Genomic DNA, 56,266 nt, shown 5'->3' with positions numbered 1-56,266 from the left:
TGGTCAACGAGATCCTTTACAAGGTGCTGGCCAACAAGCTCAACGGCGCCAAGCAGGTGGCCGGACGCCACAAGTCGATCCAGGGCCTGGAGCACCTCGACAAGGTGGTGCATGTCGATCAGAGCCCCATCGGCCGCACCCCGCGGTCCAACCCGGCCACCTATACCGGCGTGTTTGACAACATCCGGAAGCTCTTCGCCGAAACGACGGAGGCCAAGGTGCGCGGATACCAGCCCGGCCGGTTCTCCTTCAACGTCAAGGGCGGCCGCTGCGAAGCCTGCTCCGGTGACGGCACCCTGAAGATCGAGATGAACTTCCTCCCGGACGTGTATGTCCCCTGCGAGGTCTGCCATGGAGCCCGGTACAACCGGGAAACCCTCGAGGTGCACTACAAGGGCAAGACCATTGCGGATGTCCTGAACATGCCCATCGAGGAAGGCGCCGAGTTCTTTGCCGCGTTCTCACCGATCGCCCGGCACCTGAACACCCTCGTCGACGTCGGGCTCGGCTACGTCCGGCTGGGCCAGCCCGCTACCACGTTGTCCGGCGGCGAGGCGCAGCGCGTGAAGCTCGCGGCGGAACTCCAGAAGCGCTCGAACGGCCGCAGTGTCTACGTCCTGGACGAGCCCACCACCGGCCTGCACTTCGAGGACATCAGGAAGCTCCTGATGGTCCTCCAGGGCCTGGTGGACAAGGGCAACACCGTGATCACGATCGAGCACAACCTCGACGTTATCAAGAGCGCGGACTGGATCGTCGACCTTGGCCCGGACGGCGGATCAGGCGGAGGAAGGGTCATTGCCACCGGCACGCCCGAACACGTCGCCAAGTCGACCGAGAGCCATACGGCGGCATTCCTGGCGGAACTCCTCGCCTGAGCAGGGCCGGGGCATCCTCCCGGGGACGGGGCATCCGCGAATGCATTCGGCGGATGCCCCGTCCCGAGGCCTGAGCTCGCCCGGACGTATTCCCTTCCGGGCATGGGAGTTTCTGGCATCAGCGGACTCGTGAGAAACTAGGCCGGTGACCCATACAACAGTGCCCGTGATCTTTGACCTGGACGGCACTCTTGTCGATCCGGCGCAGGGAATCTCGGACGGAATAGCCGCGGCCCTCACCGAACTGGGACTCGCAGTCCCCGGCAAGGCCCCGCTGGACGCGATGATCGGCCCCAAACTCAGCCACTCGCTGAGGGAGATCGCCGGGGTCCCGGACTCGCAGCTGGAACAGGCCATCCGGATCTACCGGGCCCATTACCTTTCGACGGGGATCGCGCAGAGCCGCCTGTACCCGGGTATCCGGAGCCTCCTGGATTCGTACGTCGAAGCCGGACGGCCGATCGCCGTCGCCACCCAGAAGCCCGAGGGCCTGGCCCGGATCGTGCTCGAGCACCACGGCATCGCCGCCTGCTTCCGGTTCATCCGCGGCTCGGCGGCCGACGAGGCCGGTCCTGCTTCCGGCCCGGCCGGGAAGGCGGGGATCGTCGCTGCTGCACTGGCGGATCTGGATACACTGGCCGGCGTTGACGCCCGGCACGCCCTGATGGTGGGGGACCGGGCCCAGGACGTTGCCGGCGCCGCGGCGAACGGACTTGACTGCATCGGCGTCGGCTGGGGTTTTGCGCTCGACGGCGAACTCCGCGAGGCGGGCGCCGTCGAGATTGTGCACAGCACCGCGGCCCTGGATGACGCCATCGGCAGTCGGGACCGGGTCCGCACTCCCGCCCTGATGACCACCGCCCTGAACGAGGTCCACGCCAATGGCAATGTTTGACGCAATCCGCTGGACGACCCGTGGCCTCATATCCTCCACCTGCCGGCCCACGGTCATCGGCCTCGAAAACGTGCCCCGGCACGGGCCGTTCATCGTGGCGCCCAACCACCTTTCCTTCCTGGACAGCGTGATCGTCCAGGCCCTGATGCCCCGGCCCGTGGCATTCTTCGCCAAGGCGGAATACTTCACCACCGGCGGCGTCAAAGGCAAAGTCATGAAGTCCTTTTTCGAAGCGGTGGGCTCCATCCCGGTGGAGCGCGGCGAGCAGGCGGCCAGCGTCCAGGCGCTGAAGACGCTGTTGGACATCCTCGATTCCGGCAAGGGCATCGGCATCTACCCTGAAGGCACACGCTCCCGGGACGGGATCCTGTACCGCGGCCGTACCGGGGTGGGGTGGCTGGCCCTCACGACAGGCGCCCCGGTCATCCCGGTAGGCCTGATCGGCACGGAGAACCTGCAGCCCGCGGACAGCAAATCGGTCAAGCCACAGCACTTCACCATGAAAGTGGGCGAGCCCCTGTACTTCGAGAAGACGGGCCCGGACCATTCGCTGCCCGCACGCCGCCAGGTCACCGACCGCATCATGGACGCGATCGCGGAACTCAGCGGCCAGGCGCGCTCCACGAGTTACAACCAGAGCAAGAGCGCCGAGTAGCCGTCCCGCCGGGCCGCGGTCGGCGGCACCGCGGCAGGCTCAGTAGACTGGACACGTGGCAGATCCAGCGAGTTACCGACCCCAGACGGGTGAAATTCCGACCAATCCGGGCGTGTACCGCTTCCGCGACCCGCACGGCCGGGTCATCTACGTGGGCAAGGCCAAGAACCTCCGTTCCCGGTTGAATTCCTACTTCGCCAACCCGGCCGGACTACTGCCCAAGACGTACGCCATGGTCCACACCGCCTCCAGCGTGGAATGGACAGTCGTCGGCAGTGAGCTCGAGTCCCTCCAGCTCGAATACACCTGGATCAAGGAGTTCGCGCCCCGGTTCAACGTCATGTTCCGGGACGACAAGACCTACCCGTACCTCGCCGTCACCATGGGGGAGAAATACCCCCGCGTACAGGTCCTGCGCGGGGAACGCCGGAAAGGCACCCGGTATTTCGGCCCGTACACCGCCGGCGCCATCCGCGAAACGCTGGACACGCTGCTGCGGGTTTTTCCGGTCCGCAGCTGCAGCGCCGGGGTCCTCAAGCGCGCCGAAGCCAGCGGCCGGCCGTGCCTGCTCGGCTACATCGACAAATGCGCCGCCCCTTGCGTCGGGCGCATCTCGCCGGAGGGCCACCGCGCCCTGGCCGAGGATTTCTGCTCCTTCATGGGCGGGGAAGCCAAACCGTTCGTCTCACGGCTCGAAAAGGAGATGGCCGCCGCCGTCGCGGAACTCGACTACGAACGGGCGGCCCGCCTCCGGGACGACATCGTCGCGCTGAAAAAGGTTTTCGAACGAAACGCGGTGGTCCTCGCCGAGGACACCGATGCCGACGTCTTCGCCCTGCACGAGGACGAGCTGGAGGCTGCGGTCCAGGTCTTCCACGTCCGCGGCGGCCGGATCCGGGGCCAGCGCGGGTGGGTCGTGGAAAAAGTGGAGGACTCCACGACTCCGGACCTCGTGGAACATCTGCTCCTGCAGGTCTACGGCGACGAGGCCGGCATCCAGGGCCGGCTGCCGCGCGAGGTCCTCGTCCCGGCAGAGCCCAGCAACGCGGCGGAACTGACCGAATGGCTCAGTGGCCTGCGCGGCGCCAAGGTCGACGTCCGGGTGCCGCAGCGCGGCGACAAGGCCGCCCTGCTGTCCACCGTGCGGGAGAACGCCGAGCACGCACTGCGGCTCCACAAAACCCGGCGCGCCGGCGACCTGACCGTCCGCTCCCAGGCGCTCCAGGAACTGCAGGAGGCACTGGACCTTCCCGTCGCGCTGTTGCGGATCGAATGTTACGACATCTCCCATATCCAGGGCACCAACGTCGTGGGCTCCATGGTGGTGGTCGAGGACGGACTGCCGAAGAAGTCCGACTACCGCAAGTTCTCCGTGACCGGAGACGCCGCCGCCGATGACACGGCCGCGATGCACGATGTCCTGACCCGCCGCTTCCGGCACTATCTGGACGACCAGGCGGCGCAGGCGGCCCAAGTGGAAGCCATCCGCCAGCACGGCCGGCAGTCGGGCCGCCAGGCGGCGCTGAATGCGGCGTCCGAGGCAGCGGTCGCCGTCGCACTGGCCGGCCCGGCCGAGGACACGACGACGCCGGCGTCCCGGGCGAAGTTCGCCTACCCGCCCAACCTCGTCGTGGTCGACGGCGGCCAGCCCCAGGTCAACGCTGCGGCCCGGGCACTGGCCGAACTCGGCATCGAGGACGTCTACGTCGTCGGCCTCGCCAAACGACTGGAGGAAGTCTGGCTGCCGGACAGTGACTTCCCGGTAATCCTGCCCCGCGCCTCGGCGGGGCTCTACTTGTTGCAGCGCATCCGCGACGAAGCGCACCGTTTCGCGATCTCCTTCCACCGGCAGAAACGCGGCAAGGCCATGACCGTGTCCGCGCTTGACGGCGTTCCGGGCCTGGGGGAGTCCAAGCGCAAGGCGCTGCTGGCCCAGTTCGGTTCCGTTAAGAGCATCAAGGCGGCAACGGCCGGGGACCTCATGGCGGCCAAGGGCATCGGCCCGTCCCTGGCCGACGCGATCGTCCGGCACTTCGGCCCCGAGGGTGATGCGGGCGCGGCCGGCGTGCCTGCCGTCAACATGACCACCGGCGAAATCCTCGAAACTTAGCTAGCTCCGCGAAACTTAGCTAGGGTAAGGAGTTGGAACGGCGCGCGCGGTGGCAGGCATCCCTGCGCCGCTCAAGGCGCGGCCAGCACGACGCGACCAGCAGGCATTGCACAGCAGAAACGGGGCTTCACAGATGGCAGAGTCGACGGCAGAATCCGGCGCGGACGAGAACGGTATGACGCCGGTCAAGCCCGTAGAGGCGGAGCTGCTCGTAGTGACAGGCATGTCGGGAGCCGGCCGGAGCACCGCCTCGGACGCACTGGAGGATCACGGCTGGTACGTCGTGGAGAACCTCCCGCCCCAGATGCTCGGCACGCTCGCGGAACTGGTGTCGCGGACGCCGCACTCGATGTCCAAGCTCGCCGTCGTGATGGATGTCCGCAGCAAGGAACTCTTCGCCGACATCCGCACGGCCCTCCGCTCCCTCGAAGCGTCCGGCGTGACCTTCCGCGTGCTGTTCCTTGACGCCAACGACGACGCGCTGGTCCGCCGCTTCGAGCAGGGCCGGCGGCCCCACCCGCTCCAGGGCGGCGGCCGGATCCTGGAGGGCATCGCGGCCGAGCGGGAACTTGTGCGCGAACTCCGGGACATGGCCGACATCGTCCTGGACACCTCCGCACTGAACGTGCACGGCCTCGCCACCGCGATCACCGAGCTGTTCAGCGAAACCGGGCCGGTGGCGCTCCGGCTGAACGTCATGAGCTTCGGATTCAAATACGGGCTGCCCGTCGACTCCAACTTCGTGGCGGATGCCCGCTTCATCCCCAACCCGCACTGGGTACCGCAGCTCCGGCCTCACACCGGCCTGGACAAGGATGTTAGCGACTATGTGCTGGAGGCCCAGGGGGTGAGCAACTTCGTGGAACGCTACGTGCTGGCGCTGGAGCCGGTCCTGGACGGCTACCGGCGGGAGAACAAGCACTACGCCACGATAGCCGTCGGCTGCACCGGCGGCAAGCACCGGTCCGTGGCCGTGGCCGTCGAGCTCTCACGGAGGCTCGCGCAGTACCCGCGCGTCACCGTGACCACCACCCACCGGGACCTGGGCCGCGAATAATGGCACTCCTCACCGGTCCACTGCCCCTGGTCCCGCCAGCCAGTGCGGCCTTCGCCAGCCAGCAGGACAAAGGACCCTCCGTGGTGGCCCTGGGCGGCGGCCACGGCCTGTCCGCCTCGCTCTCCGCCCTGCGCCTGCTCACTTCGGAGCTGACCGCGATCGTCACGGTCGCGGACGACGGCGGATCCTCCGGCAGGCTCCGCGAGGAGTACGGCGTCCTCCCGCCCGGCGACCTCCGCATGGCCCTGTCCGCGCTGTGCGACGACACCGACTGGGGCCGCACCTGGCGCGACGTCATGCAGCACCGCTTCGCCCCCGGCAAGGGGCGCGGCGGTTCCCTCGATGAGCACGCCATGGGCAACCTGCTGATCGTGACCCTCTGGGAGCTGCTCGGCGACACGGTCGCCGGCCTCAAGTGGGCCGGCGCCCTCCTCGGCGCGCGCGGCGCGGTGCTGCCCATGTCCAGCATCCCGCTGACCATCGAAGGCCAGGTCCGGGTCACTGCCCCGGACGGCACGTCGGTGCTGCAGACCCTGACCGGCCAGGCCAAGTGTGCCGTCGCCGGTTCGCTGGAGCGCGTCCGGCTGCTGCCCGAGAACGCCACTGCATGCATGGAGGCCCTGACCGCGATCGAGCTGGCCGACTGGGTGATCCTGGGCCCGGGATCCTGGTACACCTCCGTGCTGCCGCACCTGCTGCTCCCCGAGATGCGCGAAGCCCTCTGCAACACGGCTGCGCGGCGCTGCCTGACGATGAACCTTGCCACGGATACCAAGGAAACCCTGGGCATGAGCGCCGCGGACCACCTCCGGGTGCTGCGCGAGTACGCGCCCGAGTTCACAGTCGACGTCGTCCTGGCCGATCCGGCGTCGGTCCAGGACCTGCCCGACTTCGAACAGGCGGCCGGGATGCTCGGTGCCGAGGTGGTCTTGGGTAAAGTGGGGGCGTCTGGTCGCCGTCCGGTCCACGATCCGTTGCGGCTGGCGACGGCGTACCACGATATTTTCGGGAACAGTTAGGAAAGGTGCCATGGCACTGACAGCATCAGTCAAGGAAGAACTTTCCCGTCTGGATATCAAGAAGTCATCCGTCCGCAAGGCCGAGGTCTCGGCCATGCTCCGCTTCGCCGGGGGCCTGCACATCATCTCCGGCCGGATTGTGATCGAGGCCGAAGTCGACCTCGCCTCGACCGCCCGGCGGCTGCGCGCCGCCATCGCCGAGGTCTACGGCCACCAGAGCGAGATCATCGTCGTCTCCGGCGGCGGGCTTCGCCGCGGCAGCCGCTACGTGGTGCGCGTAGTCCGCGACGGCGAGGCCCTCGCGCGCCAGACGGGTCTTTTGGACGCCCGCGGGCGTCCCGTCCGCGGGCTGCCGTCGGTGGTCGTCAACGGCTCCGCCGCCGACGCCGAAGCGGTGTGGCGGGGCGCCTTCCTGGCCCACGGCTCGCTCACCGAGCCCGGACGCTCCTCCGCCATGGAGGTCACCTGCCCCGGCCCCGAATCCGCACTCGCCCTGGTCGGTGCCGCACGGCGCCTTGGCATCCAGGCCAAGGCCCGCGAGGTCAGGGGAGTGGACCGCGTCGTGATCCGCGACGGCGACACCATCGCGGCGCTGCTGACCCGGATGGGCGCGCACGACGCGCTCATGGTCTGGGAAGAACGGCGCATGCGCAAGGAGGTCCGGGCCACGGCCAACCGCCTGGCCAACTTCGACGACGCCAACCTGCGCCGTTCGGCGCAGGCCGCCGTCGCCGCCGGCGCCCGCGTCGACCGCGCCCTGGAAATCCTCGGCGACGACGTCCCGGACCACCTCAAGTACGCCGGCGAGCTGCGGGTGGCCCACAAGCAGGCGAGCCTGGACGAGCTCGGCCGCCTCGCGGACCCTGTCATGACCAAGGACGCCATCGCCGGTCGCATCCGCAGGCTCCTGGCCATGGCGGACAAACGCGCCCAGGACCTCGGCATCCCCGGCACGGAAGCCAATGTGACGCCCGAAATGCTGGACGACTAGCGCCGTCCTAGAATCAAGAACAGATTTCCGGGTGCTCAGCCATCCGGATGCACAATCCGAGAGTTACCGAACCGGACAACCCGTCCACGACATTGGAGGATTTTGTGACCGAGTACGTACTGCCCGAGCTCGACTATGACTACGCAGCGCTGGAGCCGCACATCTCCGCGAAGATCATGGAGCTGCACCACAGCAAGCACCACGCCGCCTACGTGGCCGGCGCCAACAACGCCCTCGCCCAGCTGGCCGAGGCGCGCGGGAAGGGCGACTTCGCCAACATCAACCGCCTCTCCAAGGACCTTGCCTTCCACACCGGCGGCCACATCAACCACTCCGTGTTCTGGAAGAACCTCTCGCCGGACGGCGGCGACAAGCCCGAGGGCGAGCTCGCTGCGGCGATCGACGATGCCTTCGGCTCCTTTGACGCCTTCCGTGCCCAGTTCAGCGCCGCGGCGCTGGGCCTGCAGGGTTCGGGCTGGGGCTTCCTGGCCTACGAGCCGATTGGTGGCAACCTCGTCATCGAGCAGCTCTACGACCAGCAGGGCAACGTTGCGCTGGGCACCACCCCGCTGCTGATGCTGGACATGTGGGAGCACGCCTTCTACCTGGACTACGTCAACGTCAAGGCCGACTACGTCAAGGCTTTCTGGAACATCGTCAACTGGGCTGATGTCGCCAAGCGCTTCGACGGTGCCCGCAGGAACGCCACGGGGCTCATCACCCTCTAGCGTGACCCGGCGGACACCTGCGTGTAACAAACCTCACAATTCGTTCCGTTAGGCCCGAATCGTGGACGGTCTGCCCCTGCACTTGCGGGGGCAGACCCAGTTAAACGTAAGATAGGTCACGGAAGGCGGTTAGCCTTCAGCAATGTGGCTGGTCGCCCTCCGATCTGGTAATCATCTCTGCCCAATGGCGTGCGGGATCTGTTAGTTGGCTTGAACGCCTGACTCAACTAGTCGTGCTTGCACAAGCACCAAGGAGACTGAAAACGTGACGACCCGTATTGGCATCAACGGCTTTGGCCGCATCGGCCGCAACTACTTCCGCGCAGCACTGGCACAGGGTGCAGACCTCGAGATCGTTGCCGTCAACGACCTCACGAGCCCGGAAGCCCTCGCCCACCTGCTCAAGTACGACTCCGTCGGCGGCCGCCTGAAGGAAACCGTCGAGGTCAAGGACGGCAACATCGTCGTCGACGGCAAGTCCATCAAGGTCCTCGCCGAGCGCGACCCCGCCAAGCTTCCCTGGGGCGAGCTCGGCGTCGACATCGTTATCGAGTCCACGGGCTTCTTCACGAAGGCAGCCGACGCGCAGAAGCACATCGACGCCGGCGCGAAGAAGGTCCTGATCTCCGCACCCGCCTCGGATGAGGACATCACGATCGTCATGGGCGTCAACGAGGGCCTCTACGACCCGGCCGCGCACCACATCATCTCCAACGCCTCGTGCACCACGAACTGCCTCGGCCCGCTGGCCAAGGTCATCAACGACTCCTTCGGCATCGAGCGCGGCCTGATGACGACGATCCATGCCTACACGGCCGACCAGAACCTGCAGGACGGCCCGCACAAGGACCTCCGCCGGGCCCGCGCTGCCGCGATCAACATGGTCCCCACCTCCACGGGTGCGGCCAAGGCAATCGGCCTGGTCCTGCCCGAGCTCAAGGGCAAGCTCGATGGCTACGCCATCCGCGTCCCGGTCCCGACGGGTTCCGCGACGGACCTGACCGTCACCGTGTCCCGCGAAACCACGGTGGCCGAAGTGAACGCAGCCCTCAAGGCGGCGTCGGAGTCCGAGGAACTCAAGGGCCTCCTGACCTACACCGACGAGCCGATCGTGTCCTCGGACATCGTGGGCGACCCGGCATCCTCCATCTTCGACTCCGGCCTCACCAAGGTAATCGGAAACCAGGTCAAGGTTGTTTCCTGGTATGACAACGAATGGGGCTACTCCAACCGCCTGGTGGACCTCACGGAGCTCGTCGCAGACAAGCTGGGCTAGGGTAGGACTCATGACATTCCACACCCTCAACGAACTGATCGCTGATGGTGTCCGCGGGCGGTACGTTCTGGTCAGAAGTGACCTGAACGTGCCGCTCGACGGCTCTACAGTGACTGACGACGGCCGCATCAAGGCCTCCCTGCCAGTGCTGGCGAAGCTCACGGACGCCGGTGCCCGCGTGCTGGTCACAGCACACCTGGGACGCCCCAAGGGCGCCCCTGAAGAGAAGTATTCGCTCAAGCCCGCGGTCGCGCGCCTGGCGGAGCTTGCCCCGTTCAAGGTCTCACTGGCCGGCGATACGGTCGGCAAGTCCGCCAAGGAGCTGGCGTCCGCGCTCCAGGACGGCGAAGTCCTGGTCCTGGAGAACGTGCGCTTCGACGCCCGCGAGACCTCAAAGGACGACGCCGAGCGCGGCGCGTTCGCAGACGAGCTCGTGGCGCTCACGGGCTCCGATGGAGCGTTCGTCGACGACGCCTTCGGTGCCGTGCACCGCAAGCACGCGTCCGTCTACGACGTCGCCACGCGGCTGCCGTCCTACCAGGGCGACCTCGTGCGCACGGAGGTCGAGGTGCTGCGCAAGCTCACCACGGACACCCAGCGCCCGTACGTCGTTGTGCTTGGTGGTTCCAAGGTCTCGGACAAGCTTGCGGTCATCGAGAACCTGATCGGCAAGGCGGACACGATCCTGGTGGGCGGCGGCATGCTGTTCACCTTCCTCGCGGCTGAGGGCCACAAGGTGGCGGGCAGCCTGCTCGAACAGGACCAGATCCCCGTGGTCCAGGCCTACCTGAAGCGGGCCGCGGATGCCGGCACCGAATTCGTGGTTCCCACGGACGTCGTGGTGGCCAGCAAGTTCGCGGCGGACGCGGAGCACGAGACCGTCCCTGCCGACGCCATCGAGTCCGGCGCCTTCGCCCGGCAGGGCGTCGGCCTGGACATCGGGCCGGAATCGGCAGCCGCTTTCGCGGAACGGATCAAGGGAGCCAGGACCGTGTTCTGGAACGGACCCATGGGCGTCTTCGAGTTCGCGGCCTTCGCGGCCGGCACCCGGGCAATCGCCCAGGCGCTCACGCAGACCGAGGCGTTCACGGTCGTCGGCGGCGGCGACTCCGCTGCGGCGGTGCGGACCCTGGGTTTTGCCGATGACCAGTTCGGCCACATTTCCACGGGCGGCGGCGCCAGCCTCGAGTACCTTGAGGGCAAGGAACTGCCCGGCCTGAGCGTACTGGACCGGTAGTAGCACCGACCGGCAGGGCGCCGCCCGCACCCAGCGGGGCGCCCTGCCGGCTTTTTCACCACCAGACTTTCTTGATCCGCACCACTTCTCCTGGAGATCACGTGACAACGTCAACCAACGGCACCTTCGACCGCACGCCCCTCATCGCAGGCAACTGGAAGATGAACATGGACCATGTCCAGGGCATCACGCTTCTGCAGAAGCTCGCGTGGACCCTGTCCGACGCCAAGCACGATTACAGCCGCGCCGAGGTGGCCGTTTTCCCTCCGTACACGGATCTCCGCGGCGTCCAGACCCTCGTCCAGGGCGATGAGCTCAAGGTCGTCTACGGCGGCCAGGACCTCTCCCAGTTCGACTCCGGCGCGTACACCGGCGATATCTCGGGACAGTTCCTCGCCAAGCTCGGCTGCACCTACGTCCTGGTCGGCCACAGTGAACGCCGCACCATCCACAACGAGTCCGACGACGTCCTCAACGCCAAGACCAAGGCCGCCTTCCGCCACGGCATCACCCCCGTGCTCTGCGTCGGCGAAGGCCTGGAAATCCGCCAGGCCGGAACGCACGTGGACCACACCCTCGCCCAGCTGCGGGCCGGCGTCGAAGCCCTCACTGCCGAGCAGGCCGCCGGCCTCGTCGTCGCGTACGAGCCCGTCTGGGCGATCGGGACCGGTGAAGTGGCAGGCCCGGGAGACGCGCAGGAAATGTGCGCGGCCATCCGCGCCGAGCTGTCCACCCTCTTCGGAGCGGACGTCGCGGCCAAGACCCGGCTCCTCTACGGCGGCTCGGTCAAGGCGAACAACGCAGCGTCAATCCTCAGGGAGCGCGACGTCGACGGGCTGCTCGTGGGCGGCGCCAGCCTGGATGCTGCCGAGTTTGCTAATATTGTCAGGTTCGAGAGTCACCTGCTGACGGATTAGACCGGACACAGGCGTGGCCCCCGCAATCCAAATCTTCTGAAAGGCCGTCGTGGACGTTCTTCATGTCATTCTGCAGGTTCTCCTGGGCATCACCAGCCTCCTGCTGACTTTGCTCATCCTGCTCCACAAAGGCCGTGGCGGCGGGCTGTCCGACATGTTCGGCGGCGGCATGAGCTCAGGCCTGAGCTCCTCGGGCGTCGCCGAGCGGAACCTCAACCGGTTCACGATCATCCTGGGCGTCACCTGGGCGGTCGTCATCATCGCCCTCGGACTCCTCATGCGGTTCAGCACCGGGGCCAGTTCCTAGACGCCTCTTTTCAGGAACTTTGCAAGGGGCCTTGCGGCCCTGCCGGCATCGGGAACCCGCGAACTACACTGTCGCTGAAGGTAAGCACCATTCCACCAGCTGAGTAGCCAGGAGTTCCCGATGCTGCATTCTGCTTCCGGATTCAGGGGCATCCGTGTGGGTGCGACCGAAGGGGCAACACCCCGCCACGAGCCACTTGACGGGGCTGGCGTACGCCAGCCCCGTATTCGTGTGTCCTACCTTTGTGCCAAAGGCCATGAAACTGCCCTGGTCTTCGCACAGCTCCCCGAGGACCAGATCCCGGGCGTCTGGGACTGCCGGCGGTGCGGCGGCACGGCTACCCGGGACGAGGCAAAATTCGCCCTCGAAGACGTCCCCGCCGAAGGCTTCAAGACCCACCTCGAATACGTTAAAGAGCGGCGCTCCAGCCAGGACGCCGAAGACGTGCTCGCTGGAGCGCTGGAGCGCCTACGCGCCCGACGGGCCCTTCCGGACTAGCTGTTCCGGGACGCGTGAGGCCGCGTTTTCGTCGATCAGCCACAGCGTCCGGCGGCGCCCCCGCGGACCCGCCGCCGGCACCTGTACCGGGTTGGCCCCGGCCAGCGCCAGGCCCACGGCGCCGGCTTTGTCTTCACCGGCCACCACCATCCACACTTCCGCTGCCGTGTTGATGGCCGGCAGCGTGAGGGACACCCTCCCAGGGGGCGGCTTGGGGGAGTTGCGGACGCCCACGACCGTCAGCTCCTTCTCGCGGATGCCGGTCTGCTCGGGGAACAGGGACGCGATGTGGGCGTCCGGTCCGACACCCAGCAGGACGATATCCAAGCGGGGAAGGCGTCCCGGATGTTCCGGACGGTCATCGGACATGTCCGCGGCGTGCTCGGCGGCGGCCGCCTCGCTCAGGCGGCGCGCGTAGTCCGCGGCTGCGTCTTCAGGAGTCTCGAAATCGTCCGAAGACCCGGGAACATGCACACGGGCCGGATCAACGCTGATGCGTGACAGGAGGGCATCCTCCGCCTGGCGGGCGTTGCGCTCCGCGTCGTCAGCTGCCACGAAGCGCTCATCGCCCCACCAGAAGTTGACCTTGGTCCAGTCGACGGCGGGCGCCGCCGGCGACTCGGCCACAGCCTTGAGCGAGCCGATCCCCATGGACCCCCCGGTAAGCACCACAGTCGCCTCGCCGTGCCGGTCCTGGATATCCACGAGCTTGGTTATCAGCCGTGCCGCGATCGCGGCCATGAGCACATTCGAGTCAGGATGGATGCTTACTCTGGGGTCAGCGCTCACTGGGACGGACACTCCTTAGGTTGGTACGTGGCAGTCCAATAGTAATCACTTCTCCGAAGACTTCGTCCGGATCAAGGCGCCGCAGTTCTTCGGCGAGGCAGTCCTTGAGGCTGCGCCGCGGGAGGGAGATGCGCTGCGCGGGCTGGCCGGGCTGCGTCAGCTCCGCCACCGTGAGTCCGGGCCGGAACAGCTGGATATCGCCGCCGGTGCGGCCGAGGCGGACGCGCCGGATCCCCGTCCCGGCCGGGTCCGCGACGATGGTCACAGGAACGTCCAGCGCCAGTGTGAGCCAGGCTGCGAGCAGAATGGTGCTGGGGGAGTCCGAGGCGCCCTCGACGGCGACGGCCGTCACCGGGGAGTCGTCCACCTGGTCCAGGACCGCGGCCAGCTGGATGCGCCAGTTGGTCAGGCGGGTCCAGGCGAGGTCGGTGTCGCCGGCTTTGTAGGTGCGGCGGATGTTTTCCAGCGCCGTCACCGGGTCCGCCTCGTTGGCCGAGTCCGTGATGCGCCGGTGCGCGATCCGCCCGATCGACGTCTGGCAGGCGTTCTTCGGGGCACCGTGCGGCCACCACGCCACGATCGGCGCGTCCGGCAGCAGCAGGGCAGCCACGAGGGACTCGCTTTCCTCCGCCAGCTCGCCATAGCCGCGGAGCAGGATCACTTCGGACGCCCCGGCGTCGCCGCCGACCCTGATCTGGGCGTCGAGGCGCGTCGGCGCCGAAGACCCGGCGTCGGCGAGGACGATGATGCGGCACGGGTGTTCCCGGCTGGCCTCGTTGGCCGCCTCAATGGCCTCCTCCTCGAGCCCGGACCGGGTGACGACCACGAGGGTCAGCACCCGGCCCAGGGCGATCACACCGCCCTGCTCACGCAGGGCCATGATCTTCTTGGAAATCTTGGAAGTTGTTGTGTCAGGAAGATCTACGATCATGGCCTTCTCCAGGTTCGTCCGTCGCGGGCGAGCAGCTCGTCGGCCGAGGCGGGGCCCCAGCTGCCGGGCGCGTAGGGCTCCGGCTGCTCGTCGAGGCCGGCCCAGTAGTCCTCGAACGGATCCAGGATCTTCCAGGACAGCTCCACTTCCTGATGTCGGGGGAACAGCGGCGGTTCTCCCAGCAGCACGTCAAGTATGAGCCGCTCGTAGGCTTCGGGGCTGGACTCCGTGAAGGAGTGGCCGTAGCCGAAGTCCATCGTGACATCACGGACTTCCATCTGCGTGCCAGGGACCTTGGAGCCGAACCGGATGGTGGCGCCTTCATCGGGCTGGACGCGGATAACCACCGCGTTCTGGCCGAAGTCGTCCTCGCCGTGGTCCGTAAAGAGCAGGTTCGGCGCGCGCTTGAGCACTACGGCGATTTCGGTCACCCTGCGCCCCAGCCGTTTGCCGGCCCGCAGGTAGAACGGCACACCGGACCAGCGCCGGGTGTTGATGTCCACCCGGATCGCCGCGAACGTCTCGGTCTTGGAATCGGCCGGGATGCCGTCCTCGTCCAGGTAGCCGAGGACCTCTTCGCCGCCCTGCCAGCCGCCGGTGAACTGGCCGCGCGCGGAGTGGGTGGAAAGGTCCTCCGGCAACCGCACGGCCGCCAGGACCTTTTCCTTCTCGGCACGGAGGTCGTCCGCGTTGAAGGAAATCGGTTCCTCCATGGCGGTCAGTGCGAGCAGCTGCAGGAGGTGGTTCTGGATGACATCGCGGGCCGCACCGACGCCGTCGTAATAGCCTGCGCGGCCGCCGGTGCCGATGTCCTCAGCCATGGTGATCTGGACGTGGTCCACGTAGTTCGCGTTCCATAGCGGCTCGAACAGCTGGTTCGCGAAGCGCAGCGCCAGGATGTTCTGCACCGTCTCCTTGCCGAGGTAGTGGTCGATCCTGAAGACCGCGTCCGGCGGGAAGACCGACTCGACGATGTCGTTGAGCTGGCGGGCCGATTCGAGGTCGTGCCCGAACGGCTTTTCAATGACCACCCGGCGCCACTTGTCGCCCTCGGCCTGGGCCAGGCCGTGCTTGGAGAGCTGGCGGCAGACCTGCTCAAAGGCCTTCGGCGGGATGGACAGGTAGAACGCGTGGTTTCCCCGCGTGCCGCGCTGCTCGTCGAGCTCGTCGATTGTGTCGCTGAGGCGCTTGAACGCCTCGTCGTCGTCGAACTCGCCCTGCACGAAGCGGATGCCCTCGGAAAGCTGCTTCCACACCGTTTCATCAAACGGGGTGCGGGCGTAGGTCTTCACGGACTCCTTAACCTCGGCCGCGAAGTCCTCGTTCTCCCACTGCCGCCGGGCGAAGCCCACGAGGGCGAAGCTTGGCGGCAGCAGCCCGCGGTTGGCGAGGTCGTACACGGCCGGCATGAGCTTCTTGCGGGCGAGATCCCCGGTCACCCCGAAGAGGACCAGGGAGGACGGCCCGGCAATACGGTTCAGGCGGCGGTCGCGGGGGTCCCGGAGCGGGTTGCGCCCCCGGCCCGCAGGACTCCTGCCGCCGATGTAAGTTTCTGGCATGGTTGCGTGGGTGCCTTAGCTTTCAGTGGAGAGTGCGGCCTTGCCGGCCAGTGACACGACGAGGTCCTGCAGTTGCCGGACGCCCGTTGCACGGTCGGTGAGGTGCAGCCGGAGGACCGGCCGGCCGTGCTCGGAAAGGACCTGGGCGTCCCCGGCCGCCTGCGCCGAGATCAGCTCACCGAAGGTGAAAGGCCGGTCCGGGATGGCAAGATCGGTCGCGGACGCCGCCGTGACCTGGAGGAACACGCCAATTGCCGGGCCGCCCTTGTGGAACTGGCCGGTGGAGTGCAGGAAGCGCGGTCCCCAGCCGAACGTGACGGGGCGGGAGCTGATGGCGGCCAGCTGGTCCCGGACCCCTTCCAGGGGGGCATAAGCCAGGCGGTCGAAGTAGGCCTGGACGCTGAGGTAGCCGTCCGCACCGAGTTCCGCTAGGAGTGCGCTGACGGCTTCCGCCGCCGTAGCCGCACCGCCGAGCCACGCGCCGCCGCGGACCTCGATGGCGCCGTCGGTGAAGCTCGCCGGCGTCGGTTCCGGCTGCGCATCCAGCAGTCCGCGGGCGGCGACCTTGGCGGCTTCGACGTCGGGCTGGTCAAAGGGGTTGATGCCCAGCAGGCGGCCGGCCACGGCGGTGGCGAATTCCCACGCCATCATCTGGGTGGGCAGGCCGCCGGCGATCGCAACCTCGTTTTCAGCGAGTACGACGTCCGCATCGGCCGCGACGAGCCGGATGACCAGGACATCGGGGGCGCCGAGGGTGGCCTCCGGCGAGGCGGGGCCGGCGACAACCGGCAGAACGCCTGTGCCGAGCTTGCCCGTGGATTCAGCGATGAGCTGTTCCGCCCAATCTGCGAAGCCCACGATTCCGGAGCCGTCCTCGGCGATCACGATTTTGTTGCGCAGCGGGCTTGTCCCGCCCAGTGCGGTGCCGAGGGCGAGGCCGATATTGTCCTCCGAGTCCTCGTTGAGGACCTCGGCGGCTTCTTCGGCTTCGTCCAGGAACGCCTGGATGTCCACTCCGGCAAGGCCGCAGGGAACGAGGCCGAACGCCGTGAGCGCCGAGTAGCGCCCGCCGACGTTCGGGTCCGCGTTGAAGACGGCCCGGTAGCCGGCCTCACGGGAGGCCTTGTCCAGCGGCGAGCCCGGGTCGGTGACGATGATGATCCGGCTCTTGGCGTCGAGGCCCGCCTCGGTAAAGGCGTATTCAAAGATCCGGCGCTGCGAATCCGTCTCCAGTGTGGAACCGGATTTGGAGGACACCACGATTGCCGTCTCAGCGAGGCGGTCCGCCAGCGCGGCGGCAACCTGCTCCGGGTCGGTGCTGTCCAGCACGGTCAGCTCGACGCCGGCGGTTCCGGCAATGACTTCAGGGGCCAGCGAGGAACCCCCCATGCCGCACAGGACGATCCGGTTAACACCCTCGGACCGGAGGGCGTCGCGGAGTGCCAGGATGTCCGCCACGAGCGGCTGGGAGACGGTGGCCGCCTCGACCCAGCCGAGCCGGACGGAGGCCTCGGACTCGGCGTCGGGACCCCACAGGGTCGCGTCCTTGGCGAAGATCCGGGTGGCGACCCGGTCCTCGAGCAGTGCGGGCAGGTGCTGTTCGTGGGCCTGGCGGGCAGCGCCCGTGGCGTCGTAGCTGAGAGTGGTCATGTGGGCTAGGCGTCCTTCCGTGCAGCGGCGAGGGCCACCTCGACGTCGGCCAGCAGTTCCTTCCAGCTTGCCACGAACTTGTCGAGGCCTTCGGACTCGAGCACCGCGACAACGTCGTTGTAGGAGATGCCGAGGGCATCGAGCGCGTTGAGCGTGGCGTTGGCGTCGTCGTAGCCGCGGGAGATCGTGTTGCCCGTGACAGTGCCGTGGTCGAAGGTCGCGTCGAGCGTCTTTTCCGGCATGGTGTTCACGACGCCGGGGGCGACGAGCTCGGTGACGTACAGGGTGTCCGGGTATGCCGGGTCCTTGACGCCGGTGGACGCCCAGAGCGGCCGCTGGGGGAGCGCGCCGGCGTCAGCCAGAAGACCCCAGCGCTCGGTGGAGAAAAGCTCCTCGTAGACCTGGTAGGCAAGGCGGCCGTTGGCCACACCGGCCTTGCCCTTGAGTGCCCGGGCCTCGTCCGTACCGATCGCGTCAAGGCGCTTGTCGATCTCGGTGTCCACGCGGGAGACGAAGAAGGATGCCACCGAGTGGATCGTGGAGAGGTCGTGGCCGTTTTCCCTGGCCTGCTCCAGGCCGGACTGGAACGCGTTGATGACGGCGCGGTACCGCTCGAGGGAGAAGATCAGTGTCACGTTGACGCTGATGCCGGCCGCCAGGGTGGCGGTGATCGCTTCCAGTCCTTCGACGGTGGCCGGGATCTTGATCAGGACATTGTCCTTGTTGACCTGGCCGTAAAGTTCCTTGGCTTCGGTGATCGTCCCGGCGGTGTCCCAGGCGAGGCGGGGGTCCACCTCGATGGACACACGTCCGTCTACGCCCTTCGTGGCCGCAGCCACGGGGGCGAAGAGATCGCAGGCATCGGCGACGTCGGTCGTGGTGATCGCGAAGACGGTCGCCTCGACACTGGCGCCGGCTGCGGCCATCTCCCTGATCTTGGCGTCGTAGTCGTGGCCGGTGGTGATGGCGGCGTGGAAGATGCTGGGGTTCGTGGTGACGCCCACGACATTCTTCTCTTCGATGAGCTTGCGCAGCGTGCCGGTGGCGAGGCGTCCGCGGGAGAGATCATCGAGCCAGATGGAGACGCCGGCGTCGGACAACTGCTGGGTGGGGGTGGTGTTCATGGGATAACTCCTGGAAATCTGGGTCCTTGAAACAGGGCAGGTGTGGGTCAGGCCGTGAGGCCGGCAAGGGATTCCTTGGCTGCCGCGGCGACTGCTTCCGCGGTGATGCCGAATTCCTGGAAGAGCCTCTTGTAGTCCGCGGAGGCACCGAAGTGCTCGAGCGAGATGCTGCGGCCGGCGTCGCCGACGAAGTCCTTCCAGCCGAGGGCGAGGCCGGCCTCCACGGAGACACGGGCCTTGACGGCGGCGGGCAGGACGGCCTCGCGGTAAGCGGCATCCTGGCGGTTGAACCACTCCACGCACGGCATGGACACCACGCGGGTGGGGATTCCCTCGGCCTGGAGGGCCTCGCGGGCCTGGACGGCCAGCTGGACCTCGGAGCCGGTGCCGATGAGGATGACCTCGGCGGGGGCGGTGGCGCCGTCCCGGGAAGCCTCGGCCAGGACGTAGCCGCCCTTCGCAACGCCGGCGGTGGAACCGAAGGTGTCGCCCTCGGCGTCGCCCCCGCCCCGGGCGTAGGTCGGGATGTTCTGGCGGGTCAGGACGATCCCGGCAGGGTTCGCGTGATTCTCCAGCATGCTCTTCCATGCTGCGGCGACCTCGTTGGCGTCGCCCGGGCGGACGACGTCCAGACCCGGGACGGCACGCAACGAAGCCAGCTGCTCGACGGGCTGGTGCGTGGGGCCGTCCTCGCCCAGTCCGATGGAGTCGTGGGTCCACACGTACAGCGACGGGACGCCCATCAGGGCGCCGAGGCGGATCGCGGGGCGCTGGTAGTCGCTGAAGATCAGGAAGGTGCCGGAGAATGCGCGGGTCGCACCGTGCAGGGAGATGCCGTTCACGATGGAGGCCGCGGCGTGCTCGCGGATACCGAAGTGCAGGACCCGGCCGTAGGGGTTGCCCTTCCACGCCTCAGTCTGCCGGGACGCCGGAATGAACGACGGCGACCCCTCGATCGTGGTGTTGTTCGATTCGGCAAGGTCGGCCGAACCGCCCCACAGTTCCGGCATGACCGGACCGATCGCGTTCAGTACCTTGCCGGACGCGGCCCGGGTGGAGACATCCTTGCCGGCTTCAAACACCGGCAGTGCGGCGTCGAACTCGGCCGGCAGCTTACGGGCCCCGACGCGTTCCAGCAGGGCCGCGGCCTCCGGGTTGCCGGCCTGCCAGGCCTCAAAGGCCCCCTGCCAGTCCCGGCGCACGGCGGCACCGCGCTCCCCGGCCTGACGGGTGTGGGCCAGGACGTCCTCGTCGACCTGGAAGGAACGCTCGGGGTCGAAGCCGAGGACCTTCTTCAGCCCCGCGACTTCCTCCGCGCCCAGGGCCGAGCCATGGATCTTGCCGGTGTTCTGCTTTTTCGGGGCCGGGTATCCGATGATGGTCCGCAGCGAAATGATGGAGGGCTTGCCGGTCTCGGCTTTCGCGGCGCGGAGGGCGGCGTAGAGCTCCGGGACGTCTTCGACGTATTCGCCCGTCCTGGTCCAGTCCACGCGCTGGACGTGCCAGCCGTAGGCCTCATAGCGCTTCAGGACATCCTCGGTGAAGGCGACGTCGGTGTCGTCCTCGATGGAGATGTGGTTCTCGTCGTAGATCACGACGAGATTGCCGAGCTCCTGGTGGCCGGCCAGCGAGGACGCCTCGGACGTCACGCCCTCCTGCATGTCGCCGTCGGAGGCGATCACCCAGATGGTGTGATCGAAGGGGCTGGTGCCCGGGGCGGCGTCGGCGTCGAAAAGGCCACGCTGGCGTCGCTGGGAGTAGGCGAAGCCGACCGCGGAGGCCAGGCCCTGGCCCAGCGGGCCGGTGGTGATCTCCACACCGGAGGTGTGCTTGTACTCAGGGTGGCCCGGGGTCAGCGATCCCCAGGTCCGGAGCGCCTGCAGGTCCTTCAGCTCCAGTCCGTAACCGGAGAGGAAAAGCTGGATGTACAGGGTCAGGGAGGTGTGGCCAGGGGAGAGGACGAACCGGTCCCGGCCCAGCCAGTCCGGATGCTTCGGGTCGTGCCGCATCAGCTTCTGGAAAAGAAGGTAGGCGGCCGGGGCCAGGCTCATCGCTGTGCCGGGGTGGCCGTTACCGACCTTCTCCACCGCATCGGCGGCCAGCACGCGGACAGTGTCCACGGCGCGCTGGTCCAAGCTGGTCCATGACAGTTCTTGCTCTTCCAAATGTGGCACGAAAACCGGGCCCCTCTCTGTGCTGACGGCCGGCGGTACGGTCGGTCCGGTCCCGGGCACAGTTCGGTGCCCGCTGCGGTTCGTACCAGCCGTTCACCATCGAAACGTTGATCTATCATTCAGACGCATCAACAGATGCGGGAAACGCCTTTTTGCGCAATCGCCCGTGTGCGCTGATCTGCAGACAGCTTAGCCCTATTCCACTGGGCGGGCAGCGTATATCTCACCAATTGGACCGCATTTCGGCTTATATGAATCACCACGCAGGGGAGCGGCGGTGAGCACGCGTTAACGTGCCGGAATCATGGCGTGCGCCACAGCGCCGTTCCCGGGACGTCCGCGCCTGCGGCACCACGGTATGATGGGACGTGGCTTCCACCGGGGGCGGGGACACGCGCGTGTCCCGGGCGTGGACCGTTTCCTTACGCTACCGGTGGTGCGAATTCCCAGCCGGACTGAACAGCCAGACAGAACAGAGTGACTGCCACCGTGAGCACAACAGATACGCCGCTGAACGCCTCCCCGGCCCGGGGACGGACCGGCTTCGCCCGCAAAGCCAAGGCCTACCTGGCTCTCACGAAGCCCCGCGTCATCGAGCTCCTGCTGGTCAGCACGCTCCCGACCATGATCTACGCACAGCGCGGGTTCCCCTCGATCGGCCTGATCCTGGCGACTCTTGTCGGCGGAGCCTTCGCGGCAGGCAGCGCGGGCGCGTTCAACTGCTACATCGACCGCGACATCGACAAACTCATGCACCGCACGGAGAACCGGCCGCTGGTCACAGGCGAGGTCACCCCCCGGGAAGCGCTCGTCTTCTCCTGGCTTCTTGGTGCGGCGGCGCTGGCCATCCTCTGGTTCGGCGCGAACCCGCTCTCGGCCTGGCTCGGTCTCGGCGCCATTGTCTTTTACGTGGTCATCTACACCATGATCCTCAAGCGCCGCACCGCTCAGAACATCGTCTGGGGCGGCGCTGCCGGCTGCTTCCCGGTACTCATCGCCTGGGCCGCCGTGACCAACACGGTGCAGTGGCCCGCCGTCGTGCTCTTCATGGTGATCTTCCTCTGGACCCCGCCGCACTACTGGCCGCTCTCCATGCGCTACGGCGAGGACTACCGCAACGCCAACGTGCCGATGCTCGGCGCCATAGCCGGCGCCAAGGTCGTCTCAGTGCAGGTCGTCCTGTACGCGTGGGCCATGGTGGCGTGTTCCCTGCTGATGGTCCCGGCCGGCGGAGCGGGCTGGATCTACACGGTCACGGCCGTTTTCGCCGGAGCCTGGTTCCTTTACGAGTCCCATGCGCTGCACACCCGCGCACAGGGCGGCGACGTCTCCAACAAGGGCGCGATGAAGGTCTTCCACGGCTCCATCAGCTACCTCACCCTGCTGTTCATCGCCCTGGCCATCGACCCGTTCGTGGGCCCGGCTGTCATGGGCCGTTAGGACCCCCCGGGTTCCCGGGGCCGCCTGTGACTCCCGGCTCCGCAGGGCCCTTCGGCTCTGAAGGGGGATCGGAAGGTTCCTCCGACTGCCGGCGGTTGACGCGGGCACGGCGGATACGCCAGATGATCAGGGCGAGCACGCCGAGCACCAGGACACCTGCCGTGATGTCCCGGCCGGCAGCCTTGGCGACGGCTTCATAGGAATTGCCCGCAAAGAAGCCCAGCAGGACGAAGCCGGCACCCCAGACGAGGCCCCCGGCGGCATTGAAGGCCAGGAAGCGCGGGTAGTGCATCCGCGAGGTCCCGGCCAGGGCCGGCATGACGGCCCTGAAGAACGCCACGAAGCGGCCGAGGAAGACGGCCGATCCGCCGCGCCGGCGCAGGAACTCCTGGGCCTTGGCCAGGGCGGCGCGCCGGTTCTTCATGACCCCGGAATCCAGCAACCTGGGACCGAGGTGCTTTCCGAGCTCGTAGCCGACCGTGTCGCCAGCCACCGCGGCCAGCACAACGACCGCAACCATGCCCCACAGCGGCACCTCGCCGCGGCTGGCGACAACGCCTCCCAGTACCGCGGCGGTCTCTCCCGGGAACACGAACCCGATGAACACCGCGTCCTCAGCGAAAACCAGGCACCCCACGATGGTGAAAGCCAGCGCGGGACTGATGTTCAGCAGGCCTTCCATGATTCCGTTCACGGCGGGCGCCTTTCTCTCTACAGAGTCAGGCTACAGAGTCAGGCTACAGAGTCGGGCTATTTCACGGGACTGGACCGGGCGACGTCGGCGGCGTTGGTGGCAGCGCACATGAGCAGGGCGGCACCCAGCATGTGTGCCCCCACGAGGAGGGCCGGGATGCCGTTGTAGTACTGCGTGAAGCCGATGACGGCCTGCAGCACGGTGACGCCCAGGAGCAGGAAGACACCGCTCCGGAACGGGCCGCCAATCCGGTCCCGGAAAACCAGGAACAGCCCGAACAGCGCTCCTGCCGTGACGAGGTAGGCCGGCACGGCGTGGGCGTGCGAGATCAGTTCCCAGTCCAGGCCGTTCCGCGGTGCGTTGGCGTCGCCGGCGTGCGGGCCGGCCCCGGTCACGGCCACGCCCAGGCAGACCGCGACGGCGGAAAAGACGGCGACGGCGAGCATCACCGGACGCGCGGCACCCGGCAGCGCCGGAAGGGACGATGCGGGAAGCGGCGATGCCGGAAGCGGCGACCCGGGCACGGACTGGTGCCGGGCCCTGCCGGTCCGGCCGAAGGCCCGGTTGACGAGCAGGGTCGCGAGGACCACGAGGGCCATGGACACCAGGAAGTGCAGCCCGACCACCCAGGGGTTGAGACCAGTGAGCACGGTGATGCCTCCGATGATGGCCTGCGCGGGGATGCTGGCGAGCAGCCCCAAAGCCAGGAGGTAGAGGTCGCGGCGTTCCTTGCGCAGGTTCCACAGGTACACCAGCATCATCACGGCGACCGCGGCCAGCGCAAACGTCAGGAGCCGGTTACCGAATTCGATGACGCCGTGGTAGCCCATTTCCGGCGTGGTCGCGAGGGAGCCTTCGGTGCAGCGGGGCCATGTCGGGCAGCCCAGGCCCGAGGACGTCAGGCGGACGGCCCCGCCGGTCACCACGAGGACGATCTGGCCGACCAGGGACAACACGGCGAGCCGTTTCACCGTCTTGTCCACGGCGACGGGCAGCATGGACGTTATCCGGGAGGCGAGGGGTGGGCGTGACGCCGTACTCACAGTTTTTCTCAATTCCACTTGAACCAACGGGTTGCTGCGCCGCCGGCAATCGCCGTCCAGAGCAACATGACAAGCACGGCAGCGCTGTTGATGCTGCCATGCAGGAACGCGTCCCTCAGTGCCTGACCCAGCGCGCCTGAAGGCAGGAAATGCACCACGGCTTGTGCCAGGGCGGGCAGCCGTTCGGCCGGTATCACGATGCCGCCAAGCGCCCCCAGCAGGATCCACAGCAGGTTGGTGATGGCCAGCGTCGCCTCCGGCCGGACCGTGCCGGCCACGAGAAGACCCAGCGAGGTGAAGGAGGCCGCACCGAGGACAAGCAAGGCCAGGCCTGGCAGCCAGCCGAGCGGGTCGGGCTGCCAGCCGAGCATCAGGGCCACGGCGGTGACGACCAGGACCTGCAGGAGCAGCACGGCCAGGACGGCGAGCACTTTGCCGGCGATCAGCCCGGTCCGGCCCAGGGGAGTGGTGGAGAGGAAGCGGAGCACGCCGTACCTGCGGTCGAAGCCCGTGGCGATGCCCTGGCCGGTGAAGGCCGTGGACATGGCGCAGAGGGCCAGAATGCCGGGAACCGCGATGTTGATCCGGCTGGAACCGAGCCCGTCAAGCACAGGGGTGACGGTCAGCCCCACCATGGCCAGCAGTGGAAGGACCACGGCGAGGATCAGCTGTTCGCCGTTGCGGAGCATCGTGACGGTCTCATACCTGCCCTGCAGCAGGATTCGCTGCAGCAGCGGGGCGGGGGCACTGCCCAGGGCACGGTTGCCCGGAACGGGGGTCATCGGATCTCCCTTCCGGAGATGTCCAGGAAAACGTCCTCGAGGCTGCGGGCCTCGAGGCTCATGGACGTGGGCATGATGCCGCGGGCAGCCCACCAGGCTGCCACGGCGGACAGGTCGGCGGGGGTGAGTGCGCCGGTCGCGGAGTAGCTGCCGGCCCTGGATTCCCGGACCTCGACGGCGTCGGGGAGTACCCCGGTCAGGTCCAGTCCGGGCGGGGCCTCGAACAGGAGGGTCCGGACGTGCTGTTCGCCGACGCCGGGCTCCAGCTCGTGCTGCAGCAGCTGCGCCACGGTGCCTTCGGCCACATTGCGCCCCGCGTCGATGATGTAGATGTAATCGGCCAGGCGCTGGGCGTCGTCCATCAGGTGGGTTGTGAGAATGATTCCCATGCCGCGGTCGCGGAGCCCGGAGATCAGTTCGAAGACCATCTGGCGGGATTGCGGGTCCAGTCCGGCGCTCGGCTCATCGAGGAAGAGTACCTCGGGGTTGCCGACGAGGGCCGCGGCGAGGGCGAGGCGCTGCTTTTGGCCACCGGAGAGGCGGCGGACATTGGTGCGGCTGAACGTGTCAATGCCGAGGCGCCGGATCAGCTCGTCGACCGGCCACGGGTCCTGGTACATGCCGGCAATGTGATGGAGGAGCGGAATCGGCCGGGCCGACGGCGGCAGGCCGCCGTCCTGCAGCATCACACCGACGCGTGCCCGCAGCCCGGCGCCGGCCGTGTCAGGATCCTGGCCCAGCAGGCTGATGTTGCCCGCGGTGCGCTTCTGCAGCCCTTGAGCGCACTCGATGGTGGTGGTCTTGCCCGCACCGTTGGCGCCCAGCAGGGCCGTGACCTGGCCGCGTTCGGCAACGAGGGAGAGTCCGCTGACCACCCGCAGCATCTTGCCGTCGAGGGAGGACAGTGGACCAACATCCTTGACGAGCCCGCTGATGGACAGGACGGGGGATTCGGGAGATCGCACCACAGCATTCTACGTGATGTAGTACGGCCGGGGCCGAGCGCGGCCGTATGGAGCGTAGCCATGCCTTACTGGCCTGCCGGAGTAAATTACGACATGATTGTGTTGTGTATTCCATGAGTTCCTCCTCTGTTGCCCTCGCCGGGCACGGCGCCCCGCGCAGCACTGCCGCAGTGGCAGTGCCGGCAGCGGGGGCGGTTCCGGTGCACGACGCCGAAGAGCGCACCCGGGACCGCGTCCTGAACGCGGTCCTTGAGCATGGCCCGATCAGCGCCGCAGAACTCGGTGACCAGCTCGGATTCACCCCTGCCGCGGTACGCCGGCACCTGGACCACCTCGCGCGGAGCGGCGTGATCGAGGTCAAGCGGGTTGCCCGCGCCGGTGCGCGCGCGGGACGACCGGCCCGCCGCTACGTCCTCAGCTCGCAGGGCCAGTCCACGCTCGGCAACGACTACCTCGACATCGCCACCCTGGCGCTGCGCCGCCTCGGCGAAATGGCCGGCCCGGAGGCAGTCCGGCAGTTCGCCGTCGAACGCTTCGCCGACATGGAACGCCGCTACGCGCCGGAAATCGAAGCGGCCGGTACGGACATCACGGCACGCGCCCGGGTCCTTTCGGAGGCCCTGAGCCGTGACGGCTTCGTGGCCTCGGCGCAATCCGTCGAAGCCAAAGCCCCGTTGCCGGCAGCCCTGTCCAGCGTCCAGCTATGCCAGGGACACTGCCCCATCCAGCACCTGGCCGCCCAGTTCCCGGTGTTCTGCGATGTGGAGACCGACGTATTTTCCCGGCTGGTCGGCGTCGACGTACGTCGGCTTTCCACGCTGGCGCGCGGCGGCCATGTCTGCACCACCCATATACCTACAGGGCGTCCGGCAGCCAGGAGGCCCCTGGGCTCCGCAGCTCCGGGCACCCTGGACGAAGTATCCAACCATCTGCAAGAAAGGCCGTGATGACGGACCAACTATCAGAGAAGACGGTTGCTGAATCTACTGTGATTTCGGAGATTCTGGAAAAGAATCCCGAGCTCCACGGAATCGGCACCTACGAGTACGGCTGGGCCGACAAGAACGACGTCGGCGCCAATGCCCGCCGCGGGATTAATGAGGACGTGGTCCGTGACATCTCGGCCAAGAAGAACGAGCCGGAATGGATGCTCGACCTCCGCCTCAAGGGCCTGAAGTACTTCGACCGGAAGCCGATGCCCACGTGGGGCGCGGACCTGTCCGGCATCGACTTCGACAACATCAAGTACTTCGTACGGTCCACCGAGAAGCAGGCCGCGACGTGGGAAGACCTTCCGGAGGACATCCGGAACACCTACGAGAAGCTGGGCATCCCGGAAGCGGAACGCAGCCGCCTCGTCTCCGGCGTCGCCGCCCAGTACGAGTCCGAGGTCGTCTACCACCAGATCCGCGAGGACCTGGAACAGCAGGGCGTCATCTTCCTGGACACGGACACGGCCCTCCGCGAGCACCCGGAGATCTTCCAGGAGTATTTCGGCACGATCATCCCGGTGGGCGATAACAAGTTTGCCTCGCTGAACACGGCCGTCTGGTCCGGCGGTTCCTTCGTGTACGTGCCCAAGGGCGTCCACGTGGACATCCCGCTGCAGGCGTACTTCCGCATCAATACGGAAAACATGGGCCAGTTCGAGCGCACCCTGATCATCGCTGACGAGGACTCCTACGTCCACTACATCGAGGGCTGCACCGCACCGATCTACACCTCGGATTCACTGCACTCCGCCGTAGTGGAAATCATCGTGAAGAAGGGCGCCCGCGTCCGTTACACGACGATCCAGAACTGGTCCACCAACGTGTACAACCTGGTCACCAAGCGCGCCATCTGCGAGGAGAACGCCACCATGGAGTGGATCGATGGCAACATCGGCTCCAAGGTCACCATGAAGTACCCGGCCGTCTACCTCGTGGGCGAGGGCGCCAAGGGCGAGACCCTCTCCATCGCCTTTGCCGGCGAAGGCCAGCACCAGGACACCGGCTCCAAGATGGTCCACATCGCCCCGAACACCAAGAGCTCGATCGTGTCCAAGTCCGTGGCCCGCGGCGGCGGCCGTGCGGCTTACCGCGGCCTGGTCCAGGTCCGTGAAGGCGCCAAGCACTCGGCCAACACGGTCCGTTGTGACGCCCTCCTGGTGGACACCATCAGCCGGTCGGACACCTACCCGTACATCGACATCCGTGAGGACGACGTCACGATGGGGCATGAGGCGACGGTCTCCCGCGTCAGCGAAGAGCAGCTGTTCTACCTGATGTCGCGCGGCATGCGCGAAGACGAGGCCATGGCGATGATCGTCCGCGGCTTCATCGAGCCGATTGCCCGCGAACTGCCGATGGAATACGCCCTCGAGCTGAACCGACTGATTGAACTGCAGATGGAAGGATCGGTCGGTTAATGACTGACATCACTACTGAAAAGGCCCGCATCGGCGCGCCCTCTTCCCAGCCGTTCATCAACGGCTTCACGGAGGAAGGCGAAAGCCTCTCACCCGTGAACGCGGCGGAGTCCAAGTCACCGCTGGGCGGCGAGGCCGTCAAGCGCCACTCGCACGGCGGCGGCGTCGGCATTCCGGACAGCTCACGCGCCGGACGCCTCACGTCCTACAAGCTGGCCGACTTCAAGCCGTTGACCGGCATGGAGGAGGACTGGCGGTTCACCCCGCTCAAGCGCCTCCGCGGCCTGCACACCGAGGTTCTCAATGGTGCCGCCCCGTCCGTGAGCGTCACCGCTCCGGCCAGCGTCACGGTCGAGACGGTCGGCCGCGGCGACAAACGGATCGGCTCCGCCGGCATCCCCGAGGACCGGGTCTCTGCCAACGCCTGGGAGAACTTCTCCGAGGCCACGGTCGTCACCGTTCCCGCCGGGGTCCAGGCGGACGGCGAAGTCAGCGTTGTGCTGACCGGCCAGGGCACGGCAGCTGCGGCGCAGCACCTCGTCATCGTGGCGGAAAAGTTCTCCAGCTCCGTCGTTGTCCTGGACCACCAGGGCACTGCCGTTGTCTCGGAAAACGTCGAGATCGTCGTCGGGGACGGCGCGCAGCTGACGGTCATCTCGCTCCAGGAATGGAACGACGACGCCGTCCATGCGTCCTCCCAGCAGGTGAAGCTCGGCCGCGACGCCAAGTTCAAGCACATCGTTGTCAGCCTCGGCGGCGACCTCGTGCGCGTCACGCCGTCGGCACGCTTCACAGCCCCCGGCGCTGAAGTGGAACTCTTCGGCCTGTACTTCGCCGACGCCGGCCAGCACCTCGAGCAGCGCCTGTTCGTGGACCACGCCGTCGCCAACTGCAAGTCCAACGTCCTGTACAAGGGCGCCCTGCAGGGCCGGAATGCGCACACCGTCTGGGTGGGCGACGTCCTGATCCGAAAGGAAGCAGAAGGCACCGACACCTACGAGGCCAACCGCAACCTGGTCCTGACCGACGGCGCCCGCGCGGACTCCGTGCCCAACCTTGAAATCGAGACCGGCCTGATCGCCGGCGCCGGCCACGCCAGCGCCACCGGCCGGTTCGACGACGAGCACCTGTTCTACCTGATGGCCCGCGGCATTCCGGAAGAGGTGGCCCGCCGTCTGGTGGTCCGCGGCTTCCTGAACGAGATCATCCAGCAGATCAAGGTTCCGGCCATCGAAGAACGCCTCACGGCCGCCGTCGAGCGCGAACTCGCGGCAACGAACCACTAGTGCGCAGCACCAGAGAACACGGAAAACATCAATGACTGAACAGCCAAAGGGCGAACTGGTCTGCAACGCCAGCGAGATCCACCTCAAGCAGGCGCTGCGGATCCTGATCGACGACTACCCCGTAGCGATCGTGAAGGACTCGATGGGCGAGATCCACGCCATCGGCGACACCTGCTCGCACGCGGACATTTCCCTCTCCGAAGGGGAAGTGGAAGGCTGCAAGATCGAGTGCTGGGGCCACGGCTCCCAGTTCGACCTGCGCAGCGGCGAGCCGCTCCAGCTGCCGGCCTACGATCCTGTTCCTGTTTTTGCCGTGACCGTCGTGGGCGACGAGGTCTACGTGGACTTCACGAACGTCCTCAACGGCGCCGAGGCTCCGAACTTCAGCTAGCTGCCCGCAGCCGGCAACCCGCACCACAGAAATTTATCGACAAGAATTCGACAAGAAAACGCACAGTGCCGGAGGGCACCGTGCAGAGGAGAACAAGGCACATGTCTACTCTTGAGATCAAGGACCTGCACGTCAGCATTGACACCGAGCAGGGCACCAAGGAAATCCTGAAGGGCGTCAGCCTGACCATCAGGACCGGCGAAACGCACGCCATTATGGGCCCGAACGGCTCGGGCAAGTCCACCCTCGCGTCCACCATCGCCGGTCACCCGCGCTACAACGTGACCTCGGGTTCGATCACCCTCGACGGCGAAGACGTCCTCGCCATGAGCGTCGACCAGCGCGCCCGCGCCGGCGTGTTCCTGGCCATGCAGTACCCCGTCGAGGTTCCCGGCGTGAGCATGACCAACTTCCTGCGCACCGCCAAGACCGCCATCGACGGCGAAGCCCCCAAGCTCCGCACCTGGACGAAGGACGTCAAGGCCGCCATGGCGCAGCTGCGCATCGACGCCGACTTCACCCAGCGCAACGTCAACGAAGGCTTCTCCGGCGGCGAGAAGAAGCGCGTGGAGATCCTCCAGCTGGAGCTCTTCAAGCCGAAGTTCGCCATCCTCGACGAGACCGACTCCGGGCTCGACGTCGATGCGCTGAAGGTCGTCTCCGAGGGCGTCAACCGCGCCCACGCCGAAGGCAACATGGGCACCCTGCTCATCACCCACTACACGCGGATCCTGCGCTACATCAAGCCGGAATTCGTGCACGTGTTCGTTGACGGCCAGGTTGTCGAAGAGGGCGGCCCGGAGCTTGCCGACCGCCTCGAAGAAGAAGGCTACGACCGCTACGCCACCGGCGCAGGGGCAGCCACCATCGCTGCCGCCGACGCCGCAGCCCAGGCCTAGTTAGGACTCCACCATGACCGAACTCAATGTGGCCCGCACGGGCCTCGAAGATGTCGAAGAGGCACTCAAGGATGTGATCGACCCGGAACTCGGGGTCAACATCGTTGATCTTGGCCTGCTGTACGGTCTGAAGTACTCCGACGACGACGGCGCGCTGCTCATCGACATGACCCTCACCACGGCCGCCTGCCCGCTCACCGACGTGATCGAGGAGCAAGTCGGCAAGGCCCTGGACGGGGTCGTCGACGAATGGCGGCTCAACTGGGTGTGGATGCCGCCGTGGGGTCCGGAACGGATCACCGAAGACGGCCGCGACCAGATGCGCGCCCTCGGCTTCAACATCTAAAACTCCCTGACACGACGACGGCGGCCGGCCACCTTCCAGCGAAGGTGGCCGGCCGCCGTCCTCGTTCCATCGATTGCTCCGCAGCGGCCCTTTTGACCCTCCAGAACGGCAGTTACGGAGCAACGGATGAAGACATGGGCTACGGGGTGGCGACACCGAACGTATCGCACTGGTTGATGTCGCCCGTCTTGTAGCCCTGGGAGAACCACTTCTGCCGCTGCGCGCTGGAGCCGTGCGTCCAGGCCTCGGGGGACACCCGGCCGGTGGCGGCCTTCTGGATCCGGTCATCACCCACGGCCGACGCCGCCGACAATGCGTCGTTGATGTCCTGGGCCTTCAACGGATCCAGGTACGGCTGGCCGGTCTTGGGATCAGGCTGCGTCGTGGCGTAATGCACCCAGATTCCGGCGTAGCAATCCGCCTGTAGTTCGACGCGCACGGAACCGGATGCCGGTCCCTGGGGATCCTGCTGGGCCCGGTCGATGGTGCCGAGGATGTTCTGGATATGGTGGCCGAACTCATGGGCCACCACGTACTCCTGGGCCAGCGGGCCGCCGGAGGATCCGAACCGGTCGACGAGTTCCTGGAAGAAGCCGGGATCAAAGTAGGCCGTGGTGTCGGTCGGGCAGTAAAACGGTCCCACGGCTGACGTCGCGGCGCCGCAGCCGGTGCTGGTGCTGCCGCTGAAAATCACCGTCTTGGGTTGCGGGTACTTCTTGTTGTACTGGGCCAGATACGTCGGCCAGAAAGCGTTCAGGCTGTTGACCGTGCCGGTAATCCGGCAGTCCAGCCGGGCGTCGGCGTCCGCGCCTGTCCTGCAGGCGGGCGCGGAACCCTGCGCCTGTGACGTGGGGTTCTGCGAGGTGCCGGTCAGGCCCTCGAGGAGCGAAGGGTTGATGCCGAACAGGGCCGCCAGCAGCAAGATGATGCCGCCGCCGATCCCGCCCCCGATCATCGGGCCGCGGCCCATCCCGCGGCGGTCCTGGACCTGCGACGGATCCAGCTGGGCGTTGTCGTTGAAACTCATGCTGTCACAATATCGTGTGCTGACTGTGACCGGACCGACGGCCGGTAAAGTTGAAATGATGCCTTTTCTCGACAGACTCCAGCGCTGGGCCGATGAGCGCCCCGACGGTACAGCCGTCGCCGTGGCCGGGCAGCGCCTGAGCTGGGCCGGGCTCCGGGATGCGGCCGCCGCCCTCGTGCCCGCAGCGCCGGCGGTGACCGTGTTGTCCGAAAACAACTCCACCGGCTTCGTCGTGGCCTTCGCGGCAGCAGTCGCCGGGGAACGGCAGTGCGCCGTCCTGGACCCTGCGTGGCCTCACCAGCTGCAGGACGGGATCGCGGAGCGGATCGCCGACACCGTGCCGGCGCTGCCGGGTCCTGCGCTGGGGGGCCCTGCGCTGCGGAGTCCTGCGAACGGGGCGGAACTTACGGACGGACCGCCGGCGGCGCCGTTTTTGATCGGCCTGACATCCGGCACCACATCGGTTCCCAAGGCGTTCACGCGCTCGCGCCGGTCCTGGCAGCAGTCCTTCGACGCCTCGATTGAATTCTTCGGCCTCACCCCGGAAGACAGGACCCTCGCCCCCGGACCCCTCGCGGCCAGCTTGAACCTGTACGCCCTGGCCGAATGTTTGTACGCCGGCGCGGAGTTCCACACCCTGGACCACTTCGACGTCGGCGCCGCGCACGCCGCCGTCAATCACGACGGCATTACCCGCCTGGTCCTCGTCCCGACGATGCTCAGGCTGCTGAGCGAACGCGGACTCACCGGCGGCGTGGACGGCTCCGGCCTCCGCAGCATCATCTGCGCGGGCTCCAAGCTGGACGCACGGACGCTTGAAGCAGCCCGCCGCTGGGCACCGAACGCCACCATTTTTGAATACTACGGCGCCTCGGAGCTCAGCTTCGTCTCAGGCTCCGGTCTGCGCCCCGGCCAGGCAGCGGAGCCTGGGGGCACCGGCATCGGGAAGCCCTTTCCCGGCGTCGAAATCCGGATACTGGACGACGTCGGAACCCGGCTGGCCGACGGCGTCGACGGAAACATCTGCGTCCGCAGCGGCATGGTCAGCGACGGCTACCTGTGGGGCGACGACGGGCAGGCGCTGCGGTGCTTCGAAGGCTGGTTTACGGTCGGGGACCAGGGTTACCTGTCCGGCGGCACGCTGCACATGCTGGGCCGGCGCTCCGACATGATTATCACCGCCGGCACCAACGTGTATCCGCACGAGGTCGAACTGGCCCTGGCGTCCGTGCCGGGTGTGGCGGCAGCCGTTGCCGCCGGCGCGGCCGATGACGTCCGCGGCCAGCGCGTGGTGGCCGGCGTGGTGCCGTCTCACGGGGCGGTCACGGCCACCCAGCTCAAAGCAGGCGTCGAGGACGTGTTGGCGAGGAACAAGCGCCCGCTGGAGTACTACGCGCTGGCCGAACTTCCCCTGACGGACCGGGGCAAACTCAGCAGGCAGCTCCTGCTCGACTGGGTCGGCCAAAACGACCCCAGGATCCGGCGCCTTGCCTGAGCGCCGCAGGCAGGCCCTTCCGGAGGACCGGCAGCCGGTCATCATCGCCGCGCGCCGGACGCCGATCTGCCGCGCGAACGGGGCACTGAAGACTCTGCGGTCCCACGAGCTCCTCGCTCCGGTCCTCCGCAGTCTGCTCAGCGGCGCCGGCGTGGCCGGCGTGGCCGGCAGGGCCGGTTTGGTCCCGGGGTCCGTGACGGACGTCGTGATCGGCAACGCCGTGGGCGGCGGGGGCAACGTCGCCCGGCTTGCTGCCCTGGAGGCCGGGCTGCCCGTGAGCGTCCCCGGGGTGACAGTGGACCGGCAGTGCGGTTCGGGACTGGACGCGATCGTGCTGGCGTCTCGCCTGGTGGCGGCCGGGGGTGGCGGCGTGTACCTGGCCGGCGGTGTAGAGAGCATCAGCACGGCACCCCTGCGCGCGCACCGCAGCGACGACGGCACTCCGGACTTCTTCCGCCGCGCCCAGTTCGCGCCCCTCAGCTACGGGGATCCGGACATGGGGGTGGCGGCGGAAAACGTGGCCGCCCGGTTCGGCATCAGCCGGGAACGCCAGGACGCCTTTGCACTCCGCAGCCACCGGCTGGCGCTGGCCGCCGCTGCCGCCGGCTCGTTCGACGGCGAACTCGTCCCGCTCGCTCGTGTGCCCGGACCCGGTCAGGAGAACGCCGAGGTGGTCCGGTCGGATGACGGCCCCCGGGGCAGCCTCGGCGCGGCGGTCATGGCGCGCTTCCCGCCCGTGTTCTCGGCGGGAGGCACCGTGACGGCGGGAAACTCCTGCTTCGACGCAGACGGTGCCGCCGCCGTCGTGATCACTACGGTAGGGCGGGCGCGGCAGCTTGGCGCGACCGACGGGCTCCTGGTCCTGGGCACGGACACTGCCGGGGTCGACCCGCAGCTCCTGGGGATCGGGGCGGCGGCGGCGGCAGACCGGCTGCTCTCGGAGCGGGGGTTGACGGCCGGGGATGTGGGCCTCATCGAGTTCAATGAGGCCTTTGCCGCCCAGGCCCTTGCCTGCTTTGACCAGCTCGGCATCGACCCCGGGCGGGTAAACCTCGACGGCGGCGCACTGGCCCTGGGCCACGCCTACGGGGCGTCGGGCGCGGTGCTCGTGACCCGGTTACTGGCCCAGGCGCGCCGGAATCCGGTGGAAGGACAGCTGGCCCTGGCCATGATCAGCATTGCAGGCGGCATGGGGACGGCCGCATTGTTTGGGTACTGCCGCCTCGGCTGACCCCTCCACGGGACATGCTCATCCTTGTCCGCGGGACATGCTCATTCTTTGGGCTGGCGGATGGGCATCCTGGGATCATGTCCGGTGCCTGCGGGCAGGGGAGGGCATGTCCATCCCTGGTGGGCGCTGGACAACGCCTTCGTCTGACCTCCCCGCCTGAACCCCCAGCCGACCCCCTCCAAGGGACATGCTCATTCTTCAGGACTGCGGGTGGGCATGGCGGGAATATGTCCATTGGCTGCGGGCAGGGGAGGGCATGTCCATCCCTGGTGGGCGCTGGACAACGCCTCCGTCCGAACCCGTCTGAACTCTCAGCAGACCCCCTCCACGGGACATGCTCATTCTTCAGGACTGCGGGTGGGCATGGCGGGAATATGTCCATTGGCTGCGGGCAGGGGAGGGCATGTCCCGTGGTGCGGAGCCGCAGAGCTAGCGTCAGTCGTCGAGGTCCTCGGCGTCGCCCAGGCCCCGTGCGGCGAGGGCTTCCCCGGTCTGGCGTGCGAAGGCCACAGTGGTGATGAATACCGGCAGCACGATCGCGCGGGGGTTGCGTTCCAGCCCCCGCGCCTTGGCGGAATCCCGGACGTCCGCATAGGCTCCGGCGATGAACGGGATGCTGCGGAGCATGATGGCAATGGTCAGGGCGAAGCGTTCCGGGTCCGCACCGAAACGCCGGAAAGGCCCGGCAAGCGATGCTACGCCGTCCAGCAGGGCCTGGACAGGTGTGGTGGCGGTCAGGACCGACGCAGCCACGACGCAGACGAGCACGTTGAGGACGATCCGCGCGGCGGTAGGCGCGCCAAGCTGCCACCACTGGAACAGGCCGATCGCCAGCAGTACGGGCAGGACCGGACGCACGGCGCGGACCAGCCGGGCGACGCCGGCCCCGCTGAGCAGAAACAACAGCGACAACAGCGCCAGTGCCCCGGCCGCCACAGCCCAGTCTGCGATCAGGAAGGACGCCATGCCGCAGCCGAGGACCAGCAGGAACTTCAACCACAACGGAGCCCGGTGGACCCCGGAGGCGCCCGGCACGTAGTTGGCCAGAAGGAAGCCGTGGCCGCTCACCGTCGCTCCGGGTCCTGTCGATCCGGTTTGGCACCCGCCACAACAGGACTGCCCGCCGGGTAAACGCCAGGGACGCCCGCTGTCGAGAGCTCACGGTAATGGGCGACGGCGGCGGCAGCGGCGCCGTCGAACACCACGATTCCGGCTTCGACGACAAGTACCCGGTCCAGGTCCAGCGCGAGGTCGAGGTCGTGGGTGGACAGGATGACCTGTTGGCGCAGCCCCGCCAGCGTCCGGCGCAGCAGTTCCCTGTTGCGCAGGTCCAGCAGCGTCGAGGGCTCGTCCAGCACCAGGACGTCCGGCTCAACGGCCATGACAGCGGCCAGTGCCAGCAGCTGGCGTTCGCCGCCGGAGAGTTCGTAGATGCTCTGGTCGGCCAGGGGCAGGAGGCCGAATCGGTCCAGGATGGCCTCAGCCCGGCCGCGGCGTTCCCTGGCGTTTCGCACGGAGCGCCGCAGCGACAGTTCCACATCCTCGCGTCCCGTAGGCATGACCAGTTGGGAGAGCGGGTCCGTGAAAACGAACCCGACCCGGCGCCGTACTTCCCGCACGGCCCGGACCGTGTCCTTGCCGTCGACCGTGACAGCCCCGGCGCTGGGCCTCACGAGGCCGTTGAGGAGCCGGAGCAGGGTGGATTTGCCTGAGCCGTTGGCCCCGATGATCCCTATCCGGTGCTCGGTGAGGGTCAGCGTCAGCTCACCGAGCAGGGTTTTTAGGGCGGGACGGTCCTCGACGGCGACCCGCACTGCCACCCGGTCAAGGACGATGCTGCTCACGGGCGGGGATCTGCCATCCGCACCCGGCGGATCAGGAGGTCAGGGAACGCCTTGTGCAGTGCCAGCGCAATGCTGACAGCCAGGATGTTCTTGATGATGTCGCCCGGGTAGTAGGCAAGGTCGACGACGAAAGCCTCGGCGAAGTCCAGTTTGGCATTGACGGCCAAGCCCAGGATGCCCAGGGTGTGGATGAGGACGATGCTGCTCACCATGGCGGCGCAGAACAGCAGGACCGCCCGGAGCTTTCGTGAAGTGCGCCGGAGCACGACGGCGGCCAGCCAGCCGGCTGCTGCGGCGGCCAGCGGGAATGCAATGATGTAGCCCGCCGAGGGCCCGGCGAGGATGCCGAGCCCGCTTCGTCCGCCGCTGAAGATCGGCAGCCCGGCGAGTCCCAGGAGCGTGTAGAGGCCTACCGCCGCGAACGCCCGGCCGGGGCCGAGGGCCAGGCCTGTGAGAATAACGGCGAGCGTCTGCAGGGTGATGGGGACTCCCAGTCCGCCCACGGGAACGGCTGCTACCAGCGCGGAAACGGCCACGAGGGCAGCGAAGACGGCGATCAGGCCGAGGTCGGTGGCGTTCCAGCGGGTCCGCCGCTGGACGGGCCGGGCGGGGAGGGCCTTATCTATCTGGATCATGGGTGTTCCTGTCGAGTGAGGCAATCGGTGGGGCTCGTACTTCCGACTGTACGTTCGCCGGGCAACGGGTTTTTTGTAGGTGGCCCACTAAGGGGCGGCCCGGATGCTGGAGGGCACCGCCAACGGGGGCGGGGAGGTTCCGGACCGGCCGCGCCGGACCGGCACAGCCAACGGACCCGGGCGGTTCCTGACCGGCCGCCAACGGCGCCGGCCGGCTCCCCGTTCCTGACCGATGTCACTGGGCGGAGGCAGGCCCCGGTAGACTGGTAGAGGCCGTTCTCTCGGCCGCACCGCCCCGGCCCCCTCCAGCTTCCATCCGTTGTGCCGCGGCGTTCCCTGTTGTGAAAGGCATTAGCTGCATTGATTACCGTCCAGGATCTCGAACTGCGCGCCGGCGCCCGCCTCCTTATGGACCAGGTGAGCTTCCGGATCGACAAGGGAGACAAGATCGGTCTCGTTGGCCGTAACGGTGCAGGAAAAACCACGCTCACACGGGTGCTCGCCGGCGAGGGCCTGCCGGCCGGCGGCAAGGTGACACGCACCGGCGAGATCGGCTACCTGCCGCAGGATCCCCGGACGCCGGACATGGAGCAACTGGCCCGCGACCGGATCCTGTCCGCCCGCGGACTTGATATCGCCGTCGGCAAGCTGCGCCAGACGCATGAGGACATGGCCAGCGAGGACGCCGAGGTCCAGCGCAAGGCGATGAACCGCTACGACCGCCTCGAATCCGAGTTCCTGGCGGCGGGTGGCTACGCGGCAGAGGCCGAGGCCGCGGCGATCTGCTCCAACCTGGCGCTGCCGGACCGGCTCCTCAACCAGCCCCTGAAGACACTCTCCGGTGGCCAGCGCCGCCGTGTGGAGCTTGCGCGCATCCTGTACTCGGGCGCCGAGACCATGCTTCTCGATGAGCCCACCAACCACCTCGACGCCGACTCCATCTCCTGGCTCCGTGAGTTCCTCAAAAACCACCAGGGCGGCCTGATCGTGATCAGCCACGACACCGAACTCCTCGAAGCCACCGTGAACAAGGTCTTCCTGCTGGACGCCAACCGCGCGCAGATCGACTTCTACAACATGGACTGGAAGCGCTACCTCGCGCAGCGCGAAACCGACGAGCGGGCCCGCAAGCGCGAACGTGCCAACGCGGAGAAGAAGGCCCAGGTGCTGTTCGACCAGGCCAACAAGATGCGCGCCAAGGCCACCAAGGCTGTCGCCGCGCAGAACATGGCCAAGCGCGCCGAACGTCTCCTCGGCGGCCTCGAGGCAGTCCGCGAGAACGACCGCGTGGCAGCCCTGCGCTTCCCGGACCCCTCGCCGTGTGGCAAGACCCCGCTCACAGCGGACGGCCTCAGCAAGTCCTACGGCTCGCTGGAAATCTTCACCGATGTGGACCTTGCCATCGACCGCGGCTCCAAGGTGGTCATCCTGGGCCTCAATGGCGCCGGCAAGACGACGTTGTTGCGGATGCTCGCCGGCGTCGACAAGCCGGACACCGGCGCAGTCGTTGCAGGCCACGGCCTGAAGGTGGGCTACTACGCCCAGGAGCACGAGACGCTCGACGTCGACCGCACCGTCCTGCAGAACATGCGCTCCTCGGCCCCCGACATGAACGACGCCGAGGTGCGCGGCATCCTCGGTTCCTTCCTGTTCTCCGGCGACGACGTCGACAAGCCCGCCGGCGTGCTCTCCGGCGGCGAGAAAACCCGGCTGGCGCTGGCGACGATCGTGGCATCGAGTGCCAACGTGTTGCTCCTCGACGAGCCCACCAACAACCTCGACCCTGCCAGCCGCGCCGAAATCCTCGGCGCCCTGAGCAACTACACCGGGGCCGTCGTCCTGGTCAGCCACGATGAGGGCGCGGTCGAGGCGCTGAACCCCGAGCGCGTCGTGCTGCTGCCCGACGGCGTAGAGGACCTCTGGAACGAAGATTACCTGGACCTGATCACGCTGGCGTAGGCTGCTTCGGCCGCCGTCACCGTTGCGCTTGCGGTCATGTCGCGGCTGCGCCCGGGGCCCAGGTTGCCTTCGCTAGCGGACTGGCATTTCCTGGGCTTGGGTGATGCGTTGGAGTTCGCTGTAGGTGATCGAGAACATCGAATAGTGGTCTCCCGCGCCCGCCCAGAGCACGGGGTGGGCGGACAATGACTCGTCCAGCAGGGTCCTGATCCGCCCCGGGTGCCCCACCGGGGCCACTCCGCCGATTTCCTGGCCCGTATGTTCCAGCACGAAGTCAGGGCTGGCCCGGCGGATTTTTCCCGCGCCCAGCTGTGCGGCCACCTTGGGGATATCAACTTTGGCGGCGCCGCTGGCGAGGATCAGCAGGGGAGACCCGCCGAGATTGAACACGAGGCTGTTGGTGATGGCGGCGACGTCGCAGCCCAGGGCTTCTGCCGCCGCGGCCGCCGTCGGGACTTCTGAGCCGAAGACCGTCACCGTGTCCTCGACTCCGGCCGCGGCGAGCGCGTCCTTCACGTTCGCGACCGGTTCCGGAGGCACCCCAGTGACCTTCTCAGAACCCCTGGGCATCGAGGATGGCATCTTCCTCTTCTTCCGCCGTGGCATTTTTGCGTTTCCGGGGGACAGGACGACGCCGGACGGTCGGGCCGCTGGAATGCAGGTATCCGCCCTCGGCAGCCCCGGTCCCGGCGTCCTCCGCGTCGATCGCGGCGTTGCGTGCCTGCTGCCTCGCTGCGTAGCCGAAGCCGACAAACATGAGCACCCCGAAAGCAAACCACTGCAGCGAGTAGGAAAGGTGCGTCCCCTCGTCCGTTGACGGCATGGGGAAGCCGACCGGCATGTCCGCCACCGAAGGGTTCTCGGAGGCGAGCTGACCGTATGCGCCGGTGAGCAGGGGATAGCCCAGCTGCGCGGAATAGGCGGGAAGGTCGATCGAGGCCAGCTGCCCGTCCGGGGCGCCGCGTTGGAGTTCCGGTTCGCCCGCCTTGAGACGGCCAATGACTGTCACGTGGCCCTGCGGCGGCGCGGGAACCGAGTCGGGCCGGCCGGGGGTGTTGTTCCCGATCGGCAGCCAGCCGCGGTCCACAACCACCGTCTCGCCGCTGTCCAGCTTGAGCGGTACCACTACCTCGTAGCCCGGCTGGCCGTTGAGCGGGCGGTTGCGCACGATGCGTTGCCCGGCGGCGTCGTAGCTGCCGCGGAGTTCCACCTGCGTCCACTCCCGCTCGGGATCGAGCCTCGTGAACTGCTCCCTGACGCTGGCGAATGGGACCGGCGTGGCGGAGTAGTTGGAGACAACGCGGTTGATTTCCGCCAAAGTCTCGGCGCGGCGGTCCATCTGCCAGCGGCCCAGACCGACGCAGGCGGCTGCGAAAATCGCGGCCAGCAACAAGTACCCCAGCCATTTGCTGGAGAAGAGGAAACGATACATTCAGCGGACCTGGCCTGTAGTCGGGATGGCGTCAAGGGCCATCGTGTCTTTCCAGAGGCCGCGGGTCTGGAGGTAGTCCTCGAGCCACGCCCGGTGTTCTGCACATGCAAGCCAGATCTTGCGCCGCTCCGGGGTGTGGATCTTGGGATTGTTCCACAGCAACTGCCATTGGGCCGACGCGCGGCAGGCCTTGCGGGAGCAGAGAGTGCCGGCGGGCAGGGCTGCCTCGCCGCCGTTCCCATCGCCGCGTCCGGCCAGGTCAAATAGGTTCATGAAGCTGCCCGCCCGTGTTCGCCATTGTCCTCAAAAGGTCCGTTCCCGTCCTCGACCAGCTCGCCTTGGAGCAGCGTCACCGAAGCGTCTTCCCCGGGTTCCGGGGTTCCTGTTGCCGGGGACGCGGGGGCGCCCGCGCCTGCGGCCGGGGCATCCAGCTCGCCCATTGGTACATAGTCCAGCAGCGAATCACTGTGGACCTCGGCCCTGTCGCTGCCATTGGCTATCACGACGGCCACCCAGGGCAGGAACACCGCGCCCATGACCGGAATGAGCTTGAACCAGCCGTCCACCACAAACACCAGGATCAGGCACACCATGCGGATGCCCATGGCCACGGCGTACTTGATCATCCTCTGGCGCATCTCGTCAGAGTGCGCGGCGGCTGCGTCCGTGATGCTGTGCACCTCGGTGTCGCCGTATGACGCATCCGGGTCGCCCGGCGTCGGCTCACCGGGTCGGTTTTTGAGTGTCAAGGCTGTCAGATCACGCTCCCAAGGCTTACTTCAATTCTCTCACCATCACCGGAGCCGCCCAAACGGACGCTGTCCGGGCGCTAAGATCGGAGGCAGGAAAATCCAGTCCCCATCGCGGCGCCGACCCGCCGCAGAATCCCGGAGCCCCACATGTCTGAGACACCCACCACCGGCCGCAGCGTTCTGATCACCGGCGGGAACCGCGGGATCGGCCTGGCGATCGCCGAATCCTTCCTGGCCAACGGGGACAAGGTGGCTGTGACGTACCGCAGTGCGTCGGAACTCCCGAAGGGCATTCTCGGCGTGAAGGCCGATGTCACGGACGAGGCCTCGGTCGACGCCGCCTTCACCGAAGTCGAAGCCGCCCACGGTCCTGTGGAGGTGCTGGTCGCCAACGCCGGCATCACCAAGGACACCCTGCTGATGCGCATGAGCGAGGACGACTTCACGTCCGTCATCGACACCAACCTCACCGGTGCGTTCCGCGTCATCAAGCGGGCCTCCAAGGGCATGATCCGCGCACGGAAGGGCCGTGTGGTCCTGATTTCCTCCGTCTCCGGCCTCTACGGCGCCCCCGGCCAGATCAACTACTCTGCCTCGAAAGCCGGCCTCGTCGGCATCGCCCGCTCGCTGACCCGCGAACTGGGTGCCCGCGGCATCACCGCCAACGTAGTGGCCCCGGGCTTCATCAACACGGACATGACCGCGGAGCTGCCGGAAGCGACCCGGAAGGACTACCTCACCAAGGTCCCCGCCGGCCGGTTCGCGGAGGCGTCCGAGGTCGCCAACGTCGTCCGCTGGATCGCCAGCGACGAGGCCGCCTACATTTCCGGCGCGGTCATCCCCGTCGACGGCGGCCTCGGCATGGGCCACTAGGCCCGGTTTCCGCCCGACGACGGCGGCTCGTGCCGCCGGCGCCGGCCTCCCTCCTTCGACGGCGCCGGCGGCGCGGCGTGCCGGCCGGGGAAAGAGTCCGGACCGATAGGCCTTTTGCCCTTAGTGCCCGTTGCCTGGTCAGTGTGTAATGGGGCTTACCGCCCCGTACCGTGCACAGGCAGGGGCATGGAACCAGGAGGATTATCATGGCTGACCTCAGCAAGTGGGCGCCCTCGGACATGCTTGAGCCGGTCCGGCGCTTCCTCGACGGCGAACTGCCGATGACGTCGATCAAGGTGGAGCAGTTCCAGGACGGAAACACCCTGGTGGTACGGGCGGAAGTTCCAGGAATCGATCCCGACAAGGACGTCGACGTGTCCGTCAGCGAGGGCATGCTGCACATCAAGGCCGAACGCGAGGAAAAGACCGAGCACAAGAGCAAGACCGGCTACCGCTCGGAGTTCCGCTACGGATCCTTCATGCGCAGCATCGCGCTGCCGCGGGGGGCGCGGGAGGAAGACATCACGGCCACCTACAAGGACGGGGTCCTTGAGGTGCGCGCCCCCGCGCCGGTAGTGACGCCCGAAGAAACAACCAAGAAGATCCGGATCGACCGCAGCTGACCGGCTGCACCTGACTGGGCCACGACGGATCCTCGCACCTGACCGGTCCGTGGCGTGCCGGGACGGGCGGCAGCAACCGCCGGCGCGAGGCCTGCGGGCCTCGTCCCGGGCTTCCCGCAACCAGTCGGCAACCTCGGCGTCGAGGTCGACATCCGAGCGGAGTTCCAGGTGGTGAATCCAGACGCCGGGGGACATGTCCAGTCCTTGCCGTGGCCGCGGAACATGACCGCACTAGACCGGCCGTCTTCCGGGGGACATGTCCAGTCTTTGCCTGGGCCGGTGAACATATGGGCCATATGTCCAGTCCAGAGCCCAGGCGGAGGGCATGTCCCGCGCGGGGGAGAGACGGGGGAGGATCAGGGCGCCCGCCGCACCTGCGGGAACTAGCCTGCTGCAGCTTCTTTGTGGGGCCTGAACAACCGAAAACGCGCACTCCGCTGGCATGATGGACAGCAGACCCACAGTTTTTAGACGTTTGGAACAAAGGAGCTCGCATGGGACTGCTGGACAACAAGACCGCAATCGTGACCGGTTCATCGCGGGGGATCGGCGCAGAAGTCGCCAAGTTCCTCGCCGCCGAAGGTGCCGCCGTCGTCGTGAACTACCGCCAGAAGGCACCCCGTGCCAACAAGGTCGTCGCGGAGATCCGGGCCAACGGGGGCCGCGCGGCCGCCGTCGGAGCGGACCTCACCACCCAGGAAGGCGTCCAGGCCCTGGCCAGCGCTGCCATGGAAAACTTCGGCTCGCTCGACGTCCTGGTCCTGAACGCCTCCGGCGGCATGGAATCGGGCATGGAAGAGGGCTACGCGCTGAAGCTGAACCGCGATGCCCAGGTCAACATGCTCAACGCTGCCGTACCGCTCATGCCCGAGGGATCGCGCGTGGTCTTCGTGACGAGCCACCAGGCCCACTTCATCGACTCAGTGCCGACCATGCCGGAGTACGAGCCCGTGGCCCGCAGCAAGCGCGCCGGCGAGGACGCGCTCCGCGAGCTCATCCCGAACCTGGCCGACAAGGGAATCTCGCTGGTGGTGGTGTCCGGTGACATGATCGAAGGCACCGTCACGGCGACGCTGCTGGACCGCTCCAACCCGGGTGCCATTGAGGCCCGGCGCGCCGAGGCGGGCAAGCTCTACTCGGTCTCCGAGTTCGCGGCAGAGGTCGCCAGGATGGTCACGGCAGACGTCGGGACCGGCCACACCGAATACGTCGGCGGCGCCGATTATTTCGATAAGACCGCAGACAAGGCAGAGGACAAGCGCTCCAGCTAGTCGACCGGGCCTTCGCGACGGCACCCCGCGGCATGTTTCCCCAGGAACATTGCCGCGGGGTGCCTTCCCGCGGCTAGGGCCTCAGACGCCCGCGATGTAGCGCACGGCATCGAGGTAGGGAAGGTTGACCGCGGCGTCCGCGGCCGCCCGCACGGCCGGCTTCGCGTTGAAGGCGATGCCGATCCCGGCAGCCCCGAGCATGTCGAGGTCGTTGGCCCCGTCGCCCACGGCGATGGTGTGCTCCATGGGGATGCCTTCCGCGGCAGCCCACTCGCGCAGGTACTTCTCCTTGGCGGCGCGGTCAACGACGTCCCCGATCACCTTGCCGGTCAGCGCGCCGTCGACGATTTCCAGCTCATTGGCGATCCAGTAGTGCAGACCGAGGCCCTCGGCGATGGGCCGGAGGATCTGGTTGAAGCCGCCGCTGACCACCGCCACCGCATGCCCGGCGGCCTTGAACGCGGCCACGAGCTCCGCCGCGCCATCCGTGAGTTTCACTTCCGCACGGACCGAATCGACGACGTCGGCCGGCAGACCGGCGAGGACCGCCACCCGGGCGTGGAGACTTTGCGCGAAGTCCAGTTCGCCGCGCATCGCAGCCTCCGTAACCGCCGTCACTTCCTCGCGCTTGCCTGCATAGGCGGCCAGGAGCTCGATGACCTCCTGCTGGATGAGGGTCGAATCAACGTCCATGATCAGGAACTTCCGCGGGGCGTCCCGCAGGGCGGCGGGAACAAGCGCGGTATCCACGCCCTCGATGCCGGAACCGGCCACGACGCGGCGGAGCCCGTCCAGTCCATCCGCCGTCCGCGCGGCGGCACCGGCCGGCCCGCCGCCCGTGGACTCCAGCACGCACTCCGCTGTATGGACCTCGAAGCGGCCGTTCCCGGTACGGGTCCCGGCGTCGACTGTCAGCCCGGCGGCGGTGAGGAGCGAACGCAGCCGCTCGATGTCGGGAAGGGACAGTTTCAGGCCGTAGCTCACTGCGGTCACGTTCGAAGTCATGGCTTCAATCCTAGCGAGCGGCCGCTGCACGGCCCGAATTCGTAGCGCCCCGGCCGCACCAGGTGACGCGACGCGGGGGGCCGCCGTTCCGGTTATCAGTCGTCCGCTTTTTTGTCCTAGTGTCTACTCCTATGAGTGATGTTCTTGAAATGGCCGGCGTCAGCGTTGTACGTGGGGCGAAAACCCTCCTGAACAAGGTGGACTGGCAGGTCAAAGAAGGCGAACGCTGGGTGGTCCTGGGCCCCAACGGCGCCGGCAAGACCACTCTTCTCCAGGTGGCCGCCGCCCGGATCCATCCCACGTCCGGCATCGCCGGCATCCTGGAGGAAGTCCTCGGCGCCGTGGACGTCTTCGAGCTCAGGCCCCGGATCGGCCTCTCCTCGGCCGCCCTGGCCAACCAGATCCCGGAACACGAGAAGGTCCTCAACGTCGTGGTCACGGCTGCCTACGGCGTCACCGGCCGCTGGCGCGAGGGCTACGAGAAGGACGACGAACGCCGCGCCTTCCGCCTCTTGAACGAGTGGGGGATGGGCCCGCTGCTCAACCGCCCCTTCGCCTCGCTTTCCGAGGGCGAACGCAAACGTGTGCAGATTGCGCGCGCCCTCATGACGGACCCGGAACTGCTGCTCCTTGACGAGCCGGCCGCCGGCCTTGACCTCGGCGGCCGTGAAGACCTTGTCCGGCGCCTCAGCGAGCTCGCCCGCGACGAGTCCGCGCCCGCCGTCGTCCTGGTCACCCACCACCTTGAAGAGGTTCCGCCCGGCTTCACCCACGCCATGCTGATGCGCGACGGCGGCGTGGTGGCCTCTGGTCCGCTGGCCGAGGTCCTCACCACAGGGAACCTGAGCGAGACGTTCGGGCTGCCGCTGGAGGTCACCGTCAACGACGGCCGCTACACCGCCACCGCCCGCCGCTGACGGGGGCTGCTGACAGCGCGTGGAGTTCTTCAATAGCGTCTTCATCTTCTTTGCCGGGTTGTGGGCGGGCACGATCAACAGCGTGGTCGGGTCCGGGACCCTCGTGACGTTCCCGGTGCTGATCGCACTGGGCTACGCTCCGGTCACAGCCTCGATCAGCAACGCCACGGGCCTCGTGGCGGGCAACGCCGCGGGCGCCTGGGGATACCGCAAGGAGCTTGCCGGACGCCGCAGACAGCTGATCCGGCTGCTGCCCGCCTCGCTGCTCGGCGGCGTCACCGGGGCGTACCTCCTGCTGCACCTGCCCGAGACGGTCTTCCAGTACGCCGCCCCCGCCCTCATCGTCGTGGCCTTGCTGATGGTGGTCTTCCAGCCGCGCCTCCAGCAATGGGTCAACAACCGGGAACAAAACCCCGAGCACGCCATCCGCGACCGCAGCCACGGCGTCATGCTCGTGGTGCTGGTCTATCTCGCCGGCGTCTACGGCGGCTACTTCGTCGCGGCCCAGGGAATCCTGGTGGTCGGCATCCTCGGCGTGTTCATGGCCGGGACCATCCAGAACGCCAACGCCATGAAGAACATCCTGGTCCTGGGCGTGAACATCGTCGCCGCGGCCTCCTACCTGCTCTTCGCCTTCGACCGCATCAACTGGCCCGCCGTCGGGCTGATCGCCGTCAGCTCCCTGATCGGCGGCGTGATCGGATCCAAAGTGGGGCGCCGGCTCCCGCCGGCGGTCCTGCGCGGGGTCATCTTCACCCTGGGCATCGTGGCGCTGGGCTTCATGATCGCCAACCTCCTGAAATGACCGATTGAAATGACCTGCCCGTGACCTTCCACTACCTCGAATCCGCCCACGACCCCCGGGTCGCGGACTACACCCGGCTCACGGACGTGCACCTGCGCAAAATCAGGGAACCCGCGGAGGGCATGTACATTGCCGAATCCTCCCGTGTGCTGCGCCGCGCGCTGGCCGCGGGGCACCGCCCCCGGTCCTTCTTCCTTGCCGAGAAGTGGCTCGAGGACCTGGCGGACATCTTTGAGCAGTACCCCGACGTACCGGCGTACATCGGTTCCGCCGCGCTGCTTGAGGACATCACCGGTTTCCATCTTCACCGCGGGGCGATGGCTGCCATGCACCGCCCGCCGCCCGTGCCGTTGGCGGAGTTGCTCGCCGGTGCCTGCCGGGTCGCCCTGCTGGAGGACATCGTGGACCACACCAACGTCGGGGCCATCTTCCGCTCCGCCGCAGCCCTGGGAGTGGATGCCGTCCTCGTCTCGCCGCGCTGCGGGGACCCGTTGTACCGGCGCAGCGTGCGGGTCAGCATGGGCACGGTCTTCCAGGTGCCGTGGGCGCGGCTCGACGACTGGCAGGCGGGACTGGCGGTTCTCCGCGGGCACGGCTTCACGCTGGCGGCGATGGAACTCACCGCAGACGCCGTGGACCTCGACGAACTCGCCGCCCGCCGGCCGGAGCGGCTGGCCCTGGTGCTGGGCACGGAGGGAGCGGGCATGAGCGACGGCACCCTTGCCGCCGTTGACCTGGCGGTGAAGATCCCCATGCGCGCCGGAGTGGACTCGCTCAACGTAGCCGCGGCGTCGGCCGTTGCCTTCTGGGAGCTCCGGCCCCGGGACTGAGGGTCCGCTGCCTGCCGGCTGGCCTGCCTGCACGCTGGTTCGTCGGCTCTGCGGATTTCCGCTAACATAAGTAGCTGGCTGTACTGCGCTTTCCGGCGCCAAGCGGCCATCCCATTCATACCTGGCAGCTGGCAAAATCCAGTTGTGCGAACAAAGGCCCAATTATGAAGTCTGATACACACCCGAAGTACGAAGCTGTTGTTTTCAACGACCTGGCTTCCGGCGTCAAATTCCTGACCAAGTCCACCGTGTCTTCGAAGAAGACCATCGAGTGGGAAGACGGAAACACCTACCCGGTTATCGACGTCGAAATCTCCTCCGAGTCCCACCCGTTCTACACGGGCAAGCAGCGCATCATGGACTCTGCAGGCCGCGTCGAGCGCTTCAACGCTCGCTTCAAGGGCTTCGGCGGCAAGAAGTAACATTCTTTCCCCAAGGTCTTTTGGAAAAGCCCGCACCCTTTGGGTGCGGGCTTTTTTTGCGTTCCGGATTACCCCGTTCTTGGGGCAGGATGGAAGGTATGAGCAACCCGCCTTCCAGCCCCAGCAATCCCTCCAGTGCCGACGACGGCGGACGCCACCACGGTGAGTACAAAGTCCCGGGCGGCAAACTCGTGGTCGCCGACTTCGACGTCACGGACGGTGTCCTGGCCAACGTCTCGCTCAGCGGGGACTTCTTCCTGGAACCGGACGAGGCCCTCCCGGAGATCAACCGCGCACTCACCGGGCTGGCGGCGGACAACAGGGCCGCAGAGATAGCCGCCGCGGTGGAGGCGGCGCTGCCCCCGGATGCGGTCCTGTTCGGCTTTTCTGCCGACGCCGTGGCGGTCACGGTCCGCCGCGCGCTCGCGCAAGCGACCGGCTGGGCGGACCACCACTGGAACATCATTGCGCCCTCCGTGCTGCCCACGCACGTCAATGTCGCCCTCGACGAGGTCCTCACCGAGGAGGTCGGCGCCGGGCGGCGGAATCCGACCCTGCGCTTCTGGGACTGGGAGGAACCGTCCGTCGTGATCGGCAGCTTCCAGTCCGTCCGCAACGAACTCCATCCGGAGGGCGTGGCCCGGCACGGCATCAGCGTCGTCCGCCGGATCAGCGGCGGGGGAGCGATGTTCATGGAAGCCGGCAACTGCATCACGTATTCCCTCTACCTGCCGCAAACGCTCGTGGACGGCATCAGCTTCGCTGATTCCTACCGCTTCCTGGATGCCTGGGTCATGGCGGCACTTGAGAAGGTGGGCATCACCGCGTTCTACGTCCCGCTCAACGACATCGCCACGGACCAGGGCAAGATCGGGGGCGCCGCCCAGAAGCGGCTCGCCAACGGCGGGATGCTGCACCACGTGACCATGAGCTATGACATCGACGCCGACAAAATGGTGGAGGTGCTGCGGATCGGCAAGGAGAAGCTCTCCGACAAGGGCACACGGAGTGCCAGGAAGCGGGTGGACCCGCTCCGGCGCCAGACCGGGCTGGCCCGCGCCGAGATCGTCGCGGCGATGATGGACGTCTTCACCGAACGCTATTCGGCGACGCCCTCGGAGCTCACGGATGCCGAACTGGCCGCGGCCCGCCGCCGGGTGGAGTCCAAGTTCGGCACCCCGGAGTGGCTCCACCGGGTCCCCTGACCCCCTGCGGCCACCCACGACCCCGTCGATTGCTCCGTAACGGCCGTTCTGGGCCGTCAAAAGGACGGTTACGGAGCAGTCGATGCCGGGTTTGCGGCCAGGGCTTGTGCCGTCAGGGCCCGGTAGAGGTGGCTGCGTTGTTCAATGATGATGCGGCGCAGGGCGTGCGGCGCGTGGGCGTGTTCGGCCAGCCAGTTGTCGGTCCGGACAATGACGGCATGCCGGTCCGGCGAGCCGCCGTGCCCGTCGAGATCCTGCCCCGCAGGGTAGAGTCCGCGGACGATCCTGCTGGCGATCTCGATGCTCCGCTCCCCCCAGACCTGCTCCAGGCATTCGAAGTACGGATCAATGAAGTTCCCCAGCAGGGCCGCCGGGCCGGTATTGAAGCCGGTGATCGTGGCGCTGAGCAGCTGGTTGGACAGCGACGTGCCGTGCACAGCGGCGTCCCACGCGGCACTCTTGACGGCTGCCTCGGGCCGTGCGGCGAGAGCGGTGGCGTGGCCGGACTTGCCGGCCGCGGTGTTGTCCCGGGCCAGCTCCTGGTCGAGCTGGTCCGGCGTGGCCTGGCCGTTGGCCGCCAGGGCGTGCCAGAGGTTCCAGCGCAGTTCCGCATCGACGGCGAGTCCGTCGATCACCGTGCTGCCGGCCAGGATGCTGCGGAGCAGGTCCAGCCGGCCCGCGTCGTATCGGCTGGTGGCAGCCACGGTACGCGCCCATGCGAGCTGCTGGTCGGACCCCGGCGCCGCCGCCTGCAGGTGGTCGGCAGCGACGTCCAGGAACACGCGGCGAACCGCGTCCCGTTGGCCCCGGGGCACGTAGTGTTCGATCGCGGTGGAGGCGTTGCCGAGCACATTGAGCAGGACGCCGATCCCGGTTTCCGCCGGGCCGAAGCTCTGCACGGCGTCCACATAGAGTGACGCCGGAGTGACGGCATCCCTCGCCGAATCCCACAGCGCCGTCCAGCACAGGGCCCTCGCCATCGGGTCCCGGAGCTTGTCGAGCGAGATGCGGACGGTCGCTTCAGAGCGCGGGTCGAGCCGGACTTTGGCGTAGCTGAGGTCATCGTCATTGACGAGCAACAGGTCCGGGCGCCGCTTCCCGGCGAGGGCCGCCACCGCTGTCCGGGCCCCGCTGACGTCGGCCTCGACACTGTCCATGCGGAGCAGCTGGCCGGCCGCATCGTGGTTGTAGAGCCCGATCCGCAGCCGGTGCGGCCGCGGTTCCTGCTGCCCTGTGATCGGGTCCACGGCGTCCTGGACCACCGTCACAGTGCCCAGGACTCCGTCATGGTCCTCGATCTCGCTGGTGAGGCCCGAAATACCGGAGGTCTGGAGCCACTTCCGGGCCCATTCACCCAGGTCCCGGCCGGAAGCGGCGCTGAGCGCGGCGAGCAGATCCACCAGCGTGGTGTTGCCGAAGGCGTGGTCCTTGAAGTACTGCCGGGAGCCGGCGACGAAGGCCTCGAACCCAACGTACGCGACGAGCTGCTTGAGCACGGAGGCGCCCTTGGCGTAGGTGATGCCGTCGAAGTTCTGCTTCGCGGCCTCCAGGTCCGGGATATCGGCGACGATGGGGTGGGTGGTGGGCAGCTGGTCCTGGACGTAGGCCCACGCCTTGCGGTTGTTGGCAAAGTTCACCCAGGCCGTGTCCCAGTCCGTGGTCCGGTCCACGCCCAGCGTGCCCATGTAGTCGGCGAAGGATTCCTTGAGCCACAGATCGTCCCACCACTGCATGGTGACCAGGTCCCCGAACCACATATGCGCCATCTCGTGCAACAGCGTGTTGGCGCGCGCCTGGTACTGCGAATCGGCGGCGCGGGAAGTGAACACGTAGCTCTCCGTGAAGGTCACGAGGCCCGGGTTTTCCATCGCGCCCAGGTTGTACTCCGGCACAAAGGCCTGGTCGTATTTGCCCCACGGGTACGGGTAGTCGAAGAGCCCGCTGAAGAAGTCCAGCCCGTTCTTCGTCAGCTGGAACAGCGACTCGGTGTCAAAGGAGGGCGCCATGGAAGCCCGGCAGTACAGCGCAAGCGGCACATCGAGGTCCGTGCCGTCCTCGAGCGTGCCGCGCCAGGTGTCCTCGGCCTTGAAGTATGGCCCGGCGAGGACCGTGGTGATGTAGGTGGACATGGCCCTGGTGGGGGCGAAGTCCCAGCGGCTTGTAGCCGGATCACTTGTGAGGAGCGTGCGCTCGGCTTCGGCGCCGTTGGAGGCCACCTGCCATTCCGCGGGTGCCATGACGTGGAAAGTGAATTCGGCCTTGAGATCCGGCTGCTCGAAGTTCGCGAAGACCCGCCGCGCATCCGCGGGCTCATACTGCGTATAGAGGTAGCACTGCCCGTCTGCGGGATCAAAGAACCGGTGCATTCCCTCCCCGGAGGTGCTGAAGAGCGCGGTGCCTGTGATTGTGACCTGGTTCTCGGCCTGGAGGCCGTCCAGCCGGATCCGGGATCCGTCCACGACGTCGGCGACTGCCAGGCCCTTGCCGTTCAGGAACACGCTGTGCACGTCGCCCGCGATGAAGTCCACGAAGGTGGAGGCTCCCGGTTCGTGGGCGGAGAAGGTGATGACGCTGCGGCTGGTGTAGCCGGCGGCGTTCGGGTCGGCCGCCTGGCGGATGTCAAGGGAAACGTCGTAGCTGTGGGTGGTGATCACGGCAGAGCGGATTGCGGCCTCATCGCGGCGCAGATTCTGGTTTGACACCCAGCAATTCAATCACGGCCGCGTGTGGGCGCGATCACGCGCTGCGCCCCCGGGCGGCAATCAGCGGTGCGGAAACATCAGTTGCGCGGCGGCCAGGCCCAGGCCGGCGATCAGCAGCCAGGACGCCAGCGCGGCAAGCAGTGCCCGGGCTCCGGTGTGCAGCAGCTGTCCCACCCGGACTGCAGATCCGAGTCCGAAGAGCGCCATGCCCAGCAGGACATCCTGCACCACGGCACCCGCCTCGAGCACGGCGGGGGAGAGCCATCCGGTCGTACGCAGGGCGGCCAGTGCAACAAATCCGAGGACAAACAGCGGGACAATGGGCGGGCGGTTGGCGGTGTCCGCCCCGGCACCGCTCCGGTGGTGGTAGCCGGCGGCGGCGACCATCGGCGCCAGCAGGATGACGCGGGTGAGTTTGACGACGACGGCGGTCGCAAGCGCGGTCGCGCCGGCGGTCTGAGCGGTAGCTACCACCTGGCCGACGTCGTGCACGGAGGCTCCAGTCCATGCCCCGAATGTCTCCGGGCCGAGACCAAGCGGCTGCATCAGCAGCGGCAGGACGCCGATGGCAAGGGTTCCGCACAGGGTCACCAGGGCGACCGGAAGGACCGTGTCTGGGTGCCGGATCCGGCGCACGGCCGCCATCGCGCCGATCGCGGACGCCCCGCAGATCGAAAATCCTGTCGCGATGAGCAGCGAGACATGCGGCGGAAGCCGGAACAGCCGGCTGATGACGTACGTGCCGGCGAAGGCGGCCAGTACGACACCGGTGATCAACAGCAGGGCGGCCCAGCCCAGGCCCAGGACGTCCACGAGGCTGACCTTCAGGCCGAGCACCACGATCCCGGCCCGCATCAGGTGCTTGCCGGCGGCGTCGAGCCCGCGCCGGCCGGTCCCGGCCGTCCACGCGCCTGCCCCCGGGAGGTTGGCGGCGAGAAGACCCAGCACCACGGCGACGGTCATCGCCGGGAGCACGGGAACCAGGGCATGGACGGCCATGGCAACGGCGACGGCGGCCGCGGCGCCCACCAGCCCGGGCAGAGCGGGGAACTTCTGATTCAACGAAGGCACGCACCTACCTTGCCCCACGTGCCGCAAATATCGGACATCGCCATGGCTGCTGCACGGGAGTGCCCCGGCGCGGCCATCTGCGGGCGCCTCCGGCCCTGAGTCCTCCGGCGTTCCCGGTAGGCTTGCCGGGCCCGTGAAATGATTTCGTAACGAAAAGATGGTTGGCTAGAGTCCATGTCTGACCTTTTCCAGGATTACTCAGAGGCGGCCGGCCGCACCGGCGCCTACGACGAGATGTTTACGCCCGGCCAAGAGGCCCGGAAGTCTTACGGGCAGGTTGCCGGGGCCCTTCGTGAACTCTCGCTGGCTGACGTCACCGCCCGCGCAGACTCCATGGCGCGGACCTTCCTGGACCGTGGCGTAACCTTCGACTTCGCGGGGGAGGAGCGCCCCTTCCCGCTGGACATCGTTCCCCGCGTGATCCCCGCCGACGAATGGGCGGTCCTGGAACGCGGCGTCGCGCAGCGTGTCCGGGCCCTTGAGGCCTTTCTTAATGACGTCTACGGCAAAATGGCGGTCGTGGCCGACGGCGTCATTCCCCGCCAGCTCGTCACCACGAGCGCCCACTTCCACCGCGCCGTGCACGGCTTCGAGCCGGCGGGCGGTGTCAGGGTGCACATCTCCGGCATCGACGTCGTCCGCGACGGCGAGGGCACTTTCCGCGTCCTCGAGGACAACGTGCGCGTGCCCTCCGGGGTGAGCTACGTCCTCGAGAACCGCCGGGCCATGGCCAAGGGCCTGCCCGAGGCCTTCGGCCAGCAGCTCATCCGCCCGGTCGAGGAGTACCCCCGCAGGCTTCTGTCCGCCCTGCGCAAGACGGCACCGTCCGGCGTCGACGATCCCACCGTCGTGGTCCTGACCCCCGGCGTCTTCAACAGCGCCTACTTCGAGCACACACTGCTGGCCGGTCTGATGGGCGTCGAACTCGTCGAGGGCCGGGACCTCATCTGCCGCGGCAACCGCGTCTACATGCGCACCACGGCCGGCGAACAGCGCGTGGACGTCATCTACAAACGGATCGACGACGAGTTCCTCGACCCGCTGCAGTTCCGCGCCGACTCCATGCTCGGCTGCCCCGGCCTGGTCAACGCCGCCCGGGCCGGCGGCGTCACTATCGCGAACGCGGTGGGCAACGGCGTGGCCGACGACAAGCTCGTCTACAGCTACGTCCCGGATCTGATCCGTTACTACCTCAACGAAGAGCCGGTCATCGCCAACGTCGACACGTTTCGCCTGGAAGAGAAAGAGGCCCGGGAGCACGTCCTGGACCGGCTTGATGAGCTCGTAGTCAAGCCCGTCGACGGCTCCGGCGGCAAGGGCCTCGTGATCGGCCCGGACGCGTCCAGGGACGAGCTCGAGGCCTTGCGGAAACGCATCATTGCCGACCCCCGCGGTTGGATCGCCCAGCCGGTCCTGCAGCTGTCCACCGTCCCCACCCTGTCCGGGGACAAGTTCGGCCCGCGGCACGTGGACCTGCGGCCCTTCGCGGTCAACGACGGCGACGACGTCTGGGTCCTGCCCGGCGGGCTGACACGCGTGGCGCTCAAGGAAGGATCCTTGATCGTCAACTCCAGCCAGGGCGGCGGATCCAAGGACACCTGGGTGCTGGCGGACTCGCCGCAGGTTCCGGTTGAGACCCTGCCCCGGCCCGCCATCGCCGTCCGGGAACGGGTGTCGGTCTGGCCCGTGGAGAGCAACTGGCGCGACAGCCAAAAGGAACAGCAGCAGCAGCAGCAGCAGCAGCAGCAGATTTCAGAGCCGATGGAGGTTGCCCCGAATGCTTAGCCGTATTGCCGAGTCCCTTTTCTGGATCGGCCGGTATGTGGAACGGGCCGACGGCACCGCCCGCATCCTCGACGTCCACCTGGAACGGTTGAACCACCTGCCCATGGAGGAGCAGCGCAGCGTTGCACAGGAACTCCTCGCTGTCATGGGGGCGCGCGCGCAGAACGATGAGTTCGGCCTCAACGAGCTGCTCAATGCCCTCGCATATGACAAGCACAGCGCCACGTCCATCGCCGGCTCGCTCGGTGCTGCACGGGAGAACGCCCGGCGCGCCCGGGAGACGGTTTCCTCCGGGCTTTGGGAAAGCTTGAACACCACGTATTACGGACTCAACCAGCACCGCAAGGACGTCGTTGGCACCTACCGGTTCTGCAACTGGGTCCTGGAACGTACGGCCATGGTCAGCGGCCTCGCGGACACCACCGTCAGCCACGACGAAAGCTGGCTGTTCCTGGTCCTTGGCCGGTCACTGGAGCGCGCCGACATGACGGCCCGCATGCTCTCCACCCGGGACGTGCTCTCCGCTGGCATGTCGTGGGTGAACATGCTCCGGTGCGCCGGCGCCTACGAATCCTTCCTGCGGACCCGGCGGGCAGCGTTCGGGGACCAGCATGCTGCCGAGTTCCTTCTGCTGGACCGGCTGTTCCCGCGCTCGATCGTATACGCGCTGCGCGACGCGGACGACTGCCTGGCCAAGCTCGATCCGTCCGCGCAGCGTGTCGGCTTCATCAACGACGCCCGCCGGATCGTCGGCCAGGCGCGCACGTTCCTGGAATTCCACCGCACCGATGACCTCATGTCCGAGCTGCCGGAGCACATGGAGCGGGTGCAGAAGGCGGTCTCGCAGGCCTCGGACGCCATTTCCCGTAAGTACTTCAATCAGGCAGACGAACTGGCCTGGGTGGGAGAAGTTTCATGACCCGGCTGAGTATCGTCCACAAGACGGCCTACAAGTACAACAAGCGCGTGACGCTCTCCTACAACGAGGCCCGCATGACGCCGCTGACGGATCCCCAGCAGGTGGTCCTGGAGTCCTCCATGAAGGTCTCGCCGTCGCAGGCCGCCCTGAGCAGTTACCGCGACTACTGGGGCACGCGCGTGACGGCGTTCGACATGCAGATGCCGCACGAGCACCTGGAGGTCCTCTCCACCACCACGGTCGAGGTGCACCGGGTGGAGAGGATCCCGGCCGGGGCGGACATCGCCGGCTGGGACGTGCTGGCCGCTCCGGAGACGCTCAACCAGTTCAGTGACTGGATTCCCCAGTCACAGCTGACCGGACCAGGCGCCGAGGTCCTTGGCATCGTCCCGGGCGTCGTCGAGGGCTGCAA

General features: G+C 67.5%; 54 protein-coding genes and 1 pseudogene (2 of these 55 only partly in view). 34 read left to right on the top strand and 21 right to left on the bottom strand.

Annotation, left to right across the window (positions count from 1 at the left end):
• The 13 genes from uvrA to AC1DCZ_RS03180 all read left to right on the top strand — a co-directional run.
• Nucleotides 1–878 carry the end of an excinuclease ABC subunit UvrA gene (uvrA, locus tag AC1DCZ_RS03240; RefSeq protein ID WP_476896524.1) on the top strand. Its footprint begins 2,092 nt before the window's first position, so the window shows 878 of its 2,970 coding nt (coding positions 2,093–2,970); the start codon falls outside the window, past its left edge; its stop codon occupies nt 876–878.
• A gap of 145 nt (nt 879–1,023) precedes the next feature.
• Nucleotides 1,024–1,773, top strand: a complete 750-nt coding sequence (locus tag AC1DCZ_RS03235; RefSeq protein ID WP_476973362.1) for an HAD hydrolase-like protein — start codon at nt 1,024–1,026, stop codon at nt 1,771–1,773.
• Nucleotides 1,760–2,428 (top strand): lysophospholipid acyltransferase family protein, encoded by a 669-nt coding sequence (locus AC1DCZ_RS03230; protein WP_476896526.1) that lies wholly within the window; start codon nt 1,760–1,762, stop codon nt 2,426–2,428. Before AC1DCZ_RS03235 ends, AC1DCZ_RS03230 begins: the two co-directional genes overlap by 14 nt.
• A 55-nt stretch (nt 2,429–2,483) precedes the next feature.
• The gene (gene uvrC, locus AC1DCZ_RS03225) at nt 2,484–4,538 is read left to right on the top strand and encodes an excinuclease ABC subunit UvrC (RefSeq protein WP_476973361.1); all 2,055 of its coding nucleotides are present in this window, start codon (nt 2,484–2,486) and stop codon (nt 4,536–4,538) included.
• Nucleotides 4,539–4,671: 133 nt separating this feature from the next.
• Nucleotides 4,672–5,595 (top strand): RNase adapter RapZ, encoded by a 924-nt coding sequence (rapZ, locus tag AC1DCZ_RS03220; RefSeq protein ID WP_476973360.1) that lies wholly within the window; start codon nt 4,672–4,674, stop codon nt 5,593–5,595.
• Nucleotides 5,595–6,614, top strand: a complete 1,020-nt coding sequence (locus AC1DCZ_RS03215) for a gluconeogenesis factor YvcK family protein (RefSeq protein ID WP_476973359.1) — start codon at nt 5,595–5,597, stop codon at nt 6,612–6,614. The genes rapZ and AC1DCZ_RS03215 overlap by 1 nt, the downstream gene beginning before the upstream one ends.
• A 10-nt stretch (nt 6,615–6,624) precedes the next feature.
• The gene (whiA, locus tag AC1DCZ_RS03210; RefSeq protein WP_090577741.1) at nt 6,625–7,605 is read left to right on the top strand and encodes a DNA-binding protein WhiA; all 981 of its coding nucleotides are present in this window, start codon (nt 6,625–6,627) and stop codon (nt 7,603–7,605) included.
• Nucleotides 7,606–7,709: 104 nt separating this feature from the next.
• Nucleotides 7,710–8,333, top strand: a complete 624-nt coding sequence (locus tag AC1DCZ_RS03205) for a superoxide dismutase (RefSeq protein ID WP_476973358.1) — start codon at nt 7,710–7,712, stop codon at nt 8,331–8,333.
• Nucleotides 8,334–8,598: 265 nt separating this feature from the next.
• Entirely contained in the window at nt 8,599–9,609 is a 1,011-nt protein-coding gene (gene gap, locus AC1DCZ_RS03200) for a type I glyceraldehyde-3-phosphate dehydrogenase (protein ID WP_476973357.1), read from the top strand.
• A gap of 10 nt (nt 9,610–9,619) precedes the next feature.
• Nucleotides 9,620–10,846, top strand: a complete 1,227-nt coding sequence (locus AC1DCZ_RS03195; protein ID WP_476973356.1) for a phosphoglycerate kinase — start codon at nt 9,620–9,622, stop codon at nt 10,844–10,846.
• 101 nt (nt 10,847–10,947) lie between these two features.
• A complete protein-coding gene (tpiA, locus tag AC1DCZ_RS03190; RefSeq protein ID WP_476973355.1) occupies nt 10,948–11,763 on the top strand; it encodes a triose-phosphate isomerase in 816 nt (271 codons plus the stop codon).
• A gap of 49 nt (nt 11,764–11,812) precedes the next feature.
• Complete coding sequence (gene secG, locus AC1DCZ_RS03185; RefSeq protein ID WP_476896534.1) at nt 11,813–12,070, top strand: preprotein translocase subunit SecG; 258 nt, start codon at nt 11,813–11,815, stop codon at nt 12,068–12,070.
• A gap of 120 nt (nt 12,071–12,190) precedes the next feature.
• Nucleotides 12,191–12,568 carry an RNA polymerase-binding protein RbpA gene (locus tag AC1DCZ_RS03180; RefSeq protein WP_476896535.1) on the top strand — a complete coding sequence of 126 codons (378 nt, stop codon included), beginning with the start codon at nt 12,191–12,193 and terminating at the stop codon, nt 12,566–12,568.
• Here the strand turns inward: AC1DCZ_RS03180 and pgl are convergent.
• Genes pgl through tkt form a run of 6 tightly spaced genes read right to left on the bottom strand, consistent with a single transcriptional unit; the run spans nt 12,539 to nt 20,786 of the window.
• Nucleotides 12,539–13,357 (bottom strand): 6-phosphogluconolactonase, encoded by an 819-nt coding sequence (gene pgl, locus AC1DCZ_RS03175; RefSeq protein WP_476896536.1) that lies wholly within the window; start codon nt 13,355–13,357, stop codon nt 12,539–12,541. The genes AC1DCZ_RS03180 and pgl overlap by 30 nt on opposite strands.
• On the bottom strand, nt 13,347–14,288 hold the full coding sequence (locus AC1DCZ_RS03170) for a glucose-6-phosphate dehydrogenase assembly protein OpcA (protein WP_476896537.1): 942 nt from the start codon (nt 14,286–14,288) through the stop codon (nt 13,347–13,349). Before AC1DCZ_RS03170 ends, pgl begins: the two co-directional genes overlap by 11 nt.
• A complete protein-coding gene (gene zwf / locus AC1DCZ_RS03165; protein ID WP_476973354.1) occupies nt 14,285–15,847 on the bottom strand; it encodes a glucose-6-phosphate dehydrogenase in 1,563 nt (520 codons plus the stop codon). Before zwf ends, AC1DCZ_RS03170 begins: the two co-directional genes overlap by 4 nt.
• Nucleotides 15,848–15,862: 15 nt before the next feature.
• Nucleotides 15,863–17,497 carry a glucose-6-phosphate isomerase gene (locus tag AC1DCZ_RS03160; RefSeq protein WP_476973353.1) on the bottom strand — a complete coding sequence of 545 codons (1,635 nt, stop codon included), beginning with the start codon at nt 17,495–17,497 and terminating at the stop codon, nt 15,863–15,865.
• A gap of 5 nt (nt 17,498–17,502) precedes the next feature.
• Complete coding sequence (gene tal / locus AC1DCZ_RS03155) at nt 17,503–18,621, bottom strand: transaldolase (RefSeq protein WP_476973352.1); 1,119 nt, start codon at nt 18,619–18,621, stop codon at nt 17,503–17,505.
• A gap of 47 nt (nt 18,622–18,668) precedes the next feature.
• Nucleotides 18,669–20,786 carry a transketolase gene (gene tkt / locus AC1DCZ_RS03150; protein WP_476973477.1) on the bottom strand — a complete coding sequence of 706 codons (2,118 nt, stop codon included), beginning with the start codon at nt 20,784–20,786 and terminating at the stop codon, nt 18,669–18,671.
• 486 nt (nt 20,787–21,272) lie between these two features.
• Here tkt and AC1DCZ_RS03145 point away from each other — a divergent pair, with 486 nt between their 5' ends.
• Nucleotides 21,273–22,235, top strand: a complete 963-nt coding sequence (locus AC1DCZ_RS03145; protein ID WP_476973351.1) for a heme o synthase — start codon at nt 21,273–21,275, stop codon at nt 22,233–22,235.
• Here AC1DCZ_RS03145 and AC1DCZ_RS03140 read toward each other — a convergent pair.
• The 4 genes from AC1DCZ_RS03140 to AC1DCZ_RS03125 are packed head-to-tail and all read right to left on the bottom strand — an operon-like array spanning nt 22,222 to nt 25,719.
• Nucleotides 22,222–22,929: a DedA family protein gene (locus tag AC1DCZ_RS03140; protein ID WP_476973350.1), complete on the bottom strand. Its 708-nt coding sequence runs from the start codon at nt 22,927–22,929 to the stop codon at nt 22,222–22,224. The genes AC1DCZ_RS03145 and AC1DCZ_RS03140 overlap by 14 nt on opposite strands.
• A 56-nt stretch (nt 22,930–22,985) precedes the next feature.
• Nucleotides 22,986–23,972 carry a COX15/CtaA family protein gene (locus AC1DCZ_RS03135; protein WP_476973349.1) on the bottom strand — a complete coding sequence of 329 codons (987 nt, stop codon included), beginning with the start codon at nt 23,970–23,972 and terminating at the stop codon, nt 22,986–22,988.
• Between the two features lie 8 nt (nt 23,973–23,980).
• On the bottom strand, nt 23,981–24,754 hold the full coding sequence (locus AC1DCZ_RS03130; RefSeq protein WP_476896545.1) for an ABC transporter permease: 774 nt from the start codon (nt 24,752–24,754) through the stop codon (nt 23,981–23,983).
• A complete protein-coding gene (locus AC1DCZ_RS03125) occupies nt 24,751–25,719 on the bottom strand; it encodes an ABC transporter ATP-binding protein (protein ID WP_476973348.1) in 969 nt (322 codons plus the stop codon). Before AC1DCZ_RS03125 ends, AC1DCZ_RS03130 begins: the two co-directional genes overlap by 4 nt.
• A gap of 113 nt (nt 25,720–25,832) precedes the next feature.
• Here AC1DCZ_RS03125 and AC1DCZ_RS03120 point away from each other — a divergent pair, with 113 nt between their 5' ends.
• From AC1DCZ_RS03120 to AC1DCZ_RS03095, 6 genes are all read left to right on the top strand, one after another.
• A complete protein-coding gene (locus AC1DCZ_RS03120; RefSeq protein WP_476973347.1) occupies nt 25,833–26,666 on the top strand; it encodes a helix-turn-helix transcriptional regulator in 834 nt (277 codons plus the stop codon).
• Nucleotides 26,666–28,129 (top strand): Fe-S cluster assembly protein SufB, encoded by a 1,464-nt coding sequence (gene sufB, locus AC1DCZ_RS03115; protein WP_476896548.1) that lies wholly within the window; start codon nt 26,666–26,668, stop codon nt 28,127–28,129. The genes AC1DCZ_RS03120 and sufB overlap by 1 nt, the downstream gene beginning before the upstream one ends.
• Nucleotides 28,129–29,415, top strand: a complete 1,287-nt coding sequence (gene sufD / locus AC1DCZ_RS03110; protein WP_476973346.1) for a Fe-S cluster assembly protein SufD — start codon at nt 28,129–28,131, stop codon at nt 29,413–29,415. The genes sufB and sufD overlap by 1 nt, the downstream gene beginning before the upstream one ends.
• Nucleotides 29,416–29,446: 31 nt before the next feature.
• A complete protein-coding gene (locus AC1DCZ_RS03105) occupies nt 29,447–29,806 on the top strand; it encodes a non-heme iron oxygenase ferredoxin subunit (protein WP_476896550.1) in 360 nt (119 codons plus the stop codon).
• Nucleotides 29,807–29,907: 101 nt separating this feature from the next.
• Nucleotides 29,908–30,705 carry a Fe-S cluster assembly ATPase SufC gene (gene sufC / locus AC1DCZ_RS03100; RefSeq protein ID WP_476973345.1) on the top strand — a complete coding sequence of 266 codons (798 nt, stop codon included), beginning with the start codon at nt 29,908–29,910 and terminating at the stop codon, nt 30,703–30,705.
• Between the two features lie 13 nt (nt 30,706–30,718).
• Nucleotides 30,719–31,051 (top strand): metal-sulfur cluster assembly factor, encoded by a 333-nt coding sequence (locus AC1DCZ_RS03095; protein WP_056434018.1) that lies wholly within the window; start codon nt 30,719–30,721, stop codon nt 31,049–31,051.
• A 139-nt stretch (nt 31,052–31,190) separates the two neighbouring features.
• Here AC1DCZ_RS03095 and ypfJ read toward each other — a convergent pair whose 3' ends face one another.
• Nucleotides 31,191–32,078, bottom strand: coding sequence for a KPN_02809 family neutral zinc metallopeptidase (gene ypfJ, locus AC1DCZ_RS03090; protein WP_476973344.1), 888 nt, complete (start codon nt 32,076–32,078; stop codon nt 31,191–31,193).
• A 58-nt stretch (nt 32,079–32,136) separates the two neighbouring features.
• On the opposite strand from ypfJ, the gene AC1DCZ_RS03085 reads away from it, so the two are divergent.
• Both AC1DCZ_RS03085 and AC1DCZ_RS03080 read left to right on the top strand, forming a co-directional pair.
• On the top strand, nt 32,137–33,573 hold the full coding sequence (locus AC1DCZ_RS03085) for an AMP-binding protein (RefSeq protein ID WP_476973343.1): 1,437 nt from the start codon (nt 32,137–32,139) through the stop codon (nt 33,571–33,573).
• Nucleotides 33,566–34,804, top strand: a complete 1,239-nt coding sequence (locus AC1DCZ_RS03080) for a thiolase family protein (RefSeq protein ID WP_476973342.1) — start codon at nt 33,566–33,568, stop codon at nt 34,802–34,804. Before AC1DCZ_RS03085 ends, AC1DCZ_RS03080 begins: the two co-directional genes overlap by 8 nt.
• Before the next feature lie 435 nt (nt 34,805–35,239).
• Here the strand turns inward: AC1DCZ_RS03080 and AC1DCZ_RS03075 are convergent, their stop codons facing one another.
• The 3 genes and pseudogenes from AC1DCZ_RS03075 to AC1DCZ_RS03065 all read right to left on the bottom strand — a co-directional run bounded on the left by AC1DCZ_RS03075 (nt 35,240) and on the right by AC1DCZ_RS03065 (nt 37,283).
• Nucleotides 35,240–35,872 carry an energy-coupling factor transporter transmembrane component T family protein gene (locus AC1DCZ_RS03075; protein ID WP_476896555.1) on the bottom strand — a complete coding sequence of 211 codons (633 nt, stop codon included), beginning with the start codon at nt 35,870–35,872 and terminating at the stop codon, nt 35,240–35,242.
• Nucleotides 35,869–36,543 (bottom strand): annotated as a pseudogene (locus AC1DCZ_RS03070) (energy-coupling factor ABC transporter ATP-binding protein); the annotation flags it as partial. The pseudogene AC1DCZ_RS03070 and the gene AC1DCZ_RS03075, both read right to left, overlap by 4 nt.
• A 101-nt stretch (nt 36,544–36,644) precedes the next feature.
• Entirely contained in the window at nt 36,645–37,283 is a 639-nt protein-coding gene (locus AC1DCZ_RS03065) for a biotin transporter BioY (protein ID WP_476896556.1), read from the bottom strand.
• A gap of 360 nt (nt 37,284–37,643) precedes the next feature.
• Between AC1DCZ_RS03065 and AC1DCZ_RS03060 the strand changes: the two genes are divergently transcribed.
• Nucleotides 37,644–39,242 (top strand): ABC-F family ATP-binding cassette domain-containing protein, encoded by a 1,599-nt coding sequence (locus AC1DCZ_RS03060; RefSeq protein WP_476896557.1) that lies wholly within the window; start codon nt 37,644–37,646, stop codon nt 39,240–39,242.
• Between the two features lie 72 nt (nt 39,243–39,314).
• Here the strand turns inward: AC1DCZ_RS03060 and AC1DCZ_RS03055 are convergent, their stop codons facing one another.
• The 4 genes from AC1DCZ_RS03055 to AC1DCZ_RS03040 are packed head-to-tail and all read right to left on the bottom strand — an operon-like array spanning nt 39,315 to nt 41,423.
• Nucleotides 39,315–39,812, bottom strand: a complete 498-nt coding sequence (locus AC1DCZ_RS03055; RefSeq protein ID WP_476973341.1) for a YbaK/EbsC family protein — start codon at nt 39,810–39,812, stop codon at nt 39,315–39,317.
• A complete protein-coding gene (locus AC1DCZ_RS03050; protein ID WP_476973340.1) occupies nt 39,796–40,674 on the bottom strand; it encodes an SURF1 family cytochrome oxidase biogenesis protein in 879 nt (292 codons plus the stop codon). Before AC1DCZ_RS03050 ends, AC1DCZ_RS03055 begins: the two co-directional genes overlap by 17 nt.
• Nucleotides 40,675–40,947, bottom strand: coding sequence for a hypothetical protein (locus AC1DCZ_RS03045; protein ID WP_476896560.1), 273 nt, complete (start codon nt 40,945–40,947; stop codon nt 40,675–40,677).
• Nucleotides 40,944–41,423, bottom strand: coding sequence for a DUF3099 domain-containing protein (locus AC1DCZ_RS03040; protein ID WP_476973339.1), 480 nt, complete (start codon nt 41,421–41,423; stop codon nt 40,944–40,946). The genes AC1DCZ_RS03045 and AC1DCZ_RS03040 overlap by 4 nt, the downstream gene beginning before the upstream one ends.
• A 150-nt stretch (nt 41,424–41,573) precedes the next feature.
• Between AC1DCZ_RS03040 and AC1DCZ_RS03035 the strand changes: the two genes are divergently transcribed.
• The 3 genes from AC1DCZ_RS03035 to AC1DCZ_RS03025 all read left to right on the top strand — a co-directional run bounded on the left by AC1DCZ_RS03035 (nt 41,574) and on the right by AC1DCZ_RS03025 (nt 44,193).
• Nucleotides 41,574–42,299 (top strand): beta-ketoacyl-ACP reductase, encoded by a 726-nt coding sequence (locus tag AC1DCZ_RS03035; RefSeq protein ID WP_476973338.1) that lies wholly within the window; start codon nt 41,574–41,576, stop codon nt 42,297–42,299.
• Between the two features lie 206 nt (nt 42,300–42,505).
• On the top strand, nt 42,506–42,922 hold the full coding sequence (locus AC1DCZ_RS03030) for an Hsp20/alpha crystallin family protein (RefSeq protein ID WP_476896563.1): 417 nt from the start codon (nt 42,506–42,508) through the stop codon (nt 42,920–42,922).
• 494 nt (nt 42,923–43,416) lie between these two features.
• On the top strand, nt 43,417–44,193 hold the full coding sequence (locus AC1DCZ_RS03025) for an SDR family oxidoreductase (protein ID WP_476973337.1): 777 nt from the start codon (nt 43,417–43,419) through the stop codon (nt 44,191–44,193).
• Nucleotides 44,194–44,274: 81 nt separating this feature from the next.
• On the opposite strand, the gene serB is transcribed toward AC1DCZ_RS03025, so the two are convergent.
• Nucleotides 44,275–45,198, bottom strand: coding sequence for a phosphoserine phosphatase SerB (serB, locus tag AC1DCZ_RS03020; RefSeq protein ID WP_476973336.1), 924 nt, complete (start codon nt 45,196–45,198; stop codon nt 44,275–44,277).
• Between the two features lie 131 nt (nt 45,199–45,329).
• Between serB and AC1DCZ_RS03015 the strand changes: the two genes are divergently transcribed.
• The 5 genes from AC1DCZ_RS03015 to AC1DCZ_RS02995 all read left to right on the top strand — a co-directional run bounded on the left by AC1DCZ_RS03015 (nt 45,330) and on the right by AC1DCZ_RS02995 (nt 49,377).
• Complete coding sequence (locus tag AC1DCZ_RS03015) at nt 45,330–46,115, top strand: ABC transporter ATP-binding protein (RefSeq protein WP_476973335.1); 786 nt, start codon at nt 45,330–45,332, stop codon at nt 46,113–46,115.
• Between the two features lie 19 nt (nt 46,116–46,134).
• Nucleotides 46,135–46,920, top strand: a complete 786-nt coding sequence (locus AC1DCZ_RS03010) for a sulfite exporter TauE/SafE family protein (RefSeq protein ID WP_476973334.1) — start codon at nt 46,135–46,137, stop codon at nt 46,918–46,920.
• Between the two features lie 20 nt (nt 46,921–46,940).
• Nucleotides 46,941–47,750 (top strand): TrmH family RNA methyltransferase, encoded by an 810-nt coding sequence (locus tag AC1DCZ_RS03005; protein WP_476973333.1) that lies wholly within the window; start codon nt 46,941–46,943, stop codon nt 47,748–47,750.
• Nucleotides 47,751–47,914: 164 nt separating this feature from the next.
• The gene (locus AC1DCZ_RS03000) at nt 47,915–48,172 is read left to right on the top strand and encodes a type B 50S ribosomal protein L31 (RefSeq protein ID WP_024365679.1); all 258 of its coding nucleotides are present in this window, start codon (nt 47,915–47,917) and stop codon (nt 48,170–48,172) included.
• Nucleotides 48,173–48,270: 98 nt separating this feature from the next.
• Entirely contained in the window at nt 48,271–49,377 is a 1,107-nt protein-coding gene (locus AC1DCZ_RS02995; RefSeq protein ID WP_476973332.1) for a lipoate--protein ligase family protein, read from the top strand.
• Between the two features lie 68 nt (nt 49,378–49,445).
• Here AC1DCZ_RS02995 and pepN read toward each other — a convergent pair whose 3' ends face one another.
• Together pepN and AC1DCZ_RS02985 are read right to left on the bottom strand one after the other, a co-directional pair.
• Nucleotides 49,446–52,079 carry an aminopeptidase N gene (pepN, locus tag AC1DCZ_RS02990; protein ID WP_476896570.1) on the bottom strand — a complete coding sequence of 878 codons (2,634 nt, stop codon included), beginning with the start codon at nt 52,077–52,079 and terminating at the stop codon, nt 49,446–49,448.
• A gap of 60 nt (nt 52,080–52,139) precedes the next feature.
• The gene (locus AC1DCZ_RS02985) at nt 52,140–53,141 is read right to left on the bottom strand and encodes a YeiH family protein (RefSeq protein WP_476896617.1); all 1,002 of its coding nucleotides are present in this window, start codon (nt 53,139–53,141) and stop codon (nt 52,140–52,142) included.
• Between the two features lie 183 nt (nt 53,142–53,324).
• Here AC1DCZ_RS02985 and AC1DCZ_RS02980 point away from each other — a divergent pair, with 183 nt between their 5' ends.
• The 3 genes in view from AC1DCZ_RS02980 to AC1DCZ_RS02970 are tightly spaced (each overlapping or abutting the next) and all read left to right on the top strand, a layout consistent with a single transcriptional unit that may run on beyond the window.
• The gene (locus AC1DCZ_RS02980) at nt 53,325–54,935 is read left to right on the top strand and encodes a circularly permuted type 2 ATP-grasp protein (RefSeq protein WP_476896571.1); all 1,611 of its coding nucleotides are present in this window, start codon (nt 53,325–53,327) and stop codon (nt 54,933–54,935) included.
• On the top strand, nt 54,928–55,854 hold the full coding sequence (locus AC1DCZ_RS02975; protein WP_476973331.1) for an alpha-E domain-containing protein: 927 nt from the start codon (nt 54,928–54,930) through the stop codon (nt 55,852–55,854). Before AC1DCZ_RS02980 ends, AC1DCZ_RS02975 begins: the two co-directional genes overlap by 8 nt.
• On the top strand, nt 55,851–56,266 hold the beginning of the coding sequence (locus tag AC1DCZ_RS02970) for a transglutaminase family protein (RefSeq protein ID WP_476973330.1). 436 nt of this gene lie beyond the right edge of the window; 416 of the gene's 852 nt are visible here — the first part of the coding sequence; it begins with the start codon at nt 55,851–55,853; its stop codon lies beyond the right edge, outside the window. Before AC1DCZ_RS02975 ends, AC1DCZ_RS02970 begins: the two co-directional genes overlap by 4 nt.

The sequence above is a fragment of the Arthrobacter sp. 10N418 genome (assembly GCF_056394725.1).
This window is presented reverse-complemented; position numbering and strand designations above follow the sequence as displayed.

Excerpts from the sequence above, each read along its gene's own strand:
- AC1DCZ_RS03230 (WP_476896526.1), top strand. The coding sequence starts at position 1,760 with ATGGCAATGTTTGACGCAATCCGCTGGACGACCCGTGGCCTCATATCC.
- rapZ (WP_476973360.1), top strand. The coding sequence starts at position 4,672 with ATGGCAGAGTCGACGGCAGAATCCGGCGCGGACGAGAACGGTATGACG.
- AC1DCZ_RS03215 (WP_476973359.1), top strand. The coding sequence starts at position 5,595 with ATGGCACTCCTCACCGGTCCACTGCCCCTGGTCCCGCCAGCCAGTGCG.
- whiA (WP_090577741.1), top strand. The coding sequence starts at position 6,625 with ATGGCACTGACAGCATCAGTCAAGGAAGAACTTTCCCGTCTGGATATC.
- AC1DCZ_RS03195 (WP_476973356.1), top strand. The coding sequence starts at position 9,620 with ATGACATTCCACACCCTCAACGAACTGATCGCTGATGGTGTCCGCGGG.
- AC1DCZ_RS03180 (WP_476896535.1), top strand. The coding sequence starts at position 12,191 with ATGCTGCATTCTGCTTCCGGATTCAGGGGCATCCGTGTGGGTGCGACC.
- AC1DCZ_RS03170 (WP_476896537.1), bottom strand. The coding sequence starts at position 14,288 with ATGATCGTAGATCTTCCTGACACAACAACTTCCAAGATTTCCAAGAAG.
- zwf (WP_476973354.1), bottom strand. The coding sequence starts at position 15,847 with ATGCCAGAAACTTACATCGGCGGCAGGAGTCCTGCGGGCCGGGGGCGC.
- AC1DCZ_RS03160 (WP_476973353.1), bottom strand. The coding sequence starts at position 17,497 with ATGACCACTCTCAGCTACGACGCCACGGGCGCTGCCCGCCAGGCCCAC.
- tal (WP_476973352.1), bottom strand. The coding sequence starts at position 18,621 with ATGAACACCACCCCCACCCAGCAGTTGTCCGACGCCGGCGTCTCCATC.
- AC1DCZ_RS03130 (WP_476896545.1), bottom strand. The coding sequence starts at position 24,754 with ATGACCCCCGTTCCGGGCAACCGTGCCCTGGGCAGTGCCCCCGCCCCG.
- AC1DCZ_RS03120 (WP_476973347.1), top strand. The coding sequence starts at position 25,833 with ATGAGTTCCTCCTCTGTTGCCCTCGCCGGGCACGGCGCCCCGCGCAGC.
- sufB (WP_476896548.1), top strand. The coding sequence starts at position 26,666 with ATGACGGACCAACTATCAGAGAAGACGGTTGCTGAATCTACTGTGATT.
- sufD (WP_476973346.1), top strand. The coding sequence starts at position 28,129 with ATGACTGACATCACTACTGAAAAGGCCCGCATCGGCGCGCCCTCTTCC.
- AC1DCZ_RS03105 (WP_476896550.1), top strand. The coding sequence starts at position 29,447 with ATGACTGAACAGCCAAAGGGCGAACTGGTCTGCAACGCCAGCGAGATC.
- sufC (WP_476973345.1), top strand. The coding sequence starts at position 29,908 with ATGTCTACTCTTGAGATCAAGGACCTGCACGTCAGCATTGACACCGAG.
- AC1DCZ_RS03095 (WP_056434018.1), top strand. The coding sequence starts at position 30,719 with ATGACCGAACTCAATGTGGCCCGCACGGGCCTCGAAGATGTCGAAGAG.
- ypfJ (WP_476973344.1), bottom strand. The coding sequence starts at position 32,078 with ATGAGTTTCAACGACAACGCCCAGCTGGATCCGTCGCAGGTCCAGGAC.
- AC1DCZ_RS03085 (WP_476973343.1), top strand. The coding sequence starts at position 32,137 with ATGCCTTTTCTCGACAGACTCCAGCGCTGGGCCGATGAGCGCCCCGAC.
- AC1DCZ_RS03065 (WP_476896556.1), bottom strand. The coding sequence starts at position 37,283 with ATGATCCAGATAGATAAGGCCCTCCCCGCCCGGCCCGTCCAGCGGCGG.
- AC1DCZ_RS03055 (WP_476973341.1), bottom strand. The coding sequence starts at position 39,812 with ATGCCCAGGGGTTCTGAGAAGGTCACTGGGGTGCCTCCGGAACCGGTC.
- AC1DCZ_RS03050 (WP_476973340.1), bottom strand. The coding sequence starts at position 40,674 with ATGTATCGTTTCCTCTTCTCCAGCAAATGGCTGGGGTACTTGTTGCTG.
- AC1DCZ_RS03045 (WP_476896560.1), bottom strand. The coding sequence starts at position 40,947 with ATGAACCTATTTGACCTGGCCGGACGCGGCGATGGGAACGGCGGCGAG.
- AC1DCZ_RS03035 (WP_476973338.1), top strand. The coding sequence starts at position 41,574 with ATGTCTGAGACACCCACCACCGGCCGCAGCGTTCTGATCACCGGCGGG.
- AC1DCZ_RS03030 (WP_476896563.1), top strand. The coding sequence starts at position 42,506 with ATGGCTGACCTCAGCAAGTGGGCGCCCTCGGACATGCTTGAGCCGGTC.
- AC1DCZ_RS03025 (WP_476973337.1), top strand. The coding sequence starts at position 43,417 with ATGGGACTGCTGGACAACAAGACCGCAATCGTGACCGGTTCATCGCGG.
- serB (WP_476973336.1), bottom strand. The coding sequence starts at position 45,198 with ATGACTTCGAACGTGACCGCAGTGAGCTACGGCCTGAAACTGTCCCTT.
- AC1DCZ_RS03015 (WP_476973335.1), top strand. The coding sequence starts at position 45,330 with ATGAGTGATGTTCTTGAAATGGCCGGCGTCAGCGTTGTACGTGGGGCG.
- AC1DCZ_RS03000 (WP_024365679.1), top strand. The coding sequence starts at position 47,915 with ATGAAGTCTGATACACACCCGAAGTACGAAGCTGTTGTTTTCAACGAC.
- AC1DCZ_RS02995 (WP_476973332.1), top strand. The coding sequence starts at position 48,271 with ATGAGCAACCCGCCTTCCAGCCCCAGCAATCCCTCCAGTGCCGACGAC.
- AC1DCZ_RS02980 (WP_476896571.1), top strand. The coding sequence starts at position 53,325 with ATGTCTGACCTTTTCCAGGATTACTCAGAGGCGGCCGGCCGCACCGGC.
- AC1DCZ_RS02975 (WP_476973331.1), top strand. The coding sequence starts at position 54,928 with ATGCTTAGCCGTATTGCCGAGTCCCTTTTCTGGATCGGCCGGTATGTG.